The following is a 56296-nucleotide window of genomic DNA, read 5'->3' as shown; positions in this document are numbered from 1 at the left end:
TACATTTTTGACAACGTGTGAACATTCATTCTTTCGTTAGAAAAAATTTTTTTGAAAAAGTGATGAAAAAGTGTTTATGCCTAAATGCATGAGGGTACTTAGTCCATAAGAGAAAAGGTTAACGACCTAAGGAGGAAGACTAATGAGTGACATTACTTTTTATTCATACCCAAGCTGCACGTCTTGCCGCAAAACAAAACATTGGTTAAAGGCGAATCAAATTGATTTTAAAGAGCGTCACCTTTTCAGAGAAACGCCAACACTAGACGAATTGAAAAAAATCCTTTCCTTAACAACAGAAGGAATGGATGAAATTTTAGCTACTCGAAGCCAAGCTTTTAAAAGCTTAAATTTAAATATTAATGATCTAAAAGTAAATGAGGTACTTCAGCTTCTCATTGAAAAACCAAAGCTGCTCCGGAGACCTATTATCATTGATGGAAATAAATTAGTGGTCGGCTATAATCCAGGAGAACTCATGAAAATTTCAAAAAAGAAAGCGATTCATCAATCGGTTTCCTAATCAAAAACGAAGATCAGCTGAATGATGTTTCAGCCGTCTTCGTTTTTGTGCTGAACTGGGCTAGCTGGGTTCGAACCAACGATCACGGAGTCAAAGTCCATTGCCTTACCACTTGGCTATAGCCCAATATGAAACGTGTAATGCTATTGTTCACCATCTGCGGTCATTTATACATAAAAGTTGGTTGTCACTAGTTGTAAGTGAAAAAGGAGCGAACGACAGAAATGAAAAATGAAAAATCTGAGCAATTATATGAATTTATTCTTAAAGAAGCCCCTGTCATGACCGAAGAATGGCTGAAAACAAGAACAGAAGAAGGCTCATTATATTCCAAACATGCTTCAGAGGAGACAGAAAAGAAGCTGAAAGAACAAAACACAGCATTTATCCAAACGATTGCAGCAACGTTAGTCACGCTATCAGATAAAGTAGAAGACCATCTAAAAAAGTGGTCAGTTGATATTGCCCGCGATCGAGCTGTTCATGAAGTACCTTTATATGAAATCATCGGACAATTTAAGGTGTTCCGCCACATTTTTTGTTCCAGAATTGAGACCTTTACACAACATACGGAGCTTGAAGTGACACTCAAAGATGTGTGCGATTGGAATCAGCATTTTCACGCCACATTTGATGACATGATTGCACGTTTATCAGAAGAGTATGACCGCGTGACAATCAATCAGCTTAATGCACAAAGAGAAACGATTCAAGAGCTTAGTGCGCCTGTTATTCCAGTTTCAAAAGAGATCGGTATTTTGCCGCTGATTGGTGAAATTGATACGTACAGGGCGAAAATCATTTTGGAATCAGTACTAGAACAGGCATCTAGACTGCGTCTAACCCATTTATTTATTGATATATCTGGCGTTCCCGTTGTTGATACGATGGTTGCTTATCAGCTGTTTAAAGTGGTTGATAGTGCGAAGTTGCTAGGAATTGAGACGATTATATCAGGCATTCGCCCAGAAATCGCTCAAACTGTAGTGAAACTCGGCATTGATTTCTCAAAAGTAAATACTGAACACAGCCTTGCAAAAGCTTTAGAAAAAAGAGGCTTTCGTATCTTTGAAGAGCAGCAGCAAGAAGCAACGTGAACCAAAAAATGTTACTAGTAAAAGTAACGGGTCTGTTGACAAGGAGAAACAATATAATGAGCATATGAATGAGATGACCAATTCGCATACAGATTTGGTCTCTTTTTTTATCCATAAATCAGACACGAAAGGATATTCTTTATCTTCAAATCAGTAATCTATTAAGGAGGATTAAATTTGAAGACACCTCCTTGTAACAGATCATCCATAATGAAAGAACCAAATGAAATGATCATCAAAAAAGAGGTGCCAATAGCACTTCTTTTTTATTTTCTCCTCTGAATGGAACCCGCTGTTGTAAAAGTCAAATTTTTTGATATGTCCTTCTGTTATTTATAGATGAAATACACCTCTAATTGAATATTTTCACACCTTTTCAGTCATGAAAATCATGAAATGCGTTTTTGTCAGGCACGTTCCGCCATCATACAATATGGTCACTGAAAGGAGTGAACCACTTGTATGGTATTGAATATTTGGGGCAAGAGCTGCTAGAAGAGGCGTGCCGCATGAGAGCATCTGATGTGCATATTGTTCCGAGAGAAAAGGAAGCTTCAGTCTCTTTTCGTGTAGACGCTGACCTCATTCAGCAGCGGATCATTGACAAAAAGAGCGGAGAGCGGCTCATTGCTCATTTCAAATTTTTATCTTCTATGGATATTGGTGAAAGAAGGAGACCACAAAATGGATCATTGGCTGTGATGTTAAGACGCGGTCAAGTGTTTGTTCGGCTCTCTACACTACCAACTGTAAATGATGAAAGTCTAGTGATTCGGATTTTACCGCAGGATCATGTGCCGAAAACAAAGTATTTGTCACTGTTCCCGAAAGCTTCAACGAGATTATTATCGTTTCTGAATCATTCGCATGGGCTCATTTTATTTACAGGACCAACAAATTCAGGGAAAACGACAACACTTTATTCATTGATTCAGTTTGCCAAAAAACATTTTAATCGGAATATTATTACCCTTGAAGATCCTGTGGAAACAAGAAATGAAGAAGTGTTGCAGGTTCAAGTAAATGAAAAAGCTGGTATCACGTATGCGGCAGGTTTACGCGCTATTTTAAGACATGATCCAGATATGATTGTGCTTGGAGAAATAAGAGATGCGGAAACAGCCAGAACAGCTATTAGAGCAGCTTTGACAGGTCATTTAGTCATGAGCACATTGCACGCAAAGAATGCAAAAGGAGCTCTTTATCGAATGCTCGAATTTGGTGTGACGATGAATGAACTCGAACAAACAATGGTTGCCATTGCTGCTCAGCGGTTAATCGAACTTGCATGTCCATTTTGCGGCGAAACGTGTGAGCTTTATTGCAAACTAAATCGGCCAGTCAGACGAACAAATGTATTTGAATTGCTTTACGGAAAGGAGCTTGGTGAGTGTATCAAAGAGGCAAAAGGAGAATACGCTCATTCGTCATACGAAACACTGCAAAGGTTAATTCGGAAAGGAGTGGCACTCGGCTATTTATCAAAAAGCACATATCATCGCTGGGTTTATGAAGAAGCGAACCTCTAAACCCTGGTCTAAAAAAGAACAAGCTGAATTCTTATCTAAACTGGCTCAGTTGATTCAAGCTGGATATACATTGGTTGAGGCACTAACGATGGTGAATATTCAGTTATCAAAAAAACAGCAGCAGCGATTAACGCCAGGCATTCATTGGCTGCTTGAAGGGGAGCCTTTTTACGTTGTACTTGAGCGACTTCATTTTCAGCGGGAAGCCGTCGCTATTCTTTGTTTTTCAGAGAAACATGGCAGCCTAGCGCGAGCTCTTGAACAAAGCGCCCGTTTTCTAGAGAAAAAAATTATGCAGGTTGACACATTCAAGCGTATGTTACGATATCCGATTTTTCTTATGTTTACGGTTTTTGTTGTGCTCATCATTGTTCAGCAAATGATCGTCCCTCAATTTTCTTTATTATATTCATCTATGAATACAAGCATGACATGGCTGATTCAAGGGATGTTTGGCCTCTTCCAATTCCTACACGCTTTGCTGCTTATGATCGGTTGTATATGTATCTGTCTTTTTGGATATTATGAGCTCTTTTTTAAGAAAAAATCGACCCTTGAGAAACTGAAAGTCATCAGCAGGCTACCGGTGTTATTTAAAGGGGTGCAACTGATGCATACGTATCTTTTTTCCCTTCAGCTAAGTGGACTTCTTCAAGCTGGGTTATCGATTTACGAAAGTTTGCAAGCTTTTAAACAGCAGACCTATTTACCCTTCCTTCAAGAAATGTCTGAACAAATGATAGGAGAGTTAAGAAAAGGTGAGAGTATGGAACATCAAATAAGCCGGTCTCCTTTTTTCGAAAGGCATTTTGCGGCTGTCATTAAGCATGGGGAAGCAAGTGGGATGCTAGCAAGAGAAATGTACACATATAGTCAATTTCTTTTAGAGAATGCAGAATTGAAAATTGAAAAATGGGTTTCATGGCTGCAGCCTGTCATCTATGGCTTAACAGCATTTCTTATACTCATTGTGTATTTATCTATTCTTTTACCAATGTATCAACTAATGGAACAAGTGTGAAAAGGAGGACTAAGGCATGAATGATAAAGGATTTACTCTGTTAGAGATGTTAATTGTCATGCTTGTGATCTCCATTCTTTTATTGATCACCATTCCAAATATCACTCGGCATCATCAAAGCATTCAAGCAAAGGGCTGTGAAGGGCTGAAATCAATGGTGAGTACACAGGTAATGGCATATGAATTAGAGCATGACGGCAAGACGCCATCTTTAGCTGAATTAGAAAAAGAAGGCTATGTCAAAAAAGGATTATCTTGTCCGAATGGAAAGGCAATTTTCATTCAAAACGGCGATGTGAAAAATGAATAAATCGCTTTTCCAGGAGAAAGGATTTACACTCATTGAACAGCTCTTGATCGTCATGATTTTCTCTATCTTATTATCGATAATAGGTGGAAAAGTGCCCAATATATTAGAAAGTGCTGAAGCAAAAAAGCAAGTGAACTTGCTAAAACAAGATCTTCAATTGGCATCTTATACTGCATTTATTAAAAAAACACGAGTAACTGTTGAGTTTCACCCGCCCAATGTATCTTATCAAGTCATCGAACAGAATAGTGAGCAGATCATTGCTTCTAATCCACACAAAAAAGGCACCATCAAGCAATCCACATTTCAAAAAGGCCTTCACTTTAATAAAAACGGACATCCAAATAGCGGCGGTTCTCTCATTGTTCAATTTGGCAGTCAAATATATAAACTCACGATTTACTTAGGGAGCGGGCGGATTCATGTTCAGCAACAATAAAGGATTTAGTACGTTTGAGATGCTCTTTTCTTGCCACCTCTTTCTATTTGCTGCTCTTGTGCTCGTGCCATCCTTTGAAAAACTGACAATTGGGAAAGAAGAATTAAGGGCTAAACTGGAAGCTTATCAAATCTTACATGAGTATATGAATAAAGCTTTTATAGAAGGTCAAAATGAATCAAGTACAAAGAAACGAGGCGAGATCACATATGAATTCATTTGGGGTCAGGAGAAGGGATGTGTTTCATACAAAGTACAAAAAAAGAAGACGATTTGCTTTCGACATTTGGAGCGATGAACAAGGCTTTACACTTGCTCAAGCAATATGGCAATTGCAGCTATTTTTGCTGCTTTCTTTTGGCTGCATGCTGCTTTTATCAATTGCTGAAAAAGCTCATCCGTTTGCAGAAATCAACAAATTTTCGCAAATGGAGTGGAAACAAACGGTCCTGCAATTAGAGGAGGAGCTAATTTGTGCTGTCGCTGTAAGAGCGGTGAAAAATGGAACAGCACTGGAGTATATTTCAAATCAAGGGCGAGTGGTGACGATTGAGCCGTATCAAGAGATGCTTCGTAAACGAACGGATCAGGCAGGTCATCTCCCTTTATTACAAAAGGTGAAACAATTCCATGTAAGAACAAAAGAGCAAACCACCACTCTCCAAGTCACAGATGTATTTGGTCAAGTACATGAAGCTGTTTTTTTCACTTACAAAGGAGTGATTCCTAAAACGTGAAAAGAGAAGACGGGTTTATTTATCCCCACGTACTTGCTGTCATACTTTTATTTTTATTGATTCTAGGCTCGATGACCATTGGGTTTCAAAAAGAGTTGAAAAGTGCAGAGCTCACGATTTCTTTTTATCAAAAACAGCAGTTATTTCGAATGGGACTAAATGAAGCTGCAAACAAATTAAATCGTATTTGTGATCAGCCATTGAGCCCAATTGTCACAGAAGAAGGCCGAGTGACGTTGAAGCAAATTGGGTGCGATGACAGAAAAAAGCTAGTCCGCCTCTTGGTTAACATCGAGACAAAGGGTGGTGTAACTGATGAGCGGGAACTAGAGATGAATAAGGAGACAGGAGAAATCAATCAATGGATCAGCACTTATTAGCGAGCGTATAAAACGGTACTCTTCTTGGTAACACTTTAAGGAAGAAGAGGTGAGTGTTCGATGAAGACAAATGATTATGTAAAATATATGACGCAGGAAATCATTAAATATATGAATACACCACGTGACGAGCGGAAAGAACATAAACAGGAAAAAATGGAGACAAAACCACCATTTTCTCAGCGTTTATTCGGTGTTCTGCCTTTTGGTTTCTCAATGATGCTAAAAAAACATCAACGTCATCGACAAAAGTAAAAAGCCGCCAGCAGGCGGTTTTTTTCATGCCATTTTAGCTGTATTCTTCCACAACAATGACTTTATTGACCTTGTTCGAGTAAGGGTTATAGGAAATGGTGACATATACCCCAAATTCTTTGGCCTGATCTTTCAACGTAATATGATATTGCTTCACAGATTCTTTCTCCCGGTGCCGATCCCACACTTTTTGTTTGAATAAAACATGTGCTAACGGATACCGTTTTTTTGCTTCTTTGACTGCCCTTGTTTCCCATTGATCTGCGGCAGCAGTGATTCCTTTTGCCTCCGTTAGATGGGCGTTTTGGATCAAAGGGCTTAACAGTAAACTGAGCATGATCATGATTCTTCCATATTTCAACTAACATCACCTCACCAATTATTATCCTGACCAAATCCTGCACTTTTATGTAAATTTTTAAGAAGTACAAATGTCACAGAAAAAAATATTGAATATGGCGAAAGAATGAGAAAATGGAAGAATTTTCTCGGTAATGTTCTTGTTTAAGAACAAAATGGACTAATTTGACGTTTTGGATTTTATAGGTAATTCCTTATACTGAGTGTAATCGTTCTTTTTAAAGAACAATTGTTCAAGGAGTTGAAAGATTCAATGAAACAGCTGCTCTTTGTACTATTTTGTGCTATTTGTTTGATTTTCACTTCTTTTTTTATTACGTCTACTAACGCTTCTTTTAACGATGTTGAGCATTCGAATTTTGTCATGAAAACATGTGAAAATTTCGAAGAGACAGATCAGCATTGCCAGCCGAAGAAATGGGATAGAAGCCATTTGAAACTGATCGATCAAACGATCATTGAGGGGACAGTCTGTGCGCCTCAAAAGCTGAGCATGTCACTAAAAAATATTGGACAACCCATCGCGCACTCTGAATGGAAGTGGGAACTGCATAAAGTAGAGAGTGTTCAGATGCCATTACAAGATGGCCATGTTATTGAAAAAGGTGCTATACAGTCCCTCTCATCAGAAGAAATGACGACTGTCACGGCAGTTAAAGCAAAAACAAATGGAATCTATGTGTTTAAAATCTATTATCCTAAAGGGTTTGGTGGTTCTGAAAAGCCATTCTTTACGTCTCAACATATGCAGCTTTCGAATTGTCAAGAAAAGGCGTCCTAAATAGGGTTTGCCTGCTGAATGAAACATGATATGTAAAGGGGAGAAAGGTATGAAAAAGTGGATGAAAATGTCTGGGAGTATTCTTTACGCGCTGGTCTTCACGATGATGATTGTGTGTATTATTGTCGTGTTGTCATCAAGGACAACAGGCGGAGATCCTCAGATTTTTGGTTATGAGTTCAAGCAAGTATTATCTGGATCAATGGAACCGGAATTTTCGACTGGTTCATTGATTGTTGTGAAACATGTCACCTCACCTGAAACACTCAAAAAAGGGGATATTATTACGTTTCAAACGAAGCAAGACCAATCCTTTGTGACTCACCGCATTGTTGGGGTGAAAGGAAAAGGAGTAAATAAAGCCTTTGAGACAAAAGGAGACCACAATATGTATCAAGACGGCACGCTCGTCAAAGCGAATCAAGTGACTGCGCAGTATACGGGCGTGAACATTCCTTATGCAGGAAAGCTTCTTTCGTATGCAGGAACGTCTGCTGGGACCGCTCTTTTGCTCATTATTCCAGGGGTGATGCTGCTTGTTTATTCAACCATTCATTTTGTTGGTGCTGCCAAACATCGAAGACATACGGCTGAGTTACACATGTCAGAGGAACAAGCATAAATTTTCGTTTGTAACCTAAATCAGGTTTCAATAAAACAATTTATTAGGGGGTTCAATCATGGCAATGAAAAAATCAATTCGTTTAGGTGTTTTATCGGGAGCGTTAGGTCTTGCTTTAATTGGCGGGGGAACGTGGGCTGCATTTAATGATGTTGAGACGGCAAACGCGGTCTACTCTACAGGAGAGCTGAATCTATCTGCAAAAGAGAATTCCGGCGCCATCAACCTTGCGAACATAAAACCCGGTGACCGTATAAAGAAGGAATTTAATTTTGAAAATAAAGGGTCTCTTGCAATTAATCAAGTGCTGATGAGTCTTGATTATAGCCAGTTTCAAGATGGAACATCAGCGAAGAATGGCGGGAAGAATACAGCTGAAGAATTCCTCAGCCAATTTCAGGTGAGTGTTCTAACGGTTGGAGCCGAAGGTGGGAATGGATACCCGAAAAATATTATTTTAGACCATGCAAACCTGCTTGACCTGCATCTATTAACGTCAAAGCAGGATCAGACCGCATTTGAAAAGCTTCGTCATGCCGTCGATGAGAAGTTTTTACATGAAAGTGGTAAAATTAATGTTGCCACCGTTGATGGATCAACAGCTCCAGAGTATGACGGCATTCCAAAGAATCCGTTTGATTACGATAAAATGGAAATGATCATTGAATTTGTCAATGACCAGACGAAGGATAAAGCGGGTAACTATATCCAAAATAAATACCAAGGCGATGCGATTCAAGTTGATCTTTCCTTCGAAGCGACTCAGTGGAATGGTTTAACGATCAATCCAAAAAAGCATACGGATGAAAAAGGCTACGTGAAAGAAAACGAAAAAGCACACAGCGAAGATAAAAAATAAAGTCAGTCTTTAGACTGATAACAAGATCTGCATAGCAATTGGAGGAGTATGCGCTAAAACATGCGCATTACTCCTCTTCTTGCTTTTTTTTCCAGATTTGATAATCTAAAAATTCACGAAATTGCTTTTTCGAAACCCCTGATGTCATTGCATCTCGAACTAGTTTTTCCCATTCACTATCTAATTGACCATCGTATTCGGTTTCATCATTTTCGTTTAACAGTGTATGAACCGAGACGTCCAGAACAGCGGAGACTTTTTCAAGAAATTGAATGGAGGGGTTTGTTTGCAAGTTTCTTTCTATTGAACTTAAATAAGACTTCGCTACCCCAGCCTTTTCGGCCAGTTCTGATAGTGAGTAGCCTTTTTCATTGCGGTATTGTTTAATACGCTGGCCAATCAATGTCATCACCTTCCTTTCGATATTATAGCACATTCAGAAAGGTTTGATAGAATGACTTCTTGCCATAGGGGGAGACTCAGAGGACTTTTCGCGTGATTTGAGAAAATGACGGACTTCTTCTACTGTTAGTCCTGCTTTGCGCGCTTCGCGTAATAATTGAACCCATTCACTGTCTAATAACTTCGTTTTCTTTTCCATACAAATACCCTCCTAAAATACTGAATCGTGTATTTCAGGCACTTAACGCATGAAATGGAAAAACACAGGTGATAAGACCTCATAGATTGCTTGCGTCATGTTTCCGCCCAATACAAACAGACAAACGTTGCTTTTGATTGATCGAAAATTTGATATCACATGAAAGGGAGGGAGACTCGCTAAGTCAGCCTCCTCTTTTTTGCTGTAAGTAAAAAAGTCCGCCATTTTCAATCGTAAGACTGATTTTTGGTTCGTATAAAGTTTTAAGTGCTTGTCTTTCTATTTCATATTCTACAGATGTGTCTGAAGTCCCTTCATAAAATTGGTTTAAAAGTTCCGAGTCTTCTTTCCACTTTTGAACAGCTCTTACCGCCCAATCATCCGGCTCTTCATTGGCATAACGTTCCATCAGGCTGTACAGCCGTTTGACGCCGCTCTCTGGCTTAATCATCGTACTCATTGTGAAGCAATAATCAGGAATTTGAGACGATAGCTCACGCGCTTCCAGCTTCTCTTGAAATTGTTCGATGACTTCTCCGCGTATTAGATGAAGTCCAAGAGACAGCAGTTTGTCTTTTTTACGGTCTGCCAGATAGGATATTTTGACATTGAGACCAAGCCACGGCTCCAGTGCGATCTGGCTGTTTGTGAGCGGTCTGACTTTTTCGTACAGCCGAATAAAACGGCCTTGCTGTTTCACAACCTCGAATATTTGGAATAAACGAGGGGAGCCGAAGTGGACAAATTCTCCTTCGACCGAGTCATCAGCTTTTTTTTGATCAGTGATCAAAGTCAATTGCCGCGGCTCAGGTACGCCTCCCGTTTTTTCGAGCCAATGCCAATAAAAAGGACGGTTCATGATCAATTTATCCATTTCGATTGTCAGCTGTACGGTCATGTGCCCTGCACTTTCTTCAAGTATGTCGCATTGATTTGCCTGAAAGAAACGGAGAAGAAATGTGTGAATCTCGCGCTGCTCCATTGGTCAACTCTCCTTTATGAACCTTGCTGTCTTTCTTCTAAAAGCGGTGTTTGTGCTTCTGTTAAATAGGAAGCAAATTGGGTTAATTTCTTTTTCATGTCTACGTCAGACTCGTGTTGGAAGAGAATTTGATGCAATTCTGTTTCAGCATCTTGGATATCAATTCGGGTTAAAATATCATCTAGATCGCCAATGACGTTTTCAAACAGCTGAATTTTTTCATATAAAAGTTTTAAAATATGTTCTTCGACTGTCCCGCTAGTTGCCATATTGTAAATGTGGACATCCCGCTCTTGACCGAGCCGGTGAATACGTCCAATTCTTTGTTCCAAGCGCATTGGGTTCCACGGAAGGTCGTAGTTGATGATTTGGTTGCAAAACTGAAGGTTGATCCCCTCGCCGCCTGCTTCTGTCGCGATGAGCACTTGCGCCCGCTCTCTAAATAAATCTTTCATCCAGTCTTTTTTACTCCGTTTAAACCCGCCTCGAAAAGGAACCGAACTGATGCCGTTTTGCTGGAGAAACCATTGTAAATAAATTTGTGTCGCACGGTATTCAGTGAAGATAATGACTTTTTCATTTAATTGTTGAATGAGTTTAACGACTTCAAGTGCTTTAGAATTTTGTTCTACCTGGTTGATTTTCTCCATGATGTGCATCATCGCAGAAGCACCTAGAATGTGTTTTTCCTCTTCTTGCATTTTTTTAATGGTCATATAGACGGCCTCACGACTCGAACAGCATTCTCGTTCTAAGGTCATAATTGAAAACATGTGCTTCGTATAGGAAGGGTTTTCTTTTAACTTACAAATTTCATCATATAGTGCTTGTTCTGTCGGGGAGAAATCAATAGAAATCGTCTTTACATGCCGCTTTGACCATTCGATGCCAGTGTCTTGTCTCCGGTTCCGAATCATGACTTTATTGACTAACTGTTTTAGCCGGTCATGGTCCTCAAGTTGAAGGTCTTTTTTGGCAAAGAGGTCTTTAAACTGTGTTTCATTACCTAAATGGCCTGGCTTCAACAGAGAAACGAGATTAAAAATTTCTCCTATCCGATTTTGGATAGGTGTGGCTGTGAGCAGAAGGCAGAACTTTTTATTCAAATTTCTCACAAACTCATAGTTTTTCGTTTTATTGTTTTTCAGTTTGTGTGCTTCATCAATAATGACCATATCGTAGGAGATGGATAAGATCGTATCTCGATGTGGCTGTCTTTTGGCTGTATCAATTGAGGAAACCACAACATCGCACTGCTCCCACACATAGCTCTTCTTTTGCTCGACAGCATCTATGTAAAATTTCGTCCGCAGTTCTTGTACCCATTGGGACACAAGGGAGGCGGGTACGAGAATGAGAATCTTCTTGGCAAGTCCGCGAATCATGTATTCTTTGATAATCAGTCCTGCTTCAACGGTTTTTCCAAGACCCACTTCATCTGCTAAAATGGCTTTCCCATTCATCTCTTCTACGACTCTTCTAGCGACTTCGAGCTGGTGTTTTAAAGGAGTAAATGCAGGCAGGTGCGCAGGTGCTTGCAGTCCTTCAAATGAATCAATGGCTGTCACTTTTTGTACTTGTGCTGCTAAACGGTACATATCCCAATTCGCCCAGGGACCGTCTGCTGTAAGCCGCTTTTGAAATTCACTTGCCCATTTTTGATCAAATATCGTTTGAATATTCAATGTGACCGCCTGCCTTTCTGGTAGAGTGATGATAAAATCGTTCTGTTTTTAAACGCTTCATTTTTTCATAGCGATTTAAAAGATGTTATATATCAATAAAAGCGAACGATAATGAATGATTATTTTAAAAATGTTAATGATTTTTCTGTTGCTCTTCATCCATTTCTAATGGTAGGATGTTGGTAAGTGATCTAGAGAATAAGTCACCCATTTGATAGTATGTCCAAAAAAGGTGAAGAATATGAGCGGATGATGGTATGGGGAGAGACCTAGCGGTTATTTTGCACTGACAGGCGCCGAAGGAGCAAGCTGAATTGGTTCAGTGAATCTCTCAGGCAAAAGTACTCTTACCGGACGCAACTCTGGAGAGTGTTTGCGCAGCGATTTTTAGCAAACCACCAAAGGGGAAAACGCACAATGATGTTGTGCTGTAAACTTTCAGGTGCAAGGACAGAGACTTCTTTTTGATAAAAGGGAGCGCTCTGTCCTTTTTTGCTGTGATTTTTTTCTGAAAATTCAGCTTGTGATGTGCACTGTAAGAAAAAAGGGGGAAACGATTGATGTTGAAACGAACACCGCTTTTTCATGCGTATGAAACGTTTGGCGCAAAAACCATTGACTTCGGGGGCTGGGAATTACCTGTCCAATTTTCTTCCATTAAAGAAGAACATGAAGCTGTTCGAACAAAAGCAGGGCTGTTTGACGTGTCTCACATGGGTGAGGTGGAAGTCACAGGTCAGGGAGCCCTTCCTTTTTTACAAAGGTTATTAACCAATGATCTGTCAAAGCTGACAGACGGTAAGGCACTATATACAGCCATGTGTTATGAGGATGGCGGAACGGTGGATGATCTGCTTGTCTACCAAAAAGAAAAGAACAACTATTTACTTGTGATCAATGCTTCAAATATTGAAAAAGATGTGGATTGGCTGCTGAAACATCAAGGTGAGGAAGACGTTTTCATTAAAAATGTCTCTGATCAAACCGCCTTGTTAGCCCTTCAAGGGCCTCTTGCTGCTGACATCATCAAAGATGTTGCGGATGAAGAGGTAACATCACTGAAGCCATTTACATTTTTATCAAAAGCGATAATTGCGCAAAAAGAGGTGCTTGTCTCAAGAACCGGCTACACAGGAGAAGATGGCTTTGAAATCTACTGCCAGTCAGAAGATGCTGTTCACCTTTGGACCGCTTTATTAGAAGCCGGACAGCCGAAAGGACTGATCCCATGTGGACTCGGTGCACGTGACACCTTAAGATTTGAAGCAAGACTCCCGCTTTATGGCCAAGAGCTCACGAAGGATATTTCTCCTTTAGAAGGCGGCATTGGTTTTGCTGTTAAAACGGATAAAGAAGCAGATTTTATCGGAAAAGATGCACTTAAAAAACAAAAAGAAGAAGGACCGAAGCGAAAGCTTGTCGGGATTGAAATGATAGATAAGGGGATTCCGCGGACAGACTATCCGGTCTTCTCAGGAGATAAGCAGATTGGTGTAGTCACAACCGGTACACAATCTCCAACATTAAAGAAAAATATTGGGCTTGCCTTGATTGAAACATCAGAGGCGCAGCTTGGGACAGAAGTGGAAGTGCAAGTTCGTAAAAAACGTCTAAAAGCCAAAATCGTCGCCACACCATTTTATAAAAGAGCCAAATAACGAGGAGGAATAGAGGATGAAGCACAGGTATTTGCCGCAAACAGAGCAAGATCAAAAAGAAATGCTGGATGTCATCGGTGTTCAGTCAATTGATGAGCTTTTCTCAGATATCCCAGAGAAAGTCAGATTCAAAGGTGCGTACAACATCAAAGAAGCCGCATCTGAAACAGAGCTAGTGCGGGAATTGTCTCGTCTTGCTGCAAAAAATAAAGATACAGTGGCCTATGCCTCGTTTTTAGGTGCTGGTGTGTATGATCATTACCAGCCTGTGATTGTCGACCATGTGATTTCACGTTCTGAATTTTATACAGCGTACACACCTTATCAGCCTGAAATTTCTCAAGGTGAATTGCAGGCAATCTTTGAATTTCAAACAATGATCGCTGAGCTGACCGGTATGGATCTTGCCAACTCCTCGATGTATGATGGCGGAACGGCATTAGCTGAAGCGGCGATGCTGGCAGCAGGACATACAAAAAAGAAAAAGATTGTGGTCTCTGAGACGGTTCATCCTGAATCAAGAGCGGTGCTGAAAACATATGCGAAAGGACAGCATATTGAAGTCGTCGAGGTACCTGCGCGAAAAGGTCAGACCGATCTAGCCGCATTAGAAGAAGCCGTCTGCGACGAAACAGCAGCGGTCCTTGTACAATACCCAAACTTCTTCGGTGTTGTTGAACCATTAAAAGACATTGAACCGATTGCGCATAAAGGGAAAAGTTTATTCATCGTCTCAAGTAACCCGCTTGCACTTGGTTTACTGACACCACCAGGAAAGCTTGGGGCAGATATTGTCGTTGGTGATGCGCAGCCATTTGGCATTCCAGCTGCATTTGGCGGACCTCATTGTGGATATTTCGCTGTGACGAAAAAATTAATGCGGAAAGTGCCGGGGCGTTTAGTCGGGCAAACAGAAGACGAGAACGGTGTGCGAGGATTTGTGCTGACCCTTCAAGCGCGAGAGCAGCATATCCGAAGAGACAAAGCGACTTCAAATATTTGTTCAAACCAAGCATTAAATGCGTTAGCCGCTTCTGTTGCGATGACGGCGCTTGGGAAAACAGGTATCAAAGACATTGCCTATCAAAACGTACAAAAGGCCCATTATGCCAAGACGCAGGCAGAAAAACATGGGTTACAGGCTGAAATAGAGGGCGCTCATTTTAATGAATTTGTGCTGAAACTGAATGAACCTGTGAAAGAAGCGAATGAGCGATTGCTTGAAAAAGGAATCATCGGTGGATATGACTTGGGACGGGATTATCCAGAGCTTCAGCAGCATATGCTCGTCGCTGTGACAGAACTAAGAACAAAAGAAGAAATTGATACGTTCATCAAGGAATTGGGGGATCGTCATGAATAAACAAGATCAGCCGCTTATTTTTGAATTATCCAAAGAAGGAAGAATTGGTTACAGCCTGCCTGATTTAGACGTACCTGAGGAGAAGCTCCCAAATTTATTTGATGAAACGTATATCCGCCATGAAGATGCGGAGCTGCCAGAGGTTTCTGAACTGGATATTATGCGTCACTACACAGCATTATCTAGGCGTAATCACGGGGTCGATTCTGGCTTTTATCCTCTAGGCTCTTGTACGATGAAATATAATCCAAAGATTAACGAAAAGGTGGCACGTCTTGCAGGTTTCTCGAACGTGCATCCACTTCAAGAGGCAGACACTGTGCAAGGTGCATTAGAGTTACTTTATGATTTAGGTGACCATTTAGAAGAAATTACAGGAATGGACGCCGTGACATTACAGCCTGCGGCAGGAGCACATGGCGAATGGACGGGGCTCATGATGATTCGTGCATACCATGAAGCAAGAGGAGATCTTAAACGAACAAAAGTCATCGTGCCTGATTCTGCTCATGGAACAAATCCCGCATCTGCAACAGTAGCAGGATTTGAAACGATTACGGTGGCATCTAATGAACATGGGCTTGTCGATTTAGACGACCTGCGCCGTGTTGTCAATGAAGAAACGGCGGCTCTCATGCTCACAAATCCAAATACACTCGGCCTTTTTGAAGAAAATATTTTAGAAATGGCTGAAATCGTCCACGGAGCAGGCGGGAAGCTTTATTATGATGGAGCGAACTTAAATGCTGTATTAAGCAGAGCAAGACCGGGGGATATGGGGTTTGATGTGGTTCACTTAAATCTTCATAAAACCTTTACAGGTCCACACGGAGGAGGAGGCCCTGGTTCAGGTCCAGTTGGCGTGAAAAAGGATTTGATTCCATATTTGCCAAAGCCAGTGCTTGTGAAGAAAGAAGGTCGTTATTTCTTTGATTACGATCGTCCAGAATCCATCGGCCGTGTGAAACCGTTCTATGGGAACTTTGGTATCAATGTCAGAGCGTATGCGTATATCCGCTCTATGGGACCAGACGGCTTAAAGGCTGTAACGGATCATGCGGTGTTGAATGCAAACTATATGATGCGCCGCTTATGTGCTCATTATGATTTGCCATTTGACCGCCACTGTAAGCATGAATTTGTCCTTTCAGGTAAACGTCAAAAGAAACTAGGTGTGCGGACACTTGATATTGCCAAACGATTACTTGATTTTGGCTATCATCCGCCAACGATTTACTTCCCGCTAAATGTAGAGGAATGTATCATGATTGAACCAACTGAAACAGAATCAAAAGAAACCCTTGATGCATTTATTGAAGCGATGATTCAAATTGCAAAAGAAGCGGAAGAGAACCCAGAAATCGTACAGGAAGCACCACATACAACCGTTGTGAAACGAATGGATGAAACAAAGGCTGCACGGAATCCAGTGCTGGTTTTTGAAAGAAAATAAAAAGACTCATGGGGGCAATAGCTCCCAGAGTCTTTTTTGTTAGTTCTTTGTTTTAATGCGGCCGCCCCATTTTTTAAAGCCGCCCTTTAAATTATAAATCTCACGACAGCCATTTTTACGTAACGTTTGAGCAGCTTTTCCGCTTCTCAAATTATTTTGGCAATAGAGATAAACAGGCTTGTCAGGGCGTATTTCATTTTTGCGCTGCTTTAATTGTGAAAGGGGAATGTTTCTTGCGCCTAAAATATGTCCACCTTCAAACTCATTTGGTTCTCTCACATCAATGAGTTGGGCTTTGCGGTAACCTTTGATAAATTCTGCTTCCGTCAGCGTTTTCATTATGCGCTGCTGATAAATGTAACTGCCGATGGAATAAAGAACGAAAAGTCCACAAAGTGAGAGGACGATATAGTTGAATATTGGCAATACGACTCGACTCCTTCTTGAGCATCAGCACAGTCACCTGTCTGATGGTACGTTTTAGACAAATACTATTATAGTAAAGCAAAAGAAACTTGTCATCATAAATGGTAAGAATTATTTTCAATTCCTTCCCTATTTGATAGACTGATGAAGAGAGAAAATCGGTGGTCACCACCATTATCTAACATTGACTACGTAAAAGAGAAGGGATTTTATATGCAAAAAGAGAAATGGTGTTTCATTGATACAGGAAACCAAGACCCAGCCTTTAACATGGCAATGGACGAAGCCTTGCTTTATTGGCATAGCGAGAAGCTGATCCCGCCTGTGATCCGTTTTTATGGTTGGAATCCAGCGACATTATCTGTTGGATATTTTCAACATGTTGAAAAAGAAATCAACATGGAAGCGGTTGAGCGCTATGGTCTTGGATTTGTTCGCAGGCCTACAGGAGGCCGCGGCGTTCTTCATGATCAGGAATTGACCTACAGTGTGATCGTGTCAGAAGAGCACTCAGAGATGCCGGCGACGGTGACAGAGGCATACCGCGTCATTTCAGAAGGGATTTTAGAGGGCTTTAAAGAACTGGGACTCGATGCGTATTTTGCCATTCCTCGTACAGAAAAAGAAAAAGAAAGCTTAAAAAATCCAAGATCGTCTGTATGTTTTGATGCGCCTTCATGGTACGAACTTGTTGTAGAAGGCAGAAAAGTAGCAGGCAGTGCGCAAACAAGACAAAAAGGTGTGATCCTCCAGCATGGCTCGATCTTAATTGATCTTGATGAGGACAAATTGTTTGATTTATTTCTGTATCCAAACGACCGGGTGAGAGAGCGGATGCAGCGCAGCTTTAAAAACAAAGCGGTGGCGATCAATGAAATTTCAGATCGAACATGTACGATAGACGATGCGCGTGTTGCATTTAAACGAGGGTTTGAAAAAGGATTAAATATCGAGCTTGTGCCTTATGAGCTGACAGATGAAGAGTTGGCATTTGTTCATCACCTCGCCAAAACGAAATACGCCACAGATGATTGGAATTACAAGCGTTAAGACGAAGGACTCTTCTTGTTTTTTAATGGGCGATGGTGTAGAATTGTTATGATTATTAAGTAAAGGTGCATTTTGGAGGGGTTTTATGACTACACCTAGTATGGAAGATTATATTGAACAAATTTATATGCTGATAGAAGAAAAAGGATATGCAAGAGTATCTGATATTGCAGAAGCCCTCGCTGTCCATCCCTCCTCTGTAACAAAAATGGTTCAGAAGCTAGATAAAGATGAATACCTCATTTATGAGAAATATCGTGGTCTAATTTTAACCCCGAAAGGCAAAAAAATTGGAAAACGTCTCGTATACAGACATGAACTGCTAGAGCAATTTTTAAGAATCATTGGTGTAGATGAAGAGAAAATTTATGATGATGTAGAAGGTATTGAGCATCATCTCAGCTGGAACAGCATTGACCGCATCGGCGACCTCGTCCAATTCTTTGAAGAAAACGATGAGCGATCCGTTCAGCTGAAAGCGATTCAAAAGAAAAACGAACAAACAAATCAAGAATCTTAAGAAAAAGGACACCCTTAGCATGGGTGTCCTTTTTGAATATAGTTCTAATGAAGGGCAAATGCTCCTACACTATTAATAGTGTGACAGAAAAGGGGGCTCCTTGATGAAGATAGATGGTGTGTTCTCAGGTGGAGGCATTAAGGGTGCAGCACTTGCAGGCGCCTATGAAGCGCTTGAAGCAAGAGGATTTCAATTTGTCCGTCTCGCTGGAACAAGTGCGGGAGCAATCATTGCTTCACTCATCGCAGCGGGTTTTACGAGTCAGGAGATTCGGGAGCTGTTAGACGAAATGGATGAGCATCAATTGCTTGACCGAAGGTGTCAATTCATCCCGTTTAAAATGCTCAGGTGGGTGTCTATTTATTGGCGTCTTGGCCTTTACAAAGGTGACCGTCTAGAAAAATGGCTGACAGACGTGTTAAAACGAAAAGGCGTCACCGTATTCGGTGATCTGAAAAAAGATACGCTCAAAATCGTCGCTTCTGATTTAACAAATGGCAAAATCCTTGTCCTTCCAGATGACCTTCCTTCCTATGGGTTAAATCCAGAACGGTTTTCTGTCGCCAGAGCCATTCGGATGAGCTGCAGTCTGCCGTATTTTTTTGAACCCGTCAAACTAAGGTCTTCAAAAGGAATTTGTACCATAGTGGATGGCGGCGTGCTCAGCAACTTTCCGATTTGGCTTTTTGCTGAAGAGAAAAAAAGACCGTTTGTCGGTGTCACATTAACCCCAAACGAAAAAGAACGCCCTCAACATTCCATCCGCAATGCGTTTGAACTGTTTGGCGCTCTATTTGAAACGATGCGTGGTGCTCATGACGAAAGACATATTGCCACAAAACACGAACGTCATATTATTTTTATTCCTGTAGAACACGTCATTGCCACTGATTTTCATCTCATGACAGAAAAGAAAAAGGCGCTCGTCGATCTAGGCAGACAGAAGGCCGAGCAATTTTTAAAGAGCTGGACATTTTAAAATAAGGCGCGATTTTTCTTTTTGTTTTTCTTGCCTTCAATGACTGTCAAATGTGTTTGGCTTTTCTTTTTGAGAAGGACGGGCTTAGACTTGTGGTCAGTCGGCACGCTTCGCAAATGAGTGACCCGGTTTTTCATCTGGCTTTTCGTTTTTGGTTTAGGCTGCTGGTAGCGACGTTTTGATTGTTTGACTGCTTTACGATAAAGATTTCCTTCTGTTCCAGTTCTTCGATTCATCAGCCATCTAAATAAGAAAAATAGAACCGCTCCAACGATCACAACTGATAGCAGCATCGTAAAGAGTCTGCTTGGATTCGTTGTGAGTAAATACACAAATCCCAAAACACCTAAAGCGAAAATAATGGTAAAAGCAGGATGTACTCGGCGATTCATAACTGTCCACCTCCGAAAGAATTTACCGGATTTATAAACTAGATCACTTGATGAGCAGAATCTGATGCTTGTTTCGCAGATGCTTCCTCTAAACGAAGAAGTTCATTAAAACTTGCAATGGCTACCTCGACTTGATCATCAGAGGGTTCTTTTGTTGTGAGCAATTGCAGCCAAAGGCCAGGATAGCCAAGCACTTTAAGCACTGGCACGTCACGGAGTTTGTTTGTGAGCTGAAGCACTTCAAATGAAATGCCCAGAACAACCGGTATAAGCGCCAAGCGATTCAGAACTCTCACCCATAAAGGATCTGTCGGTACGAGTAAATAGACGAACATGCCGACAATGACAGTGAATAAAATAAAGCTGCTGCCGCATCGATAATGCAGGCGAGATTGGCTTTGGACATTTTCCACTGTGATGTCAAGATTCTGTTCATAGCAGTTTATGACTTTATGTTCTGCCCCATGATATTGAAATACCCTTTTAATTAAAGGGGTCATGGAAATAAAGTAAATATAGCCTAATAACAGGATCAATTTAAAGAATGTTTCCACTGCAATCTGTGCGAAGTTTCCAGAAAACACCGGACGCACAAGTTCGGCTAAAAAGACAGGCACTAAAGTAAAGACAAATTTACTAAAAAGAAGAGAGAGAACTCCGATCACAGCAATGCCAAAGATCATTGATAATTTCGAGCTTTTTTGTTCTTTTTCAAGAGAATGATCTTCAGAAGGATCTAAGTCATAGCGCTCGCTGGAGAAGTTTAAGTGCTTACTGCCGTTTGCGCTTGCTTCAACAAGTGCAGCAACACCCCTGACAAAAGGGATTTTCTTAAGAAAGGCGGTTCGTTTATTGGAGGTCCGGGGAAGCTTTAAAAACTCAATCGACTCATCCTTACGCCGAATCGCTGTCACATAGTTCTTTTTACCTCCGAACATGACACCTTCCACAACTGCCTGCCCTCCATATGCTGGAGGTTTTGTTTGATTGGACATATTTCATCAACCTGCCTGTTTCCTGTAATTTACATGCATTTCCTTATACCTTTATTGTACAGGAAAAGAGGGGAAATCACTAGCTCACAGGTCGATTATCTACTAGAATTCTATCTACCTCTTTTTAGCCAGTATACCCTGTTATAAAAATTTTACACTCTCGCACGGAAATCCTTTTTTTTCATGACATTTTGGACATACTACTTGCTGGAGGTGTTCATATGAAACGTGATGAAAAGAAAAACCAAGAAGAAAAAAATCAATCAGTACAAACGTCTTCAATGATGGCAAGGGCAGCAGCCACAGGTTTTGTCGGCGGAGTTTTTTGGGGCTTTATCGGATTTCTGACCCATATGTTTCATTTTTCAGAGGTGAGTCCAAATATGCTGTTGCAGCCATTTGTGCTTGGTGAATGGAAAAAAGGCGGACTTGGTACATTTATGAGTATTGTACTTTTAGGGATTTTATCTATTGGAGCAGCCTTTATTTATTATGGACTGCTCAAACGGATCAAAGGTTTTTGGATGGGGCTGATCTATGGCGCGATTTTATGGCTGCTTGTTTTTTATGTATTTAATCCTATATTCCCCGATGTGAAGCAAGTGCAAGATTTGCAGCAAAGCACCATTGTGACGACATTTTGCCTATATATTTTATATGGCATGTTTGTCGGATACAGTATTTCATTTGAATACAATGAATTAACGAGTCAGAAGCTTGCAAGGGCACTCGGGAAAAAGACAGAATAAAGTGTAAATCCACCATTCATATGATAAAATTATTTTTGGAAACGAAAGGTTTCTAAGGAAAAAGAAACAGACATCGATATAGAGTGAATTAGGGTGAAGGAGTGGTCATATGCCTCATTTTCTAGTGCTGAATGGGCCCAACTTAAATAGGCTCGGCAAGAGAGAGCCAGGAGTTTATGGAAGTAAAACATTAACAGATTTAGAAACGGATTTGTTTCAGTTTGCAGAAAGAGCAAATATTCAATTGACGTTCTTTCAATCGAATCACGAGGGAGATCTGGTCGATGCGCTCCATGAAGCAGAAGATCAGTACGATGGCGTCGTGTTTAACCCGGGTGCTTTTACCCACTATAGCTATGCACTGAGAGATGCCATTGCAAGTATTACGTTACCTGTCATCGAAGTACATATCACAAATGTTCATAAGAGAGAGGAATTCCGCCATCATTCGGTTCTTGCTCCAGTATGCCAAGGTCAAATCGTTGGACTTGGTTTAGAAGGATATAAATTGGCGATTCGTTATTTAGTCAGTGAAGGGGGAGCAGTATCATGAAACTTGAAAAACTAAGAAAACTTTTAGCCGAATTAGACATAGATGGTTTAGTGATTACGAGCAGCTTTAATTTACATTATATGACGAGTTTTACTGGATCAGCCGGTCTTGCCATCGTTTCAAAGGATCGAGCCGCCTTTATTACGGATTTCCGTTACACGGAGCAAGCCAAGGATCAAGTAAAGGGCTATGACATCATTGAACATAAAGGAAACATTGTGGAAACTGCTGTCCAAACGGCAAACGAATTTGGGGTGAAACGTCTTGGTTTTGAACAAAACCATATGACATTTGCCACCTACCAGCAGTACTCGGGGAAAGCAAGCGGTATCGAGCTTGTTCCAGTCTCGGAATCAGTTGAAAAGTTGCGCTTGATTAAGTCTAATGAAGAGATTAAGATATTAGAGGAAGCTGCGAAGATTGCAGATCATGCCTTTGATCATATTCTCACGTACATCAAGCCGGGCCTGACAGAAATTGCGGTCATGAACGAGCTTGAATTTTTCATGAGAAAAGAAGGGGCAGAAGGATCTTCATTCGATATGATTGTTGCCTCTGGCGTTCGTTCAAGCCTGCCACACGGGAGAGCGAGCGAAAAGGTGATTGAATCTGGCGACTTGGTGACACTGGATTTCGGTGCCTATTATAAAGGCTATTGTTCAGACATGACAAGAACCATTGCTGTAGGAACACCAAGCGACAAATTAAAGGAAATTTATCATATCGTATTAGAAGCAGAAAACGCTGGTGTGGATAAAATCAAGCCAGGCTTAACAGGAAAAGAAGCTGATCGCATCACACGAGACATCATTGAAAAGTATGGCTACGGTCAATACTTCGGGCATTCGACTGGACATGGGCTTGGTATGGAAGTACATGAAGCACCTGGCCTTTCCTCACGCTCAGATGTCGTGTTAGAAGAGGGAATGGTTGTGACAGTTGAACCAGGCATTTACTTGCCAGATGTCGGCGGCGTGAGAATTGAGGATGATATCGTCCTGACAGCTGACGGCAATAAACGATTGACCCACTCACCGAAAGAACTTATCATATTATGATGGTGAAATGTAGGAGGATGACAAAATGATTTCAGTAAACGATTTTCGTACAGGCCTGACAATTGAAGTGGACGGCGGTATTTGGCGTGTAGTTGATTTCCAACACGTAAAACCAGGAAAAGGCGCAGCGTTTGTCCGTTCGAAACTGCGTAACCTGCGTACAGGTGCGATTCAAGAGAAAACATTCCGTGCAGGTGAAAAAGTAGCGAAAGCTCAAATTGAAACAAAAACAATGCAATATTTATATGCAAATGGCGATCAGCATGTATTCATGGATACAAGTTCATACGAACAACTTGAACTAAGCGAAGCGCAAATCAAAGATGAGCTGAAATATCTGCTTGAAAATATGTCGGTTCAAATCGTCATGTACGGTGATGAAACACTTGGAGTAGAACTTCCAAACACTGTAGAACTAGAAGTAGTAGAAACAGAGCCTGGTATTAAAGGTGATACGACATCAGGTGGATCAAAACCTGCAAAAACAGAAACTGGTTTAATCGTGAACGTTCCTTTCTTTGTGAACCAAGGTGATAAACTAGTGATCAATACATCTGACGGTTCATACGTTTCAAGAGCGTAATGAACGGAGAGAGACTGTAAACCTCGTGTTTACAGTCTTTTTTTATTTGAAAAATAGGACGACTCGTTATGACACCCCTTACTCTATTCTCTCATCCATCTCTCTTCCTTTTGAAAAACAAGACTACTTCTAGCTAGTGAAGCATATAGTGTAAAAAAAGCTGGAGGTTCTATATGAAACAATTTCTCCCGGGTATACACCCATCAGTCGCTGCCATGGCAGGGATGAGGTTTTTATCTGCCACGATTGAACTGACGGCCGCCATCCTCATTTTAGTGACAAATGATGTGCGTAAAGCGGTTGTCATCAATAGTATATTAGCGATCATCGGGCCGCTCATTTTTATTATTACGATGACGATTGGAATCTACCAAATTGCAGGGCAGTTATCCTATGCGAAGCTTGTGTTTATTTTCATTGGTGTCGTATTTATTCTTGTTGGAATTTATAAGTGAAATGGCTTGGCATAATTAACGGCATGCATCATACATTTTAGAGAAGAAAAAAAGGAGGGGAATTCGTTGCGGAGTTTGTTGGATATTCTCCCGCACTCAATTGGACAAGAACTCAGCATGTTAAAAGAAGCAGAGTGGGCGCAAATAGAAGAAATCCGCATTCGCACCGATCGCCCAATTGAGCTGATGCAAGGAGGAAAACCCCGCTTTCTTTCCTATTATACAACAGGTGAAGATGCGGCTCAGTTATTAGGCAGGCTCAGTAATTACAGCATGTACACACTGGAGGAAGAGTTAAAACAGGGCTATATCACCATATCTGGCGGACATCGAGTCGGGCTTGCTGGAAAGGTCATCGTCGAAAATGGATTCGTCAAAGGCTTAAGAGATATTTCTTCATTTAATATTCGTATCGCAAAAGAGAAGATCGGAATTGCTCTGCCGTTTCTCCCTTATTTATATGAAAAACATTGGTGTAACACACTGATTATAGGTCCGCCGCAAACCGGGAAAACGACATTGCTGCGTGATCTAGCACGTCTTGTCAGTACAGGAACAACAGCCATTTCTCCTAGAAAAACAGGGATTGTAGATGAACGCTCTGAAATCGCAGGTTGTATAAGAGGAGTGCCGCAGCATTCTTTTGGGCACCGGATTGATGTACTTGATGCGTGCCCAAAGGCTGAAGGGTTAATGATGATGATCAGATCCATGAGCCCAGAAGTCATCATTGTGGATGAAATCGGAAAAAGTGAAGATGTACAGGCACTGTTAGAAGCAATCCATGCGGGAGTCACCATTATCGTCTCAGCTCATGGGTATTCTCTTGAAGACTTATCTAAACGGCCATCATTTGAACCGTTATGGCAGCTTCGTGTGTTTGATCGATATGTGGAATTAAATAGAGAAAAAGGGCCTGGCACGATCGGACGGATATTTGACCAAGAGGGACAAGAGCTGAAGCGGAGGCGGGGAGTGGACGTATGTTAAAGCTTATTGGTGCTATTTTCATTGTTGCGGCTACGACATGGGGAGGATTCGAGTTTGCGAAGCGGTACAGTGATCGGCCAAAGCAAATCCGCCAGCTCCGGTTTGCACTCCAATCTCTTGAAGCTGAAATTATGTATGGTCAAACACCTTTAGCTAGAGCCGCTGACCAAATTGCGTCCCAAGTAGGACCGCCTGTGAATCGGCTATTTGAACAATTTGCAGAAAAACTCAACGTCGGAACCTTTTCTGCGAGGCATGCATGGAATGAAAGTCTAGAGGATGTATGGAAAAAAACCGTATTAAAAAAAGGCGAATATGAGGCGCTGAAGCACTTTGGAGAAACCCTTGGTCAGCATGATGTGACGGCTCAGCAAAAATATATCAAGCTAGCTTTAGGCCATTTGGAATCAGAGGAGAAAGAAGCTGAAGTTGCCCAAGCGAAAAATGAAAAAATGGTGAGAAGTCTTGGTTTTCTAAGTGGGTTACTACTGATTCTGTTATTGATGTGAGAGGAAGGGAGTCGAGAGCATGGGCGTTGATGTAAACGTCATTTTCCAAATTGCGGGAGTGGGTATCGTCGTGGCTTTTCTCCATACGATTTTAGATCAAATGGGGAAAAAAGAGTACGCACAGTGGGTCACACTGCTTGGATTTATCTACATTTTATTTATGGTTGCTACCATTGTGGATGATTTGTTTAAGAAGATTAAAGCCGTATTTCTATTTCAAGGATAGGGGAGGGCTTACAAATCGAAATTATTCAAATTGTTGGACTTGGTTTAATCGCTACTTTTCTAGCATTAATCGTCAAAGAACAAAAGCCAACCTTCGCCTTTATGCTTGTTGTGTTTACTGGGTGTGTCATTTTCCTTTATTTAATCGATCAAATCTATGCCATTATCTCCATGATTGAAAAAATTGCAGCAAGTGCAGGCGTCAATATGAAATACGTTGAAACCATTTTGAAAATCATTGGCATTGCCTATATTGCAGAATTTGGTGCCCAGCTCACAAAGGATGCTGGACAAGGCGCCATCGCTTCAAAAATAGAGCTTGGCGGCAAGATTCTTATTTTGGTCATGGCGGTACCGATTTTAACGGTCATCATTGAGACGATCCTAGGTATGATCCCGTCCATGACTTGATGGAAAAGAGGTGATGATGATGAAACGGGTGACAGCTGTGCTGGGGTTTATGATGTTCTTTTGGATGATCGTTCCGTATGCAGGTGCAGAAGAAAGTGTGCCTTTATCAAGTGAAGAACCGGTCGCAGAAGAAGTTGCGGGTGGACAGGCTGATGCCTTAGAGCTTCATTCTATCAGTGACTTTTGGGAAACGATATTGGACGAGTATGGCGGTTTTCTGCCTGAAAGCCAAAAAGGTACTGTGAAGGAAATGATCGATGGCGATAAAGAGCTGTCTCCCCAAACGTGGCTGAAGGCTTTTGTTCATTATCTGTTTCATGAGCTGATTGCCAATGGAAAGCTCTTAGGCACACTTATATTACTTACCATCTTTTGTTCGCTTTTGCAGCTTTTGCAAAATGCGTTTGAACAAAGCACTGTTAGTAAAGTTGCATACGCTCTTGTTTATATGGTGCTTATCATTATTGCATTAAACAGTTTTCATGTTGCGATCTCTTATGCAACAGAAGCCATTCAAACGATGACTAGTTTTATTCTTGCTCTTATTCCTCTTTTATTAGCACTTATTGCCTCATCAGGCGGGCTTGTCTCAGCCGGATTCTTTCATCCTGTGATTTTGTTTTTAATGAACACGAGCGGTGTTTTTATTCAATATGTCGTTCTTCCGCTCATCTTTTTATCAGCGATCTTGAGCATAGTCAGTACATTGACCGAACAATACAAAGTGACCCAGCTTGCCCAGCTGTTAAGAAATGTCGCCATTGGGGGGCTCGCTGTTTTTTTAACTGTATTCCTCGGCGTCATTTCTGTACAGGGGGCATCTGCTGCTATCACTGATGGAATCGCTCTTCGCACAGCCAAGTTTATTACCGGAAATTTCATCCCTGTCCTTGGCAGAATGTTTACTGATGCGACAGATACCGTTATCAGCGCCTCTGTGCTGCTGAAAAATACGGTTGGCCTTGTAGGCGTCGCCATTTTGATTTCAATTGCGGCTTTCCCAGCGATTAAAGTGCTGTCGCTCGCTCTGATTTATAAACTGGCCGCTGCGATTCTTCAGCCTTTAGGGGGCGGGCCGATTATTAGCTGCCTTGATGTCATTTCAAAAAGTGTTCTTTATATATTTGCTGCATTAGCTGTTGTATCGCTTATGTTCTTTTTAAGCATTACCGTTATCATCACAGCTGGCAACCTCACCATGATGATGAAGTAAGGAGGGGACACCATTTGAGTTTTCTCACAGAATGGATCACAAGTATTATCCTATTTATTTTATTTGCGATTGTGATTGATCTTTTGCTTCCCAATTCAAGCATGCAGAAGTATGCAAAAATGGTCGTCAGCTTATTGTTAATTGTCGTGATGCTCAATCCGATCTTTGCGTTATTCCGGGCAGATCCGGACCAAATTTTCTCAGAAATCATGAAAGGGAAGGACCAAGCGCAATCAGAAGAAATAAAAAATCAGATGAATTTAGAAAAAAAAGAAATACAAGCTTCACAGCGTGCATATATTTTAAAGCAAATGGCTGTCCAACTAGAAAAAAGCGCAAAGGAGCCACTGGAGAAGGAGAGCTATGAAATGAAACACGTAGAAGTGTTGGCAGATGAGGAGCACCTTGATCAGAATATGGAGGCAGATCAATTTCGCATCAAAGCAGTCCTTGTCCCGCTCACAGGTGATGCTGTAGAAACGGTGGCAAAGGTCGACATTGATCTTTCCAGGCAAAAGGAGGAAAGCGCCGAGACGTCAGCAAAAGAGATGGCGAGGGTGAAAGAGACGCTTGCAGATGTTTGGAATACACGGCCTGAACACATTGCGCTCAACATTGAGGGAGGTGACGCAGCAGATCATGAATAACAAGGACTGGAGACAAAAACTGAAATCAATGTTCCAAGCACCTGAAAAAGGTGAAGGGAAACCAAAATTAACGAAGCACCATTACTTACTACTTGTCTTCATCATCGGCGTGTCATTCATGTTAGTCAGTCAAATTTTGTCACCGCCATCAAGCAAACAAGAGGCTGCTGTTCCTGCGTCTAAAAAAACATCCTCAGAAGAGCAGGCGGTGTTCAAACCATCTTCTTCAGGTAAGTCAAACAACTCGATAGAGGATGTTGAACAAGAATACGAAAATCAGCTGAAAGAGATTTTAGAAACGATCATTGGTGTTGAGGATGTATCTATCGTGGTAAATGTAGACGCAACTTCTTTAAAAGTGTTTGAAAAAAACAAATCCAATAAAAGCACTACGACAGAGGAAACAGACAAAGAAGGCGGCGTGCGAAGTGTCACGGATCAAACAAAAGAAGAAGAGATTGTCATTATTAAAAATGGAAATGAAGAAACACCTGTTGTTGTCCAAACGAAAAAGCCAGACATTCGAGGTGTCCTCGTTGTTGCTCAAGGAGTAGACAACGTTCAAATAAAGAAAACCATCATTGAAGCGGTTACACGAGTGCTTGATGTACCGAGCCATAGAGTGGCTGTTGCCCCTAAAAAAATCAAGGAGGATTCGGAATGATGTTAAAAAAACAAACGGTTTGGCTATTAACGATGCTAAGTTTAGTTGTCGTATTAAGTGTGTACTATATCATGTCCCCACAAGGTGAGAATGCTGTGACAGTAGAAGATACAAAATCAAAAGGAATGGAAGAGAAAAAGGCTGAGCCAGAAAAAGGGACTGACAAAGGAACCGAAAAGAACGCAGAAGAGAAATCAACTGACAAAGAAACCAATGCGAAACAAGAAGATGTTGAAACAAGTGGAGAAGAAGGAAAGGCTGTTTCAGAGCAGACCGACGATGAACTTTTCACAACCTACAGACTTGAACTGGAAGATAAGCGCAGCAAGCAGCGTGAAGAGTATAACGAAATCGTGTCTAGCGATGATGCAACAGCGCAAGAAAAAAGTGAAGCTTATGATCAAATGACAGCGCTTAGTGAGGCAGAAGGAACAGAGCGTCAGCTGGAGACATTAATCAAAACAAAAGGATATAAAGATGCGCTCGTCAGTGCAGAAGGAGATAAAGTGAACATCACGGTTCGTTCTGATAAAAAATCAAAGTCCCAAGCAGCAGATATTATTGATTTGGTCACAAAAGAAATGAGAGGGCTTGATAACGTAGCCGTCACTTTTGAGCCATCGAATCAATAAAAAATGCACAAGCGCCCTTTTCTGAAAAGGGCGTTTTTTCATGCGGGTTGACGCCCTTTTTCAGGTGCTTGTGCGAGGTGTCTCATCACATTAATAGTTGAATTCAACGAAATCCTCCTGTAAGATGGTTATAGTATGTACTTTTAGTACTAGCCTATAAAAAAAGATAAATCCATACATAGGGGTGCAAATCCATGTTAAAAATTGAAGAGATTCATGAACTAATTAAATTAATTGACGAATCAACAATTGATGAATTTACGTACGAAAATGAAGGCGCAAAAATCAAGTTAAAGAAAAATAAAGAAGTCGTTCAGCAAGTTGCGGCACAAGCACCAGTGGCTCCTGTCCAAGCAGCTCCAGCTCAACAAGCTCCTAAAGCACAAGCTCCAGCTCAGACCGAAGCCCCTGCACAAGAGGCAACTGCGTCTGAAAACCTGCATAAAATCACATCCCCAATGGTTGGCACATTTTACGCTTCTTCTTCACCAGAAGCAGATCCATATGTGACAACAGGTTCTAAAGTGAAGGAAAACTCAGTTGTATGTATCGTTGAAGCGATGAAACTGTTTAATGAAATCGAAGCAGAAGTAAAAGGCGAAATCGTCGAAGTATTAGCTGAAAACGGTCAGCTTGTAGAATTCGGACAACCCCTCTTTCTAGTGAAAGCAGAGTAAGGAGTACGATCATGATTAAAAAGCTATTAATTGCAAACAGAGGAGAAATCGCAGTTAGAATCATCCGTGCTTGTAAAGAGCTTGGAATTGAAACAGTTGCGGTATTTTCTGAAGCGGATCGTGATGCGCTGCATGTTCAAATGGCTGATGAAGCATATTGCATCGGACCGACTGCTTCAAAAGATAGTTATTTAAATGTGACAAATATTGTCAGTGTGGCAAAGCTAACAGGTACAGATGCCATCCATCCAGGATATGGTTTCCTTGCTGAAAATGCAGACTTTGCTGAGCTTTGCGAGGAATGTAATGTCATCTTTGTTGGACCAACTGCGTCAGCGATTTCCAAAATGGGAACGAAAGATGTGGCAAGAGAAACAATGAAACAAGCTGGAGTTCCAATTGTCCCTGGTTCTCAAGGAATTGTAAAAGATCTTGATGATGCTGTTTCAACAGCAGCTAGTATTGGGTATCCTGTCATTATTAAAGCAACTGCAGGCGGCGGTGGTAAAGGTATCCGTGTGGCTCGCACAGAAGAAGAGCTCATTAACGGTGTCACCATTACGCAGCAGGAAGCAGCACAAAACTTCGGGAACCCAGGTGTCTATTTGGAGAAATTCATTGAAGACTTTAGACACGTTGAAATTCAAGTCCTTGCTGATCAGCATGGGAATACCATTCACTTAGGTGAACGTGATTGTTCTATCCAAAGAAGAATGCAAAAGCTACTGGAAGAAACGCCATCACCTGCACTAAATGCAGATATTCGTGAGCAAATGGGTGAAGCTGCCGTAAAAGCAGCCGAAGCTGTTGAATACACAGGTGCCGGAACGGTTGAATTCATTTACGATTATAATGAAGAGAAGTTTTACTTCATGGAAATGAATACACGTATCCAAGTAGAGCATCCTGTAACGGAAATGGTCACTGGTGTTGATTTGATCAAAGAACAGATCAAAGTAGCTTCAGGTGAAAAGCTTTCCCTTACGCAAGAGGATGTCGTATACGAAGGCTGGGCGATTGAATGTCGTATTAACGCAGAGAACCCTGAGAAAAATTTCATGCCTTCTGCTGGTGAAATTAAAATGTACCTTCCGCCAGGCGGTTTAGGAGTACGTATTGATTCTGCCGCTTACCCTGGTTATGTGATTCCGCCATATTACGATAGTATGATTGCGAAAGTGATCACATATGGTAAAACGAGAGAAGAAGCAATTGCAAGAATGAAACGTGCGCTGCAAGAATTCGTCATTGAAGGAGTCTACACAACGATTCCATTCCACCTCAGATTACTAGAGCACGAAACATTTGTGAGCGGTAATTTTAATACGAAGTTTTTAGAAACGTATCAAATTATGAAATAATAACAGCTTTCGGAGGTGAATGATCGTGTCAGAAAACAATTTGCTTGAAATGAACCTTGATGAAGATCAATTGGGAAAAGTGCAAATTGCGCCAGAAGTGATTGAAGTCATTGCTGGGATCGCTGCATCAGAGGTCGAAGGAATTGCGGAAATGCGCGGCAACTTCGCTGCTGATGTGGCAGAACGCTTTGGGAAGAAAAATCACCGTAAAGGTGTGAAAGTAGATGTCTCTGATGAAGGCATCACAATTGATGTGTATTGTGTGGTTGAATTTGGCCTATCCATTCCAAAGGTATCCACTGCTGTTCAAGAAAATATCCGTCAAACCCTTTTAAACATGACGGCCTTAACGATTAATGAAATCAACATTCATGTCGTTGGCATTCAATTTGATACAAAAACAGCTGAAGCTGAAGTTGATCAAGAAATGTAAAAAGGGTTGAAGTGAAACCAAGGAGGCATTGCCTCTTTGGTTTTTTAAAGCCCATTTTTGGGAAAATTCCACATGATGATTACGTCACGCATGGAGTGATTCGTTTTTCGTCACAGCTCGCATGGATCTTGGTGCGACTGCGGTCAAAATATGTTATGATCTCTGTATGGCTTAACGACAAGCGGATAAAGTGGTTAAAGGAGTAAATAATGAAAAGAAGAACTGCAAGAGAAAAGGCGCTACAAACATTATTTCAAATTGATGTCAGCAATATTGATCCGAAAGAGGCCATTACACATGCGCTGGATGAACAAGAATCAGATCCTTTTTTCGAGGAACTGGTTTTCGGTGTGCTCGAACAAAAGGACAAGCTCGATGACATGATTTCACAGCATCTTGTGAATTGGAAACTTGATCGTATTGCGAACGTAGACAGAGCCATTTTAAGGCTGTCTGTGTACGAAATGGTATATCAAGAAGATATCCCGGTGAGTGTTTCAATGAATGAAGCCATTGAACTGGCTAAATTGTTCGGTGACGATAAGGCGCCGAAATTTGTAAATGGTGTACTTTCAAACATTAAAAACGACCTAAAGCAGCAATAGGAGGATTCGACATGACAGCAACAATCATCGATGGGAAAGAAACAGCAAAAGAAAAGCGTGAACAATTAGCAAAAGAAGTAGAAGAGCTAAAACAAAAAGGAGTCACACCTGGTCTTGCCGTTATTCTAATCGGTGATGATCCGGCTTCACTTTCTTACGTACGCGGGAAGAAAAAAGCAGCAGAAGCCATGGGCATGCATTTCCAGCTTGATCATTTAGATGCTTCTTTAACAGAAGAGGAATTGCTAAAGATGATTGATCAGTACAATGCGAATGATCAATTCCACGGAATTCTTGTTCAGCTTCCACTGCCAAAACATATTTCTGAAAAAGCCGTCATTGAACGAATTTCACCAGAGAAAGACGTAGATGGTTTTCATCCGCTGAATATCGGGAAAATGCTACTTGGGGAAGACACATTCCTCCCTTGCACACCAGCAGGTATTGTTGAATTATTGAACAAAACAGGTGTGGATCTCTCTGGCAAAGAAGTGGTCGTTGTAGGACGAAGCAATATCGTCGGCAAACCAGTTGGACAATTGCTATTAAACGAAAATGCAACCGTCACCTACTGTCATTCAAGAACGGCGAACATTTCAGAACATACGTTAAAAGCGGACATTTTAGTTGTTGCCGTCGGTCGAGCAAACTTTATTAAAGCTGACCAAATTAAAGAAGGCGCTATTGTCATTGATGTAGGAGTCAATCGTCTAGAAACAGGGAAACTTGTAGGGGACGTTGACTTTGAAGCAGCAAAAGAAAAAGCTTCTTACATCACACCAGTCCCTGGCGGAGTGGGTCCAATGACAATTACGATGCTTGCACACAATACGGTTAAATCAGCAAAACGTACATTATCATAAGCTTGATCCATTCATCCACCTGCGTGCTGCCGGTGGATGAATGTGCGTTTTTGAAGAGGAGGAATACGTCATGAGTGAAAAAGCCTTTGTGACGGTCACAGCCCTTACAAAATACATAAAAAGAAAATTTGATGTTGACCCTCATTTAGAAGATATTTGGATCAAAGGTGAGTTATCAAATGTGAAGATTCATTCAAGAGGTCATGTTTATTTCACCTTAAAGGACGAAAATGCACGTATGCAAGCTGTTATGTTCCAGCGCTCCGCGTCCAAGCTGCCTTTTTCACCAAAGAGCGGAATGAAAGTGTTCGTACGTGGCGGAATTCAAGTCTACGAACCGAGCGGAAGCTATCAATTATATGCAAAAGAAATGCAGCCTGATGGTGTTGGTGCTCTTCATCTTGCCTATGAAGAGCTGAAGAAGAAACTAGCAAGTGAAGGCTTATTTGATGAGCGCTATAAAAAAACAATTCCTGAATATCCAGAGGTTGTTGGTGTCATTACATCCCCAACAGGAGCAGCTGTTCGAGATGTCATTACCACGATCAATCGGCGCTATCAGCAGGCCAAGATCATTGTGCTTCCGGCATTAGTCCAAGGAGAAAATGCTCCGCGTTCGATTGTGGAACGGATAAAAGAAGCCAATGAAAAACAGCTTTGTGATGTCTTGATTGTCGGGAGAGGCGGAGGATCGATTGAAGAACTTTGGGCCTTTAATGAAGAAGCAGTCGCAAGAGCGATCTTCGCATCAGACATTCCAATCATTTCTGCAGTTGGGCACGAAACAGACTTTACCATTAGTGATTTCACTGCAGACATGAGAGCACCCACACCAACAGGAGCAGCAGAACTAGCTGTTCCAAGCACCGCTGATTTAATTGAACGAATCAAATCAATCGACATTCGGTTAACAAGAGCAGTAAAAAATCGAACGTCACAAGCAAAAGACCGTCTTGTGGCACTTCAATCCTCTTATGCTTTCCGATTTCCAAAACGATTACAAGAGCAAAAAGAGCAGCAATTCGATATGATATTTGATCGTTTTCAAAAACAGCTGACAAGACAAATGGAACAAAAACGCAGTCAACTTGACCGCCAAACATATAGACTGAAGCCGCTTCATCCAAAAGAGCAGCTGCTTCAGGCGAAAAAACGTCACGCCAATGAAACAGAACAGCTTATTCGGAGCATGAATGTGCAAATGAAAACAATTCATTCGCAGTTCCAATCGGTTCTTGGTAAACTAAATGCATTAAATCCGCTTCAAGTCATGGAAAGAGGCTATAGTTTAGCTTATAAAGAAGATGAGCTCATTAAAAGTGTGAATCAAGTAGAAACGAAGGATCAACTGACGATTACAATGAAGGATGGACGTCTGATTTGTGAGGTTATTGAGAAGGAGGGCAATCATCATGACAGAATCAAATAAACAAAAAGAAGAACAAATGACATTTGAAGAGGCCATGAAAGGACTTGAAGAGATTGTGGGAAAGCTCGAAGAAGGCGATGTACCGCTAGAACAAGCTATTCACTATTTCCAAGAGGGTATGACACTCTCAAAACTTTGCCATGAAAAATTACAGCATGTTGAAAAGCAAATGGATTTCATTTTAAAAGAGGACGGTGAACTGGCTCCTTTTTCTGTGAAGGAGGCAGATGCTGGTGACAAGTAACTTAAACGAATTTTTAACAACACGAAAACAAGCAATTGAAGACTATTTATTTACATATGTGCAGGAATTGTCTATTCCAGAAGACCTGAAATCTTCTATGCTTTATTCTCTGAAAGCTGGCGGAAAAAGACTGCGTCCTGTGCTTGTTCTTGCTCTTTTAAATGCGTATGGAAAAAGGGAAGAAGACGGTATACCAGTAGGCTGTGCAGTGGAAATGATTCATACGTATTCCTTGATACATGATGATCTTCCTTGTATGGATGATGATGATCTGCGCCGAGGAAAGCCGACCAACCATAAAGTATACGGCGAGGCAACAGCCGTTCTTGCAGGTGATGCGCTGCTCACTGAAAGCTTCCGTCTGATTACATCGCAATTATCTGACGATGTACCTGCTGATCAAAAGCTTCGAATCATCGATGAACTTGTTACATCAGCAGGTGCACTCGGAATGGTTGGCGGGCAATTTGATGATATGGAAGCAGAACAGAAACAAATCCCTCTTTCTGAATTAGAATCGATTCATGCCCGCAAAACAGGAAAGCTACTCACCTTTAGTGTGGTTGCAGGTGCGATACTGGCAGGTGCATCTGATGATGAGATCGAAAAGCTGAGAGAATTCAGCTATCATATTGGCATTGCTTTTCAAATCCGTGATGATATTTTAGATCTTGAAGGCAGCGAAGAGAAAATAGGAAAGCGGATCGGCTCCGATACAGCAAATGAAAAGTCGACATATCCTTCTTTATTAACGCTTTCAGGAGCAAAAGAAAAGCTGGATGAACATATCACTCGTGCGAAAGAAATTGTCTCAAATCTTGAGTTGGAGCAAAACTTGCTGCATGATTTATGCGATCTGATTGCCTCACGAGATCACTAAAAACAGCCTAGATTTGAGGGTCCTCGAGCAATTGTGGTAAACTGTAAACAGTTTATCATGATGAGACAACTCTTATTCCTGAATTGGTTTTCATAGGAATAAGGCATTATATATGTAGATAGAAATTTTGTTGAAAGCGAGTTGATCCTGATTGGATCTTTTATCAATAAAAAATCCAACGTTTCTAAAAGGAATGTCAAATGCAGAATTAGAGGAGCTGAGTGCGGACATTCGCACGTTTTTAATTGAGTCGTTAGCGAACTCTGGTGGGCACATTGGTCCAAACCTTGGTGTCGTTGAACTTACTGTTGCACTTCACAAAGTATTTGACAGCCCGAAAGACAAATTTCTTTGGGATGTTGGACATCAGTCTTACGTTCACAAGCTGTTAACTGGAAGAGGCGCCGAGTTTGATACGCTTCGTCAATATAAAGGGCTCTGCGGTTTCCCTAAACGAAATGAAAGTGAACATGATGTTTGGGAGACTGGACACAGTTCAACCTCATTATCTGGTGCAATGGGAATGGCGGCAGCGCGTGACATTAAAGGAACAGATGAATACATTCTCCCGATTATCGGCGATGGTGCACTAACCGGCGGTATGGCGTTAGAAGCACTGAACCATATCGGGGATGAAAAAAAAGACATGATTGTGATCTTAAACGACAATGAAATGAGTATTGCGCCAAACGTTGGTGCGATCCATACAATGCTTGGCAGACTACGTACAGCTGGTAAATACCAATGGGTAAAGGACGAGCTTGAATATTTATTCAAGCGTATCCCAGCAGTAGGCGGGAAGCTTGCTGCAACAGCAGAACGTATCAAGGACAGTCTGAAATATTTGCTTGTCTCTGGTATGTTCTTTGAGGAAATGGGCTTTACTTACTTAGGACCAGTAGACGGACATTCCTATGAAGATTTGTTTGAGAATCTTGAGTACGCAAAGAAAACAAAAGGCCCGGTTCTCCTTCATGTCATCACGAAAAAAGGAAAAGGCTATAAGCCGGCCGAATCTGATAAGATCGGCACATGGCACGGAACAGGCCCATACAAAATCGACACAGGTGACTTTGTAAAACCGACAGCAGCTGCACCGTCGTGGAGTGGTCTCGTCAGTGAAACCGTCAGAAAGCTGGCACGGGAAGATGAGCGGATTGTCGCGATTACACCTGCAATGCCCGTTGGCTCAAAGCTTGAAGGATTTGCAAAAGAATTCCCTGAGCGAATGTTTGATGTTGGAATTGCAGAGCAGCACGCTGCAACAATGGCAGCTGGACTTGCTACACAGGACATGAAGCCATTTTTAGCGATTTATTCAACGTTCCTTCAAAGAGCCTATGACCAAGTGTTGCATGATATTTGCCGTCAAAATCTCAATGTGTTCATTGGAATTGACCGTGCAGGTCTTGTCGGTGCAGATGGAGAAACACATCAAGGTGTGTTTGACATTGCTTTCATGCGTCATATGCCGAATATGGTTCTCATGATGCCAAAGGATGAAAATGAAGGACAGCATATGGTCAACACAGCCATTCAATATGATGATGGTCCAATCGCCATGCGCTTCCCGCGTGGAAATGGACTAGGCGTCAAAATGGATGAACAGCTGAAAACCATTCCAATTGGTTCTTGGGAAGTTCTTCGTCCCGGGAAAGATGCTGTCATTTTAACATTCGGTACAACCATTAAAATGGCGCTGCAGGCAGCAGAAGAACTGCAAAAAGAAGGTAAATCAATCCGTGTTGTCAATGCACGTTTCATTAAGCCTCTTGATGAAGGCATGTTAAATGAGATACTGTCTGAAGGTTTGCCAATTTTAACAATAGAAGAAGCGGTGCTTCAGGGTGGATTTGGCAGCAGCGTTTTAGAATATATACACGATAAGAAAGCATCTCATATCAAAGTAGAACGTATGGGCATTCCAGATGAATTTATTGAGCATGGAAGTGTCGATGCGCTACTTGAGGAAATTGGACTGACGAAAACACAGGTTGCTGAAACATTGCGTGACCTGCTTCCCGCAGCACCAAGAAAAGGAATTGGATCATGACATCAAAGAAAGAACGACTTGACGTTTTATTAGTCGAACAAGGACTAATGGAAACGAGAGAGAAAGCAAAACGCGCCATTATGGCAGGGATCGTTTACTCAAATGAAAACCGTTTGGATAAGCCAGGAGAAAAAATCGCTCGTGATACCCCGCTGACTGTGAAGGGGAATCCGCTGAAATATGTCAGCCGAGGTGGGCTAAAGCTCGAAAAGGCACTTCAGGAATTTGATTTAACCGTTGAAGGAAAGCTTTTAATTGATATCGGCTCATCAACAGGGGGATTTACAGATTGCGCACTCCAAAATGGAGCAGTCAAATCCTATGCTGTGGATGTTGGTTACAATCAGCTTGCGTGGAAATTACGACAGGATGATCGGGTGATCGTCATGGAACGCACCAACTTCCGCCATTCTGTTCCGGCAGATTTCACCGAAGGATTACCAGAGGTTGCATCTATTGATGTATCATTTATCTCGCTCAAACTCATTCTTCCCGCACTAAAGCATATTCTTATCCCAGGCGGCGACTGTATTGCGCTAGTGAAGCCGCAGTTTGAAGCGGGCAGAGAGCTTGTTGGAAAAAAAGGCATTGTGCGAGAACCTTCTGTACATCTTGGTGTGCTAGAAGAAATGAATCAATTTGCTGCAAAAGAAGGCTATGATGTAAAGGATGTTTCGTTTTCACCGATTACAGGCGGAGATGGAAATATCGAATTTCTCCTCCACTTGGTCCTGCATCCCGATCAAGAAGAGAATACGGCACTTCCAGTATCTGAACTTGAAAAAGTCGTCAAAGAAGCCCATGCCGTATTGAAAGAAAAGAAAAACAGTCCTGAGCCGGCTGACACATGAATTATTGAAACAAAAGGAATAATAGCTCGCTATTATTCCTTTTTACATGGTCAAAAGATCAGAATTGACCGTTTCTCACGTAATGCTTGTTTTTTGAAGTGTGCATCATATAACATAGAACGTAAAGACAAACTGAGATTCTAACGCCTAGGGGGGTCAAAATGAACAAAGGTCAAAGACATATTAAGATTAGAGAAATTATCGCAAGCCAAGAAATCGAAACACAAGACGAATTAGTCGATATTTTGAAAGCGGATGGATATAACATCACACAGGCGACCGTATCAAGAGATATCAAAGAACTGCATTTAGTCAAAGTGCCAACAAATAATGGAACATATAAATACAGCCTTCCTGCAGATCAGCGGTTTAACCCGCTATCAAAATTAAAGCGTTCCTTAATGGACGCATTTATTAAAATGGATGCTGCCAGTCATTTAATCGTTCTAAAAACAATGCCTGGGAACGCTCAAGCCATCGGTGCTTTAATGGATAATTTAGATTGGGAAGAAATTATGGGAACCATTTGTGGGGATGATACCATCTTAATCATTTGCCGCACGCCAGACGATACGGATACCGTTTCGTCCAAAATTTTAGAGCTTCTATAAAGAGATCAGGTTTACAAAAAGAGGTGTCAAATGAGTGTTAGCAGAACTAACCATTAAAAACTTTGCAATCATTGAGGAGTTAACGGTTTCGTTTGAAAAAGGACTCACAGTTCTAACAGGGGAAACAGGTGCCGGAAAATCAATCATGATTGACGCTGTCTCACTTCTCGTAGGGGGAAGAGGATCATCTGAATTTGTCCGTTATGGCGAAAAAAAAGCAGAGCTGGAAGGTCTTTTTCTTGTACCAGCAGATCATCCTGTATTTGCCCTGTGCGAGGAGCAAGGAATTGATGCATCTGATGAAATGATGATTCTTCGCCGTGATATCAATCAAAGCGGGAAAAGCATTTGCCGCATTAATGGTAAGCTTGTCACCATCTCGCTTTTAAGAGAAGTTGGCCGGCTTTTGCTTGATATACATGGACAGCACGATAATCAGCTGTTAATGGAGGATGAAAATCATTTGCATTTGCTTGATCAATTTGGAGCAGAAGAAATTGCACCTGCTCTCTCGCAGTATCAAGAAGCGTATGATCAATATATGAAGACGGCGCAAAAACTCAAACAGCTGTCTGAAAATGAACAAGAAATGGTTCACCGGTTAGACTTATTACAATTTCAGCTGGAAGAGATTGAAGCGGCACAATTAGAGCCTGGGGAAGATGAGAAGCTTCAAGAGGAACGTCATCAAATCAGCAATTTTGAAAAAATCTTTTCCTCGCTTCAAAACGCATATAATGCTCTGCGTAATGAGCAGGGAGGACTTGATTGGGTTGGAATGGCTTCAAGCGAGCTTGAGCAAGTTTCTGAGATCAACGACGATCTGAAAAAACTCTCTGAGCAAGTGTCAAACTCCTATTATTTATTAGAAGATTCTACTTTTCAAATGCGCAGCATGCTTGATCAATTAGAATTTGACCCAGCCCGTCTTGATTTTATTGAGTCTAGGCTAAATGAGATGAAGCAGCTGAAGCGAAAGTACGGCACAACCGTTGAGGAAATTTTAGAATATGCGGCTAAGATTGAAGAGGAGATAGACCAAATCCAAAATCGAGACAGCCATTTGCAGACACTTAAAAACAAACTTGATGCGATAAGCCGGGATGCATTGCTTGAAGCGCTTAACGTGTCAGAGCTCCGTAAAAAATGGGCGAAAAAACTGGCGAAGCACATTCAAGCTGAATTGAAGGATTTATATATGGAGAAGTCTTCTTTTGATACCGCTTTTACGATTCGATATGCACCTTTTGGCAGTACGGACTGCCCGCTTTTAGATGGAAAACCCGTACAGCTCGGGAAAAATGGCATAGATCAAGCGCAATTTGTCATTTCTACAAATCCGGGTGAACCGATGAAATCTTTGTCAAAAGTAGCATCTGGAGGAGAAATTTCACGTGTCATGTTGGCAGTGAAAAGTATTTTCTCAGCGAAACAAGAAGTGACGTCCATTATATTTGATGAAGTGGATACGGGCGTTAGCGGCAGAGTCGCACAAGCCATTGCTGAAAAAATTTATAAAGTAGCAGCAGGCTCACAAGTACTCTGTATTACCCATCTGCCGCAAGTCGCAGCAATGGCTGATACACATCTTTTTATTTCTAAACGCGCTAAAGCTGGTAGAACAATGACGAACGTCAAACCACTCAGTGATGATGAAAAAGTGAGTGAAATTGGCCGAATGATTGCTGGTGTAGAAGTCACTGAGCTCACAAAACAGCATGCAAAAGAATTACTGCACCAAGCAAATGATGTCAAAACGACAGGGTAGCTGAAACAACAGCTGCCTTTTTTATATTGTCTCATATTCGCCGTATATACGCATGAAATCGTCTTTTTCTTTTATCAATTTATCCAATCATTTTCTAAAGGTGTCGGTTATAAATCCTCGCTAAGAAGGCAAAAGTAAAGATGTAGCCAAAACATTAATGTTCTGGTGTGGGTAAGGAGCGAGGAGAGTGAAAAATGAATGCCCGAAAAGATGAGAAAAGCCATTGGTGTGATTCTCCTTGTTTCTTTAATAAGTACAGGGTTTATGAGCATAGTGAAGGAATATATCAGCATTCCAACAACTGTCGCAGTATTTGAACACGAGAAGCATTCGATTGATACATCCATTGAAGCGTCAGCCAATGCTTCTTCACCAGCCTTTAGTCTTTCAGAGAAAAAGAATCAACTTGAAGTAACGGGACAAAAGGCGGGAAAAGCCGAAATTGTTTATGATTTTAAAGGATTTCCTATTAAGAAAACAAAAGTCGATGTTCTTCCCGAATTAAAAGTCATTCCTGGAGGACAATCCATTGGCGTCAAACTCCATTCTGTCGGAGTTCTCGTTGTCGGTTTTCATCAAATCACAACAGCAGACGGCAAAAAATCACCAGGTGAAGCTGCAGGCATTCAATCAGGGGATATGATCATTGAGATCAATGGTCAGAAAATGGAGAAGATGAATGACCTCACCCCATTTATTCAGAAAGCCGGAAAAACGGGGGAAACCCTTCATTTACTCATAAAAAGAGACCATAAAACCTTTCAAACGACATTAACACCCGCTAAAGATGCAAGTGAAGGTACTTATCGAATCGGTCTTTATATTCGTGATTCCGCAGCAGGAATCGGGACGATGACCTTCTTTGAACCATCTTCTAAAAAATATGGCGCCCTTGGGCATGTGATTTCTGACATGGATACAAAAAAACCAATCGTGGTCGACAATGGTGAAATTGTCAGATCAACTGTCACATCCATTGAAAAAGGGACAGGAGGCAACCCTGGAGAAAAATTGGCCAGGTTTTCTTCCGAAAGAAAAACGATAGGTGATATTTCACGTAACAGTCCATTTGGTATATTTGGTACGTTAACCGAAAAACTTGAAAATCATGTAGCAGACAAACCACTTCCAGTCGCATTATCAAATGAAGTAAAAGAAGGTCCAGCCGAAATATTAACGGTTGTGGACCATGATAAAGTAGAGAAATTTGATATTAAAATCGTCAGCACAACACCGCAAAAATTCCCAGCAACAAAAGGAATGGTGCTTAAAGTAACAGATGAACGCTTATTAAGCAAAACGGGCGGGATCGTTCAAGGAATGAGCGGAAGTCCGATCATCCAAAATGGCAAAGTCATTGGAGCGGTCACTCACGTGTTCGTCAATGACCCGACAAGCGGATACGGCGTACACATTGAATGGATGCTGTCAGAAGCAGGAATTGATCTTTATCAAAAAAACAAAAAAGCAAGCTGATGAAAACTGCCGCGAATCTTCCGGCAGTTTTTTTCTACCCTTTCTTTCTCTTCCATCATGTTATAAAATAAGGAAAAAGAGATTTTTCGACAAAATAAAAAACAGTGTGTTGTCAAATTGCAATAATCGTCGATTCATTAAGAAAAACGTAGAAAAAGCTAGATAATGCTCTATTATTCGGAAAATTAAACTTTTTTAAAGGGGATAGCATGGTTTTGTCGAATTGAACACTCAGAAGAGAAATGCAAAAGACTAAGGAATCGACATTGGGGAGGAAAGAACGTGGAGAAAATTAAAGTGTGTGTAGCTGATGACAATCGAGAACTTGTTGGCCTTTTGACAGAGTATATTGAGGGACAGGAAGATATGGAAGTACTTGGCGTGGCGTATAATGGTCAGGAATGTCTGACATTATTTAAAGATAAAGAGCCCGACGTTCTCCTCTTAGATATTATCATGCCTCATTTAGACGGTCTTGCTGTACTGGAACGCCTCCGTGAAAACAATGAAATGACCAAACAGCCAAGTGTCATTATGCTGACGGCTTTCGGACAAGAAGACGTAACGAAAAAAGCAGTCGATTTGGGCGCATCCTATTTCATTTTGAAACCATTCGATATGGAAAACCTCGTAGGTCATATTCGTCAAGTCAGTGGAAACGGCACACAAGTCAGCCATCGATCTTCATCTATCCAAAACAGTGTCCTTCGCAGCAAACCTGAACCGAAACGTAAGAACTTAGATGCGAGCATTACGACGATTATTCATGAGATTGGCGTGCCAGCTCATATTAAAGGCTATTTATACTTAAGAGAAGCCATTTCGATGGTGTACAATGATATTGAACTACTCGGCAGTATTACAAAAGTGTTGTACCCAGACATTGCAAAGAAATTTAACACGACAGCCAGCAGGGTAGAACGAGCGATTCGTCATGCCATTGAAGTGGCTTGGAGCAGAGGGAATATTGACTCCATTTCGTCACTCTTTGGTTACACAGTCAGCATGTCAAAAGCCAAACCGACCAATTCCGAATTTATTGCCATGGTGGCTGATCGTCTGCGTTTAGAGCATAGAGCAAGCTAAGTCACCTTCCATAAAAAAACGTTTCTTCAATGAGGCGTTTTTTTATTTTTGTAAAATATTGCTAAAAAATGGTTATGTTGATAAAATCATCTTTAATGTTTAAATTGGACAAACGGGTCGCTTTATTTTCAGAATAAAATGAAAAATAAAGCATGAAAGAAATGAATAGGACATAAAATAGTGGTAATCAGCTACGCTAATCAATTGGCTTATAGAAGAAGAAAACGCTCATTCGTAAGAAAAAGGATGAGAGGAAAAGGTCTTATGTAATTAGTAAATAAAGTAAATGAGATCGAAAGTTCTATTTCTATTGACCTGATTGGTTGGCGTTTTAAAGTCACTGGCTTCTTAGAGATTGTGCCATTTGAACTGAATATTCCCATTGTCGAATTTAATAATTTTCACATTCTTTTACTATGCTATAATAATGAAAAGAAGAGGGTGAGGTTATGGGAAAGCTGAAAATCCACTCTGCTGAGGTTGCGAACGAAATTAGCAAGTGGACGAGGGTCATTTCTCAGAATGACCTAGAAAAATCTGCTGTCTATAAAGAGAAAATTCAGAATTTGCTAAAAAATACAGATGAGGATCGAGAAGTTCTTCTTTATTATCAGCTAGTCGACGGCAGACATGAAATGTTACTTGGAAATATTGAAAAAGCCAATCAGATTATGAAAAGTGTCGGAACGCTGGATGAAAAAGCAGATGACATTATTAATTTTTATTTTTACTTTTATAAAGGCCAATATGCTGCCTATGTCAAAAAATATGATGAGGCGATTAGTTTTTATAAGATTGCTGAGCAGCGGCTAAAACGTGTGAATGAAGATCTTGAAGTAGGAACTTTTCATCATAAAGTCGCTTCCATTTATTACGAACTGAAGCAAAATTTCATTTCCATTAATCATATTAAAAAAGCCATTGATACGTTTAAAGCGCATGAGGAATATACCGCACAGGCGATTGACAGCTTAATTTTACATGCGAGCAACTGTATTGATTTACTACAGTTTGATGAAGCTGAGGAAAAGTACCAAGAGGCACTTGAGAAAAGTAAGCGCATTAACAATGAAGTGCTGATTGGGAAGTGCTATCACAATTTAGCGGTTCTTTATTACGCAAAACCTGATTATGAAAAAAGTGCGCAATACGCCAAAAAAGGGATGAGCATTCAAATTCATCGCGACAATAGCCATTATTTCATCCAATCTTTATATGTTCTCGCAAATGCCTTAGTTCATTTAGGAGATCATGAGGCGAAAGAATATATTAAAGAGGGGATTCAATATAGCTGTGATATCCAAAATAATGAATATATAGTAAAATTTGAAATTTTGGATTTGATGTGCGAAAATAGTGGAGCAGCAGACGTATTCTCTGAAAAATTAGACTACATAGAAAAAAATAGATTATATGTGGAGCTTGAGGATTTGTCTGAACAAATATCGAAATACTTCAAGGAACGAAATGATTATCAAAATGCCATTCGTTTTCTTGAAAAGAAATTCGATGCACAAATACTTCAAAAGAAAGTGGAGGTTATCTTATGAAAAAGTTGTTGTTAGGTGTAACAATCGTTACAGCAGTCGCAGTTGTTTCTTCCCTTTTTGCTCTTGACGCAGAGACGACAGAGCAAGCCATCAGAGCGATTACGTGATCGAATTTACCTGTCAACCTCTTCTCTCTTATTAGAAGAGGTTTTTTTATGTGCTCAAACTGGAAAAACGAAAAAAGACACGTCATAATATAGGTAATCATCATATTTAGAGGTGGCATATGACGAAAATTTTTGCACATAGAGGCTTTAAAGGAAACTATCCAGAGAACACCATGATTGCCTTTGAGCACGCACTCCATTCTGGAGCGGATGGGATTGAGCTTGATGTTCAGCTCACCAAGGACGGCAGACTAGCTGTCATTCACGATGAAAAGCTGAACCGAACGACCAATATGAAAGGGTTAGTGAAAGACTATACATATGAAGAGTTAAAAAGAGGAGATGCCAGTCATTCTTTCTATGATGAAACGGGTGCGGTCTCCATTCCTCTTTTAGAAGAAGTATTAGAGCTAGTGACGCAGAGATCATCCTTTATGATCAACATTGAATTAAAAAACTCTATTTATCGATATCCAGGGATTGAAGAAAAAGTAAAAGAGCAAATTGAGCACTTTCAAATAGAGGATCGAGTGCTTGTCTCATCATTTCATCACGGCAGCTTAGCTCTTTTTCACAAGCTGATGCCGCACATTGAACTGGCGGTCCTCACAATGGATGTGATTCATCAGCCGGACATGTATTTAAAAACAATCCCGGCAAAGGGCTACCATCCGAATATAAAGGGCGCTGGGGTGACAAAAGAAGTAGTAGCCGCTCTCCATGCGGACCAACAAGTGATTAGACCGTTTACTGTAAACAGTGAGAAGCAAATAAAAAATATGTTGAGATTAGGTGTTGATGGAATCTTTACTGATTTTCCTGATCGAGCCGTCAAAATAAGAGAAGAAATGAAATAAAGACCCGCTATCAACAGCGGGTCTTTTTCATGATTACCTTTGCTTAAAACGAGTTGTTACTTTATTTCGTTTACGGTCCCTATATAAAATAAATCCTGCAACAACATAAAGACCTCCCCCTAAAAATAACAACCCTGCAATTCCTTGCAGCCATAAATATGGAAATGGTGCAATGATGATGCCGAAAACAGTGTCACGCAGCAGCTTAATGCCAAGTGCTGCAAAGGCTCCAGGTATTAAAATAATCACTAATGCCAGTATTCTCCCCATCAAATGTCCCCTTAAACGTCATTTACTTCCATTGTCTAATTCAAAAAATATTTTGTCAAGAAAGGAAAACGTGGTAATATAGGTGTTGTGCAATTTTTTGCAACGGAAAAATATGGTGTGCAAAATTTTTCATATAAAGGGGTAACGGGATGCAGAGAGTCTTGATTGTCGGTGCAGGACAAGGTGGATCAGCACTGCTTGAAACATTGCTGAAAACAAATACGGTTCAAATCATTGCGATCGCCGACCTTGATCTCGAGGCACCGGGGATGGATGAAGCAAAAAAGAATGGAATTGAGACGACGACGGATTGGAAAGAATACATAAAAGATGACATTGATATCATCATTGAAACCACAGGCAGTTCTGTTGTACTGAAAGAATTAATTGAACAAAAACCAGAGCATGCTGTGATTGTGCCAAGCTCGATGGCATACGTCATTTCAGAATTAATGGCAGAGAAACAACAGCTTATTCAAATATTGAAGGAACAAACCTATAAACATGACCGCATTTTTAATGCAACGAACGATGGCATGATTTTTATTAATATGGATGAAGAAGTGGTCCTGTTTAATCGATCGGCTGCCAAAATGGTGGGGTGTTCGCAAAAGGATGCGATTGGCCGTCACATTCGAGAAGTGATTCCGAACACGAAACTTCCCGATATATTAAGGTCAAGGGAGCCGGAATTTAACCAAAAGCAATTTTTGAATCAGCAAATTCAAATTGTGACCACCCGTCTGCCGATTATTGATGACGCGGGGAGAATGTTAGGTGCTTTATCCATCTTTAAAGACATAACAGATGCGGTGGAGCTAGCGGAGGAAGTAACGAACCTCAAAGAAGTGAGAACGATGCTTGAGGCTATTATTCAATCATCAGATGAAGCCATATCGGTTGTCGATGAGCAGGGAAAAGGTATTTTGATCAACCGTGCTTATACGAAAATGACCGGTTTAACGGATAAAGAGGTCGTGGGGAAACCAGCAGGAGCTGATATTTCCGAAGGGGAAAGCATGCACTTAAAGGTGCTTGAAACAAGAAGACCTGTTCGAGGCGTCAGAATGAAGGTCGGTCCAAACAAAAAAGATGTCATCGTCAATGTAGCACCTGTTATTGTTGACGGCATTCTAAAAGGCAGTGTCGGGGTCATTCACGATGTATCCGAAATTCAATCATTGACGAATGAATTAAATAAAGCAAGACAGCTCATCCGAACACTTGAAGCAAAGTACACATTTGAAGACATTATTGGAGAAAGTGAACAAATGCTTGTCGCACTTGAGCAGGCAAAGCTGGGTGCAAAAACGCCGGCAACCATTTTACTCCGTGGAGAATCAGGTACTGGGAAAGAGCTGTTTGCGCATGCCATTCACAATGAAAGTGATCGCAAGTACAATCGCTTTGTCCGTGTCAACTGTGCTGCCTTATCAGAAACTCTTTTAGAGTCAGAACTGTTTGGCTACGAGGAAGGAGCGTTTTCTGGTGCAAGGCGTGGCGGGAAAAAAGGGCTGTTTGAAGAAGCCAATCACGGCAGTATCTTTTTAGATGAAATCGGTGAAATGACGCCAAGTACACAAGCGAAATTGCTGCGTGTCATGCAGGAAAAAGAAATTGTTCGGGTAGGTGGAACGAAAGCGATACCGGTCGATGTGCGTGTGATCACAGCGACAAATGTCAATATTGAAAAGGCGATGGCAGAAGGGAAGTTCAGAGAGGATTTATATTATCGAATGAACAGATACCCGATATCAATCCCGCCGCTCAGACAGCGTCTTGAAGATATTGAATCATTAAGTAAACGCCTCATCCAGAAGATCAATTTAGACTATGGGCGAAACGTCAGCGGCTTAACAGATCGTGCGCTTAATAGACTTCGATCATATAGCTGGCCAGGCAACGTGAGAGAGCTTGAAAATGTGCTTGGACGAGCGATGATCTTTTTGAATCCGCAAGAAGAATGGATCGATGAAGCGCATATCGCCTTCATGGAGTCAGACGAGCATGAGGAAAAAGAGCAGCAGGAACTGGCTGTTAGTCAATTTGAGGGGGAGACGCTCTCAGATGCTGTAGAAGCATTTGAAGCGCAGCTGATCAAACAAACCCTTGAAAAACATCAATTCAATCGCACAAAAACAGCGAAAACGTTAGGGATCAGCATTCGAAATCTTTACTATAAAATGGATAAGTATCAGCTTGCAAAAGATAGCATGCAGTAACATGCACGTAAACTGCAAAGAATTGCATGATTTCTTTGCGAAAAGGCTAATTTTTCACACATTTCAAGCTGGCACGGAACTTGCATATAAAAAGAGGAACCGAGCACAAGGAAAGGTGGGCAAGTATGAAGCTTGACGATCTGATTATCAAAGCCTCGCAGCTGCAGAATAAAACAGCGGCTGTGGCTCATGCAGAAGACGAAGAAGTGCTTCATGCCATCAAAATGGCAATCGAACGAAAAGTCGCTCGCTTCCTGCTGGTTGGAAACAAACGCAACCTAAAGGAGCTAGTCAAACAGCATGAGATTAATGAAGACTGGATAGATATTATTCATTCAGATTCACCCGAAGAATCTGCCAAAATTGCCGTTCAGGCAGTAAGTGAAAATCATGCAGATATTCTCATGAAGGGTCATGTCCCGACAGCCGTACTGTTAAAAGCTGTACTAAATAAAGAATATGGACTTCGGACAGCGAGTGTCCTTTCACATGTTGCTGCCTTCGAAGTACCGGGCTTTGACCGTTTTATCTATGTGACGGACTCTGCGATGAACATTGCGCCTGATTTAAATATGCTGAAAGAAATTACGGTGAATTCCGTTCAAGTCGCACAAGCTGTCGGAAATGATATGCCCAAAGTGGCGGTATTATCAGCGGTAGAAGTCGTAAACCCAGCGATGGATTCGACGCTCACAGCTGCAAGCCTTGCGCAAATGAATCGAAGAGGTCAAATTTCTGGCTGTCTGATTGATGGGCCGCTTGCTTTAGATAATGCCATTTCTCAAACGGCAGCTTCTCATAAAAATATTACGAGTGATGTGGCTGGTCATGCAGATATTTTGCTTGTGCCAACCATTGAAGCAGGCAACATTCTTTATAAATCTCTCATCTACTTTGCTCATGCAAAAGTGGGAGCTGTGGTGGCAGGAGCGAAAGCACCGATTGCTTTAACAAGCCGGTCTGATTCAGCTGAAAGCAAGCTCTATTCAATTGCACTTGCCATCTGTACATCTAATTAAGCGAAAGTATTAGGAGGAATAGAAAATGGAACTTTTTAAATATATGGAACGATACGATTATGAACAGCTTGTATTTTGTCAGGATGAACAGTCTGGTTTAAAAGCCATCATTGCCATTCATGATACAACACTTGGGCCGGCACTCGGCGGAACAAGAATGTGGACATATGAAAATGAAGAAGCAGCTATCGAAGATGCCTTGCGTCTTGCAAGAGGTATGACCTATAAAAATGCGGCGGCAGGGCTTAACCTTGGCGGCGGTAAAACGGTCATCATTGGTGATCCGAGAAAAGACAAGAATGAAGAAATGTTCCGTGCTTTTGGCCGTTACATTCAAGGATTAAATGGCCGTTATATCACCGCTGAAGATGTCGGTACAACGGTAGAAGATATGGATCTTATCCATGAAGAAACAGACTTTGTCACAGGCATCTCTCCTGCATTTGGTTCTTCAGGAAATCCATCTCCAGTGACTGCTTACGGTGTATATAAAGGGATGAAAGCAGCTGCAAAAGCAGCATTCGGTACAGATTCATTAGAAGGAAAAACAATTGCCGTTCAAGGTGTTGGAAACGTGGCTTACAACCTATGTAAACACCTGCATGAAGAAGGCGCACAGCTTATCGTCACTGATATCAACAAAGACTCAGTTCAGCGAGCTGTAGAAGACTTCGGTGCAAAAGCGGTAGACCCTGATGATATTTATGATCAAGAATGTGATATTTACGCACCATGTGCACTCGGTGCAACCATTAACGATGTGACAATTCCTAAATTAAAGGCAAAAGTCATCGCAGGTGCAGCGAATAACCAGCTGAGAGAAACACATCATGGAGATCTTATTCATGAAATGGGCATTGTGTATGCACCGGATTATGTCATCAATGCAGGCGGTGTGATTAACGTTGCAGATGAGCTTTATGGCTATAATGCAGATCGTGCAATGAAAAAAGTAGAAGGCATTTACCAAAACATTGAGCGAGTGATTGAAATCTCTAACCGTGATGCCATTCCAACTTATAAAGCGGCAGACCGATTGGCTGAAGAGCGAATTGAAAGAATGCGCAAATCAAGAAGCCAATTCCTGCAAAATGGTCAACATATTTTAAGTCGTCGCTAAATGGATGAATGAGTTGAAACGGAGGTTTTGTTTTTGCTGACAAAAGAATGGCGTATTCTCACTATTAATCCTGGCTCTACTTCAACAAAAATCGGTGTGTTTCATAATGAACGATCTATTTTTGAAACGACATTAAGACATACAGATGAGGAAATCAAGCAGTTTCCTCATATCATTGATCAATTTTCATTCCGCAAAGAAACCATTTTGAAAACACTGCATGAACAGGGGATGAACATCTCAAAGTTTGATGCAGTTTGCGCACGCGGTGGTCTTCTTCGTCCGATTGAAGGTGGCACATATGAAGTAAATGAGCAAATGGTTGAAGATCTAAAAGAAGGGTATGCTGGCCAGCACGCCTCTAATCTAGGCGGAATTATTGCCCGAGAAATTGCACTTGGCCTTAACATCCCAGCTTTTATTGTTGATCCCGTAGTCGTAGATGAACTGCAGCCGATTGCTCGTATTTCAGGACTGCCAACAATTGAGCGGAAAAGTATTTTTCATGCGTTAAATCAAAAAGCAGTCGCAAGAAAAACGGCTGCTTCGTTTGGAAAGCGTTACGAAGATTTGAACATGATCATTACCCATATGGGCGGCGGAATTACGATTGGTGTACATCAAAAAGGAAAAGTCATTGATGTGAATAACGGTCTTCATGGCGAGGGTCCTTTCAGCCCAGAGCGGGCAGGTACTCTTCCAACAGGTGACCTTGTTAATTTATGCTTTTCTGGTGAATATTCGCAAGAGGAAATGCTCAAACGCATTATTGGCGAAGGCGGTCTTGCGGGCTATCTTGGTACGACAGATGCAGTAAAAGTAGAGCGCATGATTGAAGCAGGCGATGAGCGTGCGGCGCTTATTTATGAAGCGATGTGCTATCAAATTGCCAAAGAAATCGGTGCGGCTAGTGCGGTTTTAAAAGGAGCTGTTGACGTCATTGTGTTAACAGGTGGCCTTGCGTACAGCAAACAAATTACGTCAAGTATTAGAGGATACATTGACTGGATTTCAGATGTTGTTGTGTACCCAGGTGAAAATGAATTGCAATCCTTAGCAGAAGGGGCGCTTCGCATTTTAAAAGAAGAAGAATCACCAAAAGAATACCCAAATGATCAAAAGGCGGAGAAAGGAGTGACAAGTCATGGCAACTGAATATGACCTCGTCATTCTTGGTGGAGGCACAGGCGGCTATGTAGCGGCCATTCGTGCCTCTCAACTTGGATTGAAAACAGCAGTCGTAGAAAAATCAAAGCTCGGTGGAACATGTCTTCATAAAGGCTGTATCCCATCTAAAGCGCTTCTTAGAAGTGCAGAAGTCTATCAAACGGTCAAACGTGCCGCTGATTTTGGCGTTGAAGCAAGCGGAATTGCCTTACAATTTGCCAACGTACAAAAAAGAAAAACAGAGATTGTCGACAAATTAGCAGGCGGCGTCAAACACTTAATGAAACAAGGGAAAATTGATGTATACGAAGGAATAGGCCGTATCCTAGGCCCCTCGATCTTTTCGCCAATGCCAGGCACCATCTCGGTAGAAATGGCGAATGGTGATGAAAATGAAATGCTGATTCCAAAGCAGGTCATCATTGCGACTGGGTCAAGACCGCGCGTCCTGCCCGGACTTGAAGCGGATGGAACACACATCCTTACATCAGACGAAGCACTTGAACTGCAAGAACTTCCTCAGTCCATGCTGATTGTCGGCGGAGGCGTGATTGGGATCGAATGGGCTTCCATGCTTAACGATTTTGGCGTTAAAGTCACAGTGATCGAATTTGCAGATCGCATTTTACCAACAGAGGATCAAGATATTTCTAAAGAAATGGAAAAGCTTTTAAAGAAAAAGGGCATCACCTTAGTGACAAATGCGAAGGTTCTGCCAGATACTGCCGAAAAGCACGAGAATCTCGTCAAGATCCAAGTGGAACAAGGTGGAGACATTCAGTCGTTTGAAGCAGAGAAACTGCTTCTCTCAGTTGGCCGAGTGCCAAACGTGGAAGGCATAGGACTTGAAAACACGGACATCCAGACAGAAAAGCAAGGCATTGTCGTGAATGAGCATTATCAAACGAAAGAGTCGCATATTTACGCAATAGGTGATGTCATTGGCGGTCTTCAGCTGGCACATGTCGCATCACATGAAGGCATGATTGCAGTGGAACATATGGCTGGTCAAGATCCAAAGCCACTTGATGAAACGCTCGTGTCTAAATGTGTTTACTCTCACCCAGAAACCGCTAGTGTTGGACTGACTGAACAGGCGGCAAAAGAGCAAGGCTACGAAGTCAAGATTGGGAAGTTTCCCTTCATGGCCATCGGAAAAGCGCTTGTATTTGGAGAGTCTGATGGATTTGTCAAAATCATTGCTGACCAAAAGACAGATGATATCTTAGGGATTCATATGATTGGTCCTCATGTAACAGATATGATATCTGAAGCTGGATTAGCCAAAGTATTAGATGCAACTCCGTGGGAAGTGGGGCAGACGATCCACCCGCACCCAACCTTGTCAGAAGCAATTGGCGAGGCAGCACTGGCTGTTGACGGAAAGGCGATCCATTTTTAATCAAGGAGGGAAACATGATGAGTAACATGCGTCATCAGGAATTAGGATTATCAGATGAACAAGCGATTGACATATATAGAACCATGCTTTTAGCAAGAAAAATTGATGAACGGATGTGGCTTTTAAACCGTTCTGGAAAAATTCCATTCGTCATCTCTTGTCAAGGACAGGAAGCGCAGCAAGTCGGTGCCGCTTTTGCCCTCAATAGGGAAGAGGATTACGTTTTACCTTATTACCGTGATATGGGGGTTGTCCTTGCATTCGGGATGACGGCGAAAGATTTAATGATGTCTGGTTTTGCGAAAAAAGACGATCCAAGCTCAGGCGGGAGACAGATGCCAGGTCATTTTGGGCAAAGATCAAACCGAATTGTGACTGGATCATCACCTGTGACAACACAGGTTCCTCATGCGGTTGGCATCGCACTAGCCGGGCGTCTAGAACAAAAGAATTTTGTTAGCTTTGTCACGTTCGGTGAAGGCTCTTCAAACCAAGGAGACTTCCACGAAGGCGCCAACTTTGCTGCGGTGCATAAGCTGCCTGTTATTTTCATGTGTGAAAACAATAAGTATGCGATTTCTGTCCCGTATGACAAACAAGTGGCATGTGAGCGTATTTCAGATCGTGCAATAGGGTACGGAATGCCTGGTGTGACGGTTGATGGAAATGATCCGCTTGAAGTGTATGCAGCGGTCAAAGAAGCGAGAGACCGTGCGGCAAGAGGCGAAGGCCCAACATTGATCGAAACCATCTCTTACCGGTTAACTGCGCATTCAAGTGATGACGATGATTCTAGCTATCGAGAAAAAGAAGAAGTGCTCGAAGCAAGAAAGAAAGATCCGCTCATTCAATATGAAACGTACTTAATCGAAGGAAATGTCATGACTTCTGAAATGAAAGAAGAGATGACAAAAGAAATCATGCAAATCGTAAACGAAGCCACTGATGAAGCGGAAAACGCAGCTTATGCCGATGCAGAAAGCGCACTTCGTTACGTGTATGCAGAGTAAGGGGGAAGAAAAATGCCTGTTATGTCATATATAGACGCTATCACATTAGCGATGAAAGAAGAAATGGAGCGAGATCCGAAAGTGTTTGTGCTCGGAGAGGATGTCGGGAAAAAAGGCGGCGTATTTAAAGCAACAGCGGGTCTTTACGAGCAATTTGGAGAAGCGCGCGTCATGGATACACCTCTTGCCGAATCAGCGATTGCAGGTGTAGGTATTGGGGCTGCTATGTATGGAATGCGTCCGATCGCGGAGATGCAATTTGCGGATTTTATTATGCCAGCCATCAACCAAATTATTTCAGAGGCTGCAAAAATTAGATATCGTTCCAATAATGATTGGAGCTGCCCAATGGTCATTCGTGCTCCTTACGGGGGCGGCGTACACGGGGCGCTTTATCATTCGCAATCGGTCGAAGCCATTTTTGCCAATCAGCCAGGCTTAAAGATTGTGATGCCTTCTACACCCTATGATGTCAAAGGGTTGTTAAAAGCCGCAGTGCGTGATCCAGATCCTGTATTGTTCTTTGAACACAAACGTGCATACCGTCTCATTAAAGGAGAAGTGCCTGAAGAGGATTATACGCTCCCTATTGGAAAAGCGGATGTGAAACGAGAAGGCGATGACATTACGGTCATTACATATGGCCTTTGTGTTCATTTTGCCCTCCAAGCAGCAGAGCGCCTTGCGAAGGACGGAATTTCTGCTCATATTCTCGATTTACGTACAGTGTACCCGCTTGATCAAGAAGCGATTATTGAAGCGGCATCAAAAACAGGGAAAGTACTTTTGTTAACAGAAGATACAAAAGAAGGAAGCATCATGAGTGAAGTAGCTGCCATCATTTCAGAGCACTGCTTGTTTGATTTAGATGCGCCAATTAAACGTCTAGCAGGACCTGATATCCCTGCAATGCCTTATGCACCGACAATGGAGAAATTCTTCATGGTTAATCCGGATAAGGTAGAAGCTGAAATGAGAGAACTAGCGGCGTTTTAAGAAAGAGGAGGGTTTCAAAGTGGCAACTGAACAAATGAAAATGCCTCAGCTTGGTGAAAGTGTAACAGAAGGAACCATTAGCAAATGGCTCGTTTCACCTGGCGATCATGTGAATAAATACGATCCGATTGCGGAAGTCATGACAGATAAAGTAAATGCAGAGGTTCCGTCATCCTTTACAGGAACAATCACTAAACTAGCGGCTGCAGAGGGTGATACACTTCAAGTAGGAGAAGTGTTTTGTGAAATTGAAGTAGAAGGCAGTGCACAGCAGAGTGCGAAAGCAGAAGAGGCGCCTGCGCAAGATGAAGCACCAGAACCTGACCAAACAAATGTGGATCAGAGTCAAAAGAAACGATACTCTCCGGCAGTCCTGCGTTTAGCAGATGAACACGGAATTGATTTAACGGCTGTTCAAGGAACGGGAGCTGGCGGCAGAATCACAAGAAAAGATTTGCTGAAGCTTATCGAAAGTGGAGGCGTAAAAGAAACGGCAGCACCTGTGAGTGAAGGTACGGGTCAAACAGAACCTG

Annotated in this window: 65 protein-coding genes, 1 tRNA gene and 1 riboswitch (1 of these 67 only partly in view); of the genes, 56 read left to right on the top strand and 10 right to left on the bottom strand. The window is 41.5% G+C overall.

Features of this window, described 5'->3' with window-relative positions; translation table 11 throughout:
• The first annotated feature begins 142 nt into the window (after positions 1-142).
• Positions 143-523 (top strand): Spx/MgsR family RNA polymerase-binding regulatory protein, encoded by a 381-nt coding sequence (locus tag MKY11_RS11610; protein ID WP_007501232.1) that lies wholly within the window; start codon positions 143-145, stop codon positions 521-523.
• A 55-nt stretch (positions 524-578) separates the two neighbouring features.
• Here MKY11_RS11610 and MKY11_RS11605 read toward each other — a convergent pair.
• Positions 579-649: transfer RNA gene (locus tag MKY11_RS11605), tRNA-Gln, on the bottom strand.
• A gap of 98 nt (positions 650-747) precedes the next feature.
• Between MKY11_RS11605 and MKY11_RS11600 the strand changes: the two genes are divergently transcribed.
• From MKY11_RS11600 to MKY11_RS11560, 9 genes are all read left to right on the top strand, one after another.
• On the top strand, positions 748-1620 hold the full coding sequence (locus MKY11_RS11600) for an STAS domain-containing protein (RefSeq protein WP_342501424.1): 873 nt from the start codon (positions 748-750) through the stop codon (positions 1618-1620).
• A gap of 458 nt (positions 1621-2078) precedes the next feature.
• Positions 2079-3149 (top strand): competence type IV pilus ATPase ComGA, encoded by a 1071-nt coding sequence (gene comGA / locus MKY11_RS11595; protein ID WP_035390817.1) that lies wholly within the window; start codon positions 2079-2081, stop codon positions 3147-3149.
• On the top strand, positions 3130-4170 hold the full coding sequence (gene comGB, locus MKY11_RS11590; RefSeq protein ID WP_342501423.1) for a competence type IV pilus assembly protein ComGB: 1041 nt from the start codon (positions 3130-3132) through the stop codon (positions 4168-4170). The genes comGA and comGB overlap by 20 nt, the downstream gene beginning before the upstream one ends.
• 16 nt (positions 4171-4186) lie before the next feature.
• Positions 4187-4480 (top strand): competence type IV pilus major pilin ComGC, encoded by a 294-nt coding sequence (gene comGC, locus MKY11_RS11585; protein WP_024718841.1) that lies wholly within the window; start codon positions 4187-4189, stop codon positions 4478-4480.
• A complete protein-coding gene (gene comGD / locus MKY11_RS11580; protein ID WP_096881621.1) occupies positions 4473-4919 on the top strand; it encodes a competence type IV pilus minor pilin ComGD in 447 nt (148 codons plus the stop codon). The genes comGC and comGD overlap by 8 nt, the downstream gene beginning before the upstream one ends.
• Entirely contained in the window at positions 4903-5217 is a 315-nt protein-coding gene (comGE, locus tag MKY11_RS11575; protein ID WP_007501227.1) for a competence type IV pilus minor pilin ComGE, read from the top strand. The genes comGD and comGE overlap by 17 nt, the downstream gene beginning before the upstream one ends.
• Positions 5159-5656: a competence type IV pilus minor pilin ComGF gene (gene comGF / locus MKY11_RS11570; RefSeq protein ID WP_342501422.1), complete on the top strand. Its 498-nt coding sequence runs from the start codon at positions 5159-5161 to the stop codon at positions 5654-5656. Before comGE ends, comGF begins: the two co-directional genes overlap by 59 nt.
• Positions 5653-6036, top strand: coding sequence for a competence type IV pilus minor pilin ComGG (gene comGG, locus MKY11_RS11565; RefSeq protein WP_326111027.1), 384 nt, complete (start codon positions 5653-5655; stop codon positions 6034-6036). The genes comGF and comGG overlap by 4 nt, the downstream gene beginning before the upstream one ends.
• A 60-nt stretch (positions 6037-6096) precedes the next feature.
• Positions 6097-6291: a YqzE family protein gene (locus MKY11_RS11560; RefSeq protein WP_268360764.1), complete on the top strand. Its 195-nt coding sequence runs from the start codon at positions 6097-6099 to the stop codon at positions 6289-6291.
• A 34-nt stretch (positions 6292-6325) separates the two neighbouring features.
• On the opposite strand, the gene MKY11_RS11555 is transcribed toward MKY11_RS11560, so the two are convergent.
• Positions 6326-6652: a DUF3889 domain-containing protein gene (locus MKY11_RS11555; RefSeq protein WP_235701742.1), complete on the bottom strand. Its 327-nt coding sequence runs from the start codon at positions 6650-6652 to the stop codon at positions 6326-6328.
• 252 nt (positions 6653-6904) lie between these two features.
• Between MKY11_RS11555 and tapA the strand changes: the two genes are divergently transcribed.
• Genes tapA through MKY11_RS11540 form a run of 3 tightly spaced genes read left to right on the top strand, consistent with a single transcriptional unit; the run spans position 6905 to position 8913 of the window.
• Positions 6905-7432, top strand: coding sequence for an amyloid fiber anchoring/assembly protein TapA (tapA, locus tag MKY11_RS11550; RefSeq protein WP_045034369.1), 528 nt, complete (start codon positions 6905-6907; stop codon positions 7430-7432).
• Between the two features lie 49 nt (positions 7433-7481).
• Positions 7482-8054, top strand: a complete 573-nt coding sequence (locus MKY11_RS11545) for a signal peptidase I (RefSeq protein WP_017357979.1) — start codon at positions 7482-7484, stop codon at positions 8052-8054.
• 58 nt (positions 8055-8112) lie between these two features.
• A complete protein-coding gene (locus MKY11_RS11540; RefSeq protein WP_008342195.1) occupies positions 8113-8913 on the top strand; it encodes a TasA family protein in 801 nt (266 codons plus the stop codon).
• A gap of 67 nt (positions 8914-8980) precedes the next feature.
• Here MKY11_RS11540 and MKY11_RS11535 read toward each other — a convergent pair whose 3' ends face one another.
• From MKY11_RS11535 to MKY11_RS11520, 4 genes are all read right to left on the bottom strand, one after another.
• On the bottom strand, positions 8981-9316 hold the full coding sequence (locus tag MKY11_RS11535; RefSeq protein WP_017357978.1) for a helix-turn-helix domain-containing protein: 336 nt from the start codon (positions 9314-9316) through the stop codon (positions 8981-8983).
• Positions 9317-9349: 33 nt separating this feature from the next.
• A complete protein-coding gene (locus MKY11_RS11530; protein WP_008342197.1) occupies positions 9350-9514 on the bottom strand; it encodes an anti-repressor SinI family protein in 165 nt (54 codons plus the stop codon).
• Between the two features lie 184 nt (positions 9515-9698).
• Positions 9699-10496: a YqhG family protein gene (locus MKY11_RS11525; RefSeq protein ID WP_017367588.1), complete on the bottom strand. Its 798-nt coding sequence runs from the start codon at positions 10494-10496 to the stop codon at positions 9699-9701.
• Positions 10497-10510: 14 nt separating this feature from the next.
• Positions 10511-12181: an SNF2-related protein gene (locus MKY11_RS11520; protein WP_008342199.1), complete on the bottom strand. Its 1671-nt coding sequence runs from the start codon at positions 12179-12181 to the stop codon at positions 10511-10513.
• A 249-nt stretch (positions 12182-12430) separates the two neighbouring features.
• Positions 12431-12538, top strand: a riboswitch (glycine riboswitch).
• A gap of 203 nt (positions 12539-12741) precedes the next feature.
• On the opposite strand from MKY11_RS11520, the gene gcvT reads away from it, so the two are divergent.
• The 3 genes from gcvT to gcvPB are packed head-to-tail and all read left to right on the top strand — an operon-like array spanning position 12742 to position 16655.
• The gene (gene gcvT / locus MKY11_RS11515; RefSeq protein ID WP_072367814.1) at positions 12742-13839 is read left to right on the top strand and encodes a glycine cleavage system aminomethyltransferase GcvT; all 1098 of its coding nucleotides are present in this window, start codon (positions 12742-12744) and stop codon (positions 13837-13839) included.
• A 16-nt stretch (positions 13840-13855) separates the two neighbouring features.
• A complete protein-coding gene (gene gcvPA, locus MKY11_RS11510) occupies positions 13856-15202 on the top strand; it encodes an aminomethyl-transferring glycine dehydrogenase subunit GcvPA (RefSeq protein ID WP_035702787.1) in 1347 nt (448 codons plus the stop codon).
• Positions 15195-16655, top strand: a complete 1461-nt coding sequence (gcvPB, locus tag MKY11_RS11505) for an aminomethyl-transferring glycine dehydrogenase subunit GcvPB (protein ID WP_256688506.1) — start codon at positions 15195-15197, stop codon at positions 16653-16655. Before gcvPA ends, gcvPB begins: the two co-directional genes overlap by 8 nt.
• A gap of 39 nt (positions 16656-16694) precedes the next feature.
• Here gcvPB and MKY11_RS11500 read toward each other — a convergent pair whose 3' ends face one another.
• Positions 16695-17075: a rhodanese-like domain-containing protein gene (locus MKY11_RS11500; RefSeq protein WP_024718853.1), complete on the bottom strand. Its 381-nt coding sequence runs from the start codon at positions 17073-17075 to the stop codon at positions 16695-16697.
• Positions 17076-17294: 219 nt separating this feature from the next.
• Between MKY11_RS11500 and MKY11_RS11495 the strand changes: the two genes are divergently transcribed.
• The 3 genes from MKY11_RS11495 to MKY11_RS11485 all read left to right on the top strand — a co-directional run bounded on the left by MKY11_RS11495 (position 17295) and on the right by MKY11_RS11485 (position 19630).
• On the top strand, positions 17295-18131 hold the full coding sequence (locus MKY11_RS11495) for a biotin/lipoate A/B protein ligase family protein (protein WP_024718854.1): 837 nt from the start codon (positions 17295-17297) through the stop codon (positions 18129-18131).
• A gap of 85 nt (positions 18132-18216) precedes the next feature.
• Positions 18217-18651 carry a transcriptional regulator MntR gene (gene mntR / locus MKY11_RS11490; RefSeq protein WP_003215946.1) on the top strand — a complete coding sequence of 145 codons (435 nt, stop codon included), beginning with the start codon at positions 18217-18219 and terminating at the stop codon, positions 18649-18651.
• Between the two features lie 103 nt (positions 18652-18754).
• Positions 18755-19630, top strand: coding sequence for a patatin-like phospholipase family protein (locus MKY11_RS11485; RefSeq protein WP_041091753.1), 876 nt, complete (start codon positions 18755-18757; stop codon positions 19628-19630).
• Here MKY11_RS11485 and MKY11_RS11480 read toward each other — a convergent pair.
• Together MKY11_RS11480 and MKY11_RS11475 are read right to left on the bottom strand one after the other, a co-directional pair.
• Entirely contained in the window at positions 19627-20022 is a 396-nt protein-coding gene (locus tag MKY11_RS11480) for an SA1362 family protein (RefSeq protein WP_007501201.1), read from the bottom strand. The two genes, MKY11_RS11485 and MKY11_RS11480, sit on opposite strands and share 4 nt — an antisense overlap.
• A gap of 38 nt (positions 20023-20060) precedes the next feature.
• Positions 20061-21017 (bottom strand): DUF1385 domain-containing protein, encoded by a 957-nt coding sequence (locus MKY11_RS11475; protein ID WP_039165998.1) that lies wholly within the window; start codon positions 21015-21017, stop codon positions 20061-20063.
• Between the two features lie 221 nt (positions 21018-21238).
• Between MKY11_RS11475 and MKY11_RS11470 the strand changes: the two genes are divergently transcribed.
• From MKY11_RS11470 to MKY11_RS11330, 29 genes are all read left to right on the top strand, one after another.
• The gene (locus tag MKY11_RS11470; RefSeq protein WP_100325317.1) at positions 21239-21766 is read left to right on the top strand and encodes a YqhR family membrane protein; all 528 of its coding nucleotides are present in this window, start codon (positions 21239-21241) and stop codon (positions 21764-21766) included.
• A 109-nt stretch (positions 21767-21875) separates the two neighbouring features.
• Entirely contained in the window at positions 21876-22319 is a 444-nt protein-coding gene (aroQ, locus tag MKY11_RS11465; protein WP_007501195.1) for a type II 3-dehydroquinate dehydratase, read from the top strand.
• A complete protein-coding gene (locus MKY11_RS11460; protein WP_007501193.1) occupies positions 22316-23377 on the top strand; it encodes a Xaa-Pro peptidase family protein in 1062 nt (353 codons plus the stop codon). Before aroQ ends, MKY11_RS11460 begins: the two co-directional genes overlap by 4 nt.
• 25 nt (positions 23378-23402) lie before the next feature.
• Positions 23403-23960, top strand: a complete 558-nt coding sequence (gene efp, locus MKY11_RS11455; RefSeq protein WP_007501192.1) for an elongation factor P — start codon at positions 23403-23405, stop codon at positions 23958-23960.
• Positions 23961-24133: 173 nt separating this feature from the next.
• Positions 24134-24415, top strand: a complete 282-nt coding sequence (locus MKY11_RS11450) for a YqhV family protein (protein ID WP_039165991.1) — start codon at positions 24134-24136, stop codon at positions 24413-24415.
• 66 nt (positions 24416-24481) lie between these two features.
• Positions 24482-25405, top strand: coding sequence for a stage III sporulation protein AA (gene spoIIIAA, locus MKY11_RS11445; RefSeq protein ID WP_024718857.1), 924 nt, complete (start codon positions 24482-24484; stop codon positions 25403-25405).
• Positions 25399-25914: a stage III sporulation protein SpoIIIAB gene (gene spoIIIAB / locus MKY11_RS11440; RefSeq protein ID WP_007501189.1), complete on the top strand. Its 516-nt coding sequence runs from the start codon at positions 25399-25401 to the stop codon at positions 25912-25914. The genes spoIIIAA and spoIIIAB overlap by 7 nt, the downstream gene beginning before the upstream one ends.
• Before the next feature lie 19 nt (positions 25915-25933).
• A complete protein-coding gene (spoIIIAC, locus tag MKY11_RS11435) occupies positions 25934-26140 on the top strand; it encodes a stage III sporulation protein AC (RefSeq protein ID WP_003153142.1) in 207 nt (68 codons plus the stop codon).
• Positions 26137-26550 (top strand): stage III sporulation protein AD, encoded by a 414-nt coding sequence (spoIIIAD, locus tag MKY11_RS11430; protein WP_087978339.1) that lies wholly within the window; start codon positions 26137-26139, stop codon positions 26548-26550. The genes spoIIIAC and spoIIIAD overlap by 4 nt, the downstream gene beginning before the upstream one ends.
• 64 nt (positions 26551-26614) lie before the next feature.
• Positions 26615-27763 (top strand): stage III sporulation protein AE, encoded by a 1149-nt coding sequence (gene spoIIIAE / locus MKY11_RS11425; protein ID WP_230677075.1) that lies wholly within the window; start codon positions 26615-26617, stop codon positions 27761-27763.
• A gap of 14 nt (positions 27764-27777) precedes the next feature.
• A complete protein-coding gene (gene spoIIIAF / locus MKY11_RS11420) occupies positions 27778-28410 on the top strand; it encodes a stage III sporulation protein AF (RefSeq protein ID WP_024718859.1) in 633 nt (210 codons plus the stop codon).
• Entirely contained in the window at positions 28403-29074 is a 672-nt protein-coding gene (gene spoIIIAG, locus MKY11_RS11415; protein ID WP_035390787.1) for a stage III sporulation protein AG, read from the top strand. Before spoIIIAF ends, spoIIIAG begins: the two co-directional genes overlap by 8 nt.
• On the top strand, positions 29074-29706 hold the full coding sequence (locus MKY11_RS11410; RefSeq protein WP_024718861.1) for a SpoIIIAH-like family protein: 633 nt from the start codon (positions 29074-29076) through the stop codon (positions 29704-29706). Before spoIIIAG ends, MKY11_RS11410 begins: the two co-directional genes overlap by 1 nt.
• Before the next feature lie 194 nt (positions 29707-29900).
• Complete coding sequence (accB, locus tag MKY11_RS11405) at positions 29901-30383, top strand: acetyl-CoA carboxylase biotin carboxyl carrier protein (protein WP_019743732.1); 483 nt, start codon at positions 29901-29903, stop codon at positions 30381-30383.
• 11 nt (positions 30384-30394) lie between these two features.
• Complete coding sequence (gene accC, locus MKY11_RS11400; RefSeq protein ID WP_024718863.1) at positions 30395-31744, top strand: acetyl-CoA carboxylase biotin carboxylase subunit; 1350 nt, start codon at positions 30395-30397, stop codon at positions 31742-31744.
• A 25-nt stretch (positions 31745-31769) separates the two neighbouring features.
• A complete protein-coding gene (locus tag MKY11_RS11395) occupies positions 31770-32177 on the top strand; it encodes an Asp23/Gls24 family envelope stress response protein (protein ID WP_017357965.1) in 408 nt (135 codons plus the stop codon).
• A gap of 209 nt (positions 32178-32386) precedes the next feature.
• On the top strand, positions 32387-32782 hold the full coding sequence (gene nusB / locus MKY11_RS11390; protein ID WP_012010530.1) for a transcription antitermination factor NusB: 396 nt from the start codon (positions 32387-32389) through the stop codon (positions 32780-32782).
• A gap of 11 nt (positions 32783-32793) precedes the next feature.
• Positions 32794-33645 (top strand): bifunctional methylenetetrahydrofolate dehydrogenase/methenyltetrahydrofolate cyclohydrolase FolD, encoded by an 852-nt coding sequence (gene folD, locus MKY11_RS11385; RefSeq protein ID WP_007501171.1) that lies wholly within the window; start codon positions 32794-32796, stop codon positions 33643-33645.
• A gap of 70 nt (positions 33646-33715) precedes the next feature.
• The gene (gene xseA, locus MKY11_RS11380; protein ID WP_342501420.1) at positions 33716-35074 is read left to right on the top strand and encodes an exodeoxyribonuclease VII large subunit; all 1359 of its coding nucleotides are present in this window, start codon (positions 33716-33718) and stop codon (positions 35072-35074) included.
• Positions 35058-35318 (top strand): exodeoxyribonuclease VII small subunit, encoded by a 261-nt coding sequence (locus tag MKY11_RS11375; RefSeq protein WP_003215880.1) that lies wholly within the window; start codon positions 35058-35060, stop codon positions 35316-35318. Before xseA ends, MKY11_RS11375 begins: the two co-directional genes overlap by 17 nt.
• The gene (locus MKY11_RS11370; protein WP_144679364.1) at positions 35308-36198 is read left to right on the top strand and encodes a polyprenyl synthetase family protein; all 891 of its coding nucleotides are present in this window, start codon (positions 35308-35310) and stop codon (positions 36196-36198) included. Before MKY11_RS11375 ends, MKY11_RS11370 begins: the two co-directional genes overlap by 11 nt.
• A 151-nt stretch (positions 36199-36349) precedes the next feature.
• Positions 36350-38251: a 1-deoxy-D-xylulose-5-phosphate synthase gene (dxs, locus tag MKY11_RS11365; protein WP_007501165.1), complete on the top strand. Its 1902-nt coding sequence runs from the start codon at positions 36350-36352 to the stop codon at positions 38249-38251.
• Positions 38248-39102 carry a TlyA family RNA methyltransferase gene (locus MKY11_RS11360; protein ID WP_007501164.1) on the top strand — a complete coding sequence of 285 codons (855 nt, stop codon included), beginning with the start codon at positions 38248-38250 and terminating at the stop codon, positions 39100-39102. The genes dxs and MKY11_RS11360 overlap by 4 nt, the downstream gene beginning before the upstream one ends.
• Before the next feature lie 161 nt (positions 39103-39263).
• Positions 39264-39713, top strand: coding sequence for a transcriptional regulator ArgR (gene argR, locus MKY11_RS11355; RefSeq protein WP_007501163.1), 450 nt, complete (start codon positions 39264-39266; stop codon positions 39711-39713).
• Between the two features lie 34 nt (positions 39714-39747).
• The gene (gene recN / locus MKY11_RS11350) at positions 39748-41481 is read left to right on the top strand and encodes a DNA repair protein RecN (protein ID WP_008342224.1); all 1734 of its coding nucleotides are present in this window, start codon (positions 39748-39750) and stop codon (positions 41479-41481) included.
• A gap of 198 nt (positions 41482-41679) precedes the next feature.
• Positions 41680-42957, top strand: a complete 1278-nt coding sequence (spoIVB, locus tag MKY11_RS11345) for a SpoIVB peptidase (RefSeq protein ID WP_007501161.1) — start codon at positions 41680-41682, stop codon at positions 42955-42957.
• 282 nt (positions 42958-43239) lie between these two features.
• On the top strand, positions 43240-44043 hold the full coding sequence (gene spo0A / locus MKY11_RS11340) for a sporulation transcription factor Spo0A (protein ID WP_008342226.1): 804 nt from the start codon (positions 43240-43242) through the stop codon (positions 44041-44043).
• 449 nt (positions 44044-44492) lie between these two features.
• Complete coding sequence (locus MKY11_RS11335; protein WP_019743381.1) at positions 44493-45593, top strand: Rap family tetratricopeptide repeat protein; 1101 nt, start codon at positions 44493-44495, stop codon at positions 45591-45593.
• A 226-nt stretch (positions 45594-45819) separates the two neighbouring features.
• The gene (locus tag MKY11_RS11330) at positions 45820-46557 is read left to right on the top strand and encodes a glycerophosphodiester phosphodiesterase (protein ID WP_274660593.1); all 738 of its coding nucleotides are present in this window, start codon (positions 45820-45822) and stop codon (positions 46555-46557) included.
• Between the two features lie 33 nt (positions 46558-46590).
• Here MKY11_RS11330 and MKY11_RS11325 read toward each other — a convergent pair whose 3' ends face one another.
• The gene (locus tag MKY11_RS11325) at positions 46591-46827 is read right to left on the bottom strand and encodes a DUF2627 domain-containing protein (protein ID WP_017357960.1); all 237 of its coding nucleotides are present in this window, start codon (positions 46825-46827) and stop codon (positions 46591-46593) included.
• Between the two features lie 149 nt (positions 46828-46976).
• Between MKY11_RS11325 and MKY11_RS11320 the strand changes: the two genes are divergently transcribed.
• The 8 genes from MKY11_RS11320 to MKY11_RS11285 all read left to right on the top strand — a co-directional run.
• Positions 46977-49049 (top strand): sigma-54-dependent Fis family transcriptional regulator, encoded by a 2073-nt coding sequence (locus MKY11_RS11320; RefSeq protein WP_212360024.1) that lies wholly within the window; start codon positions 46977-46979, stop codon positions 49047-49049.
• A gap of 125 nt (positions 49050-49174) precedes the next feature.
• Positions 49175-50068 carry a phosphate butyryltransferase gene (gene yqiS / locus MKY11_RS11315; RefSeq protein WP_008342231.1) on the top strand — a complete coding sequence of 298 codons (894 nt, stop codon included), beginning with the start codon at positions 49175-49177 and terminating at the stop codon, positions 50066-50068.
• Between the two features lie 25 nt (positions 50069-50093).
• A complete protein-coding gene (gene bcd, locus MKY11_RS11310) occupies positions 50094-51188 on the top strand; it encodes a branched-chain amino acid dehydrogenase (RefSeq protein ID WP_007501155.1) in 1095 nt (364 codons plus the stop codon).
• Positions 51189-51215: 27 nt separating this feature from the next.
• Complete coding sequence (gene buk / locus MKY11_RS11305; protein ID WP_026050108.1) at positions 51216-52343, top strand: butyrate kinase; 1128 nt, start codon at positions 51216-51218, stop codon at positions 52341-52343.
• Complete coding sequence (gene lpdA, locus MKY11_RS11300) at positions 52333-53757, top strand: dihydrolipoyl dehydrogenase (RefSeq protein WP_342501419.1); 1425 nt, start codon at positions 52333-52335, stop codon at positions 53755-53757. The genes buk and lpdA overlap by 11 nt, the downstream gene beginning before the upstream one ends.
• A gap of 17 nt (positions 53758-53774) precedes the next feature.
• Complete coding sequence (locus tag MKY11_RS11295; RefSeq protein WP_039165916.1) at positions 53775-54767, top strand: thiamine pyrophosphate-dependent dehydrogenase E1 component subunit alpha; 993 nt, start codon at positions 53775-53777, stop codon at positions 54765-54767.
• A gap of 12 nt (positions 54768-54779) precedes the next feature.
• The gene (locus tag MKY11_RS11290) at positions 54780-55763 is read left to right on the top strand and encodes an alpha-ketoacid dehydrogenase subunit beta (protein WP_007501148.1); all 984 of its coding nucleotides are present in this window, start codon (positions 54780-54782) and stop codon (positions 55761-55763) included.
• 19 nt (positions 55764-55782) lie between these two features.
• Positions 55783-56296, top strand: the 5' portion of a protein-coding gene (locus MKY11_RS11285) for a dihydrolipoamide acetyltransferase family protein (protein ID WP_039165914.1). The gene runs 743 nt beyond the window's last position; 514 of the gene's 1257 nt are visible here — the first part of the coding sequence; it begins with the start codon at positions 55783-55785; its stop codon lies off the right edge, out of view.

Source organism: Bacillus sp. FSL W7-1085 (genome assembly GCF_038595035.1).
Taxonomy (GTDB): domain Bacteria; phylum Bacillota; class Bacilli; order Bacillales; family Bacillaceae; genus Bacillus; species Bacillus altitudinis.
This window is presented reverse-complemented; position numbering and strand designations above follow the sequence as displayed.

Bases quoted from the DNA above. Each gene is read 5' to 3' on its own strand.
- MKY11_RS11610 (WP_007501232.1), top strand. From the start codon at position 143: ATGAGTGACATTACTTTTTATTCATACCCAAGCTGCACGTCTTGCCGC.
- MKY11_RS11600 (WP_342501424.1), top strand. From the start codon at position 748: ATGAAAAATGAAAAATCTGAGCAATTATATGAATTTATTCTTAAAGAA.
- comGB (WP_342501423.1), top strand. From the start codon at position 3,130: ATGAAGAAGCGAACCTCTAAACCCTGGTCTAAAAAAGAACAAGCTGAA.
- comGC (WP_024718841.1), top strand. From the start codon at position 4,187: ATGAATGATAAAGGATTTACTCTGTTAGAGATGTTAATTGTCATGCTT.
- comGD (WP_096881621.1), top strand. From the start codon at position 4,473: ATGAATAAATCGCTTTTCCAGGAGAAAGGATTTACACTCATTGAACAG.
- comGE (WP_007501227.1), top strand. From the start codon at position 4,903: ATGTTCAGCAACAATAAAGGATTTAGTACGTTTGAGATGCTCTTTTCT.
- MKY11_RS11560 (WP_268360764.1), top strand. From the start codon at position 6,097: ATGAAGACAAATGATTATGTAAAATATATGACGCAGGAAATCATTAAA.
- tapA (WP_045034369.1), top strand. From the start codon at position 6,905: ATGAAACAGCTGCTCTTTGTACTATTTTGTGCTATTTGTTTGATTTTC.
- MKY11_RS11545 (WP_017357979.1), top strand. From the start codon at position 7,482: ATGAAAAAGTGGATGAAAATGTCTGGGAGTATTCTTTACGCGCTGGTC.
- MKY11_RS11540 (WP_008342195.1), top strand. From the start codon at position 8,113: ATGGCAATGAAAAAATCAATTCGTTTAGGTGTTTTATCGGGAGCGTTA.
- MKY11_RS11530 (WP_008342197.1), bottom strand. From the start codon at position 9,514: ATGGAAAAGAAAACGAAGTTATTAGACAGTGAATGGGTTCAATTATTA.
- MKY11_RS11525 (WP_017367588.1), bottom strand. From the start codon at position 10,496: ATGGAGCAGCGCGAGATTCACACATTTCTTCTCCGTTTCTTTCAGGCA.
- gcvT (WP_072367814.1), top strand. From the start codon at position 12,742: ATGTTGAAACGAACACCGCTTTTTCATGCGTATGAAACGTTTGGCGCA.
- gcvPA (WP_035702787.1), top strand. From the start codon at position 13,856: ATGAAGCACAGGTATTTGCCGCAAACAGAGCAAGATCAAAAAGAAATG.
- gcvPB (WP_256688506.1), top strand. From the start codon at position 15,195: ATGAATAAACAAGATCAGCCGCTTATTTTTGAATTATCCAAAGAAGGA.
- MKY11_RS11495 (WP_024718854.1), top strand. From the start codon at position 17,295: ATGCAAAAAGAGAAATGGTGTTTCATTGATACAGGAAACCAAGACCCA.
- mntR (WP_003215946.1), top strand. From the start codon at position 18,217: ATGACTACACCTAGTATGGAAGATTATATTGAACAAATTTATATGCTG.
- MKY11_RS11485 (WP_041091753.1), top strand. From the start codon at position 18,755: ATGAAGATAGATGGTGTGTTCTCAGGTGGAGGCATTAAGGGTGCAGCA.
- MKY11_RS11480 (WP_007501201.1), bottom strand. From the start codon at position 20,022: ATGAATCGCCGAGTACATCCTGCTTTTACCATTATTTTCGCTTTAGGT.
- MKY11_RS11475 (WP_039165998.1), bottom strand. From the start codon at position 21,017: ATGTCCAATCAAACAAAACCTCCAGCATATGGAGGGCAGGCAGTTGTG.
- MKY11_RS11470 (WP_100325317.1), top strand. From the start codon at position 21,239: ATGAAACGTGATGAAAAGAAAAACCAAGAAGAAAAAAATCAATCAGTA.
- aroQ (WP_007501195.1), top strand. From the start codon at position 21,876: ATGCCTCATTTTCTAGTGCTGAATGGGCCCAACTTAAATAGGCTCGGC.
- MKY11_RS11460 (WP_007501193.1), top strand. From the start codon at position 22,316: ATGAAACTTGAAAAACTAAGAAAACTTTTAGCCGAATTAGACATAGAT.
- efp (WP_007501192.1), top strand. From the start codon at position 23,403: ATGATTTCAGTAAACGATTTTCGTACAGGCCTGACAATTGAAGTGGAC.
- MKY11_RS11450 (WP_039165991.1), top strand. From the start codon at position 24,134: ATGAAACAATTTCTCCCGGGTATACACCCATCAGTCGCTGCCATGGCA.
- spoIIIAB (WP_007501189.1), top strand. From the start codon at position 25,399: ATGTTAAAGCTTATTGGTGCTATTTTCATTGTTGCGGCTACGACATGG.
- spoIIIAC (WP_003153142.1), top strand. From the start codon at position 25,934: ATGGGCGTTGATGTAAACGTCATTTTCCAAATTGCGGGAGTGGGTATC.
- spoIIIAE (WP_230677075.1), top strand. From the start codon at position 26,615: ATGATCGTTCCGTATGCAGGTGCAGAAGAAAGTGTGCCTTTATCAAGT.
- spoIIIAG (WP_035390787.1), top strand. From the start codon at position 28,403: ATGAATAACAAGGACTGGAGACAAAAACTGAAATCAATGTTCCAAGCA.
- MKY11_RS11410 (WP_024718861.1), top strand. From the start codon at position 29,074: ATGTTAAAAAAACAAACGGTTTGGCTATTAACGATGCTAAGTTTAGTT.
- accB (WP_019743732.1), top strand. From the start codon at position 29,901: ATGTTAAAAATTGAAGAGATTCATGAACTAATTAAATTAATTGACGAA.
- accC (WP_024718863.1), top strand. From the start codon at position 30,395: ATGATTAAAAAGCTATTAATTGCAAACAGAGGAGAAATCGCAGTTAGA.
- nusB (WP_012010530.1), top strand. From the start codon at position 32,387: ATGAAAAGAAGAACTGCAAGAGAAAAGGCGCTACAAACATTATTTCAA.
- folD (WP_007501171.1), top strand. From the start codon at position 32,794: ATGACAGCAACAATCATCGATGGGAAAGAAACAGCAAAAGAAAAGCGT.
- xseA (WP_342501420.1), top strand. From the start codon at position 33,716: ATGAGTGAAAAAGCCTTTGTGACGGTCACAGCCCTTACAAAATACATA.
- MKY11_RS11375 (WP_003215880.1), top strand. From the start codon at position 35,058: ATGACAGAATCAAATAAACAAAAAGAAGAACAAATGACATTTGAAGAG.
- MKY11_RS11360 (WP_007501164.1), top strand. From the start codon at position 38,248: ATGACATCAAAGAAAGAACGACTTGACGTTTTATTAGTCGAACAAGGA.
- argR (WP_007501163.1), top strand. From the start codon at position 39,264: ATGAACAAAGGTCAAAGACATATTAAGATTAGAGAAATTATCGCAAGC.
- spoIVB (WP_007501161.1), top strand. From the start codon at position 41,680: ATGCCCGAAAAGATGAGAAAAGCCATTGGTGTGATTCTCCTTGTTTCT.
- MKY11_RS11335 (WP_019743381.1), top strand. From the start codon at position 44,493: ATGGGAAAGCTGAAAATCCACTCTGCTGAGGTTGCGAACGAAATTAGC.
- MKY11_RS11330 (WP_274660593.1), top strand. From the start codon at position 45,820: ATGACGAAAATTTTTGCACATAGAGGCTTTAAAGGAAACTATCCAGAG.
- MKY11_RS11325 (WP_017357960.1), bottom strand. From the start codon at position 46,827: ATGGGGAGAATACTGGCATTAGTGATTATTTTAATACCTGGAGCCTTT.
- MKY11_RS11320 (WP_212360024.1), top strand. From the start codon at position 46,977: ATGCAGAGAGTCTTGATTGTCGGTGCAGGACAAGGTGGATCAGCACTG.
- yqiS (WP_008342231.1), top strand. From the start codon at position 49,175: ATGAAGCTTGACGATCTGATTATCAAAGCCTCGCAGCTGCAGAATAAA.
- bcd (WP_007501155.1), top strand. From the start codon at position 50,094: ATGGAACTTTTTAAATATATGGAACGATACGATTATGAACAGCTTGTA.
- lpdA (WP_342501419.1), top strand. From the start codon at position 52,333: ATGGCAACTGAATATGACCTCGTCATTCTTGGTGGAGGCACAGGCGGC.
- MKY11_RS11295 (WP_039165916.1), top strand. From the start codon at position 53,775: ATGAGTAACATGCGTCATCAGGAATTAGGATTATCAGATGAACAAGCG.
- MKY11_RS11290 (WP_007501148.1), top strand. From the start codon at position 54,780: ATGCCTGTTATGTCATATATAGACGCTATCACATTAGCGATGAAAGAA.